At 56.1% G+C, this 57,671-nt stretch carries 48 protein-coding genes, 1 tRNA gene and 1 pseudogene (2 of these 50 cut by a window edge); 32 read left to right on the top strand and 18 right to left on the bottom strand.

All coding sequences use genetic code 11. The annotated features are described in order from the left end of the window. Together BFV67_RS17965 and BFV67_RS17960 are read left to right on the top strand one after the other, a co-directional pair. Window positions 1-1,881, top strand: partial view of a hemagglutinin repeat-containing protein gene (locus BFV67_RS17965; RefSeq protein ID WP_084833300.1) — the 3' portion only. It extends 11,265 nt beyond the left edge of the window; only the last 1,881 of its 13,146 coding nucleotides appear in the window; its start codon lies off the left edge, out of view; the stop codon is at window positions 1,879-1,881. Further along, on the top strand, window positions 1,881-2,210 hold the full coding sequence (locus BFV67_RS17960; protein ID WP_069598755.1) for a hypothetical protein: 330 nt from the start codon (window positions 1,881-1,883) through the stop codon (window positions 2,208-2,210). Before BFV67_RS17965 ends, BFV67_RS17960 begins: the two co-directional genes overlap by 1 nt. 75 nt (window positions 2,211-2,285) lie before the next feature. Here BFV67_RS17960 and BFV67_RS23515 read toward each other — a convergent pair. Continuing rightward, window positions 2,286-2,441, bottom strand: a pseudogene (locus tag BFV67_RS23515) (IS3 family transposase); the annotation flags it as partial. 310 nt (window positions 2,442-2,751) lie between these two features. Here BFV67_RS23515 and BFV67_RS24285 point away from each other — a divergent pair. The 4 genes from BFV67_RS24285 (at window position 2,752) to BFV67_RS24780 (ending at window position 5,985) form a co-directional block, all read left to right on the top strand. Next, window positions 2,752-3,303: a hypothetical protein gene (locus tag BFV67_RS24285; RefSeq protein ID WP_157888829.1), complete on the top strand. Its 552-nt coding sequence runs from the start codon at window positions 2,752-2,754 to the stop codon at window positions 3,301-3,303. 574 nt (window positions 3,304-3,877) lie between these two features. Then, the gene (locus BFV67_RS17950) at window positions 3,878-4,864 is read left to right on the top strand and encodes a VENN motif pre-toxin domain-containing protein (RefSeq protein WP_084833298.1); all 987 of its coding nucleotides are present in this window, start codon (window positions 3,878-3,880) and stop codon (window positions 4,862-4,864) included. Between the two features lie 3 nt (window positions 4,865-4,867). Next, window positions 4,868-5,323: a hypothetical protein gene (locus BFV67_RS17945; protein ID WP_023294493.1), complete on the top strand. Its 456-nt coding sequence runs from the start codon at window positions 4,868-4,870 to the stop codon at window positions 5,321-5,323. A gap of 536 nt (window positions 5,324-5,859) precedes the next feature. Then, window positions 5,860-5,985 carry a hypothetical protein gene (locus tag BFV67_RS24780; RefSeq protein ID WP_256388758.1) on the top strand — a complete coding sequence of 42 codons (126 nt, stop codon included), beginning with the start codon at window positions 5,860-5,862 and terminating at the stop codon, window positions 5,983-5,985. A gap of 228 nt (window positions 5,986-6,213) precedes the next feature. Here BFV67_RS24780 and BFV67_RS17935 read toward each other — a convergent pair whose 3' ends face one another. The 6 genes from BFV67_RS17935 to BFV67_RS17910 form a co-directional block, all read right to left on the bottom strand. Continuing rightward, window positions 6,214-7,347 carry an integrase core domain-containing protein gene (locus tag BFV67_RS17935; RefSeq protein WP_235610607.1) on the bottom strand — a complete coding sequence of 378 codons (1,134 nt, stop codon included), beginning with the start codon at window positions 7,345-7,347 and terminating at the stop codon, window positions 6,214-6,216. A gap of 145 nt (window positions 7,348-7,492) precedes the next feature. Beyond that, window positions 7,493-8,563, bottom strand: coding sequence for an ABC transporter ATP-binding protein (locus BFV67_RS17930; protein ID WP_023326018.1), 1,071 nt, complete (start codon window positions 8,561-8,563; stop codon window positions 7,493-7,495). Beyond that, window positions 8,556-10,325, bottom strand: coding sequence for an ABC transporter permease (locus BFV67_RS17925; RefSeq protein ID WP_069598754.1), 1,770 nt, complete (start codon window positions 10,323-10,325; stop codon window positions 8,556-8,558). The genes BFV67_RS17930 and BFV67_RS17925 overlap by 8 nt, the downstream gene beginning before the upstream one ends. Window positions 10,326-10,405: 80 nt before the next feature. Then, on the bottom strand, window positions 10,406-11,494 hold the full coding sequence (locus tag BFV67_RS17920) for an ABC transporter substrate-binding protein (protein WP_069598753.1): 1,089 nt from the start codon (window positions 11,492-11,494) through the stop codon (window positions 10,406-10,408). A gap of 168 nt (window positions 11,495-11,662) precedes the next feature. Continuing rightward, the gene (locus BFV67_RS17915) at window positions 11,663-12,358 is read right to left on the bottom strand and encodes a response regulator (protein ID WP_025912425.1); all 696 of its coding nucleotides are present in this window, start codon (window positions 12,356-12,358) and stop codon (window positions 11,663-11,665) included. Continuing rightward, on the bottom strand, window positions 12,342-13,982 hold the full coding sequence (locus tag BFV67_RS17910) for an ATP-binding protein (protein WP_069598752.1): 1,641 nt from the start codon (window positions 13,980-13,982) through the stop codon (window positions 12,342-12,344). The genes BFV67_RS17915 and BFV67_RS17910 overlap by 17 nt, the downstream gene beginning before the upstream one ends. Before the next feature lie 176 nt (window positions 13,983-14,158). Here BFV67_RS17910 and yjdI point away from each other — a divergent pair, with 176 nt between their 5' ends. Then, window positions 14,159-14,389 (top strand): 4Fe-4S mono-cluster protein YjdI, encoded by a 231-nt coding sequence (yjdI, locus tag BFV67_RS17905; protein WP_008499689.1) that lies wholly within the window; start codon window positions 14,159-14,161, stop codon window positions 14,387-14,389. A gap of 10 nt (window positions 14,390-14,399) precedes the next feature. Continuing rightward, window positions 14,400-14,672 carry a GNAT family N-acetyltransferase gene (locus BFV67_RS17900; protein WP_008499687.1) on the top strand — a complete coding sequence of 91 codons (273 nt, stop codon included), beginning with the start codon at window positions 14,400-14,402 and terminating at the stop codon, window positions 14,670-14,672. A 169-nt stretch (window positions 14,673-14,841) separates the two neighbouring features. On the opposite strand, the gene BFV67_RS17895 is transcribed toward BFV67_RS17900, so the two are convergent. Continuing rightward, window positions 14,842-15,453, bottom strand: a complete 612-nt coding sequence (locus tag BFV67_RS17895; protein WP_069598751.1) for a LysE family translocator — start codon at window positions 15,451-15,453, stop codon at window positions 14,842-14,844. A gap of 116 nt (window positions 15,454-15,569) precedes the next feature. Between BFV67_RS17895 and BFV67_RS17890 the strand changes: the two genes are divergently transcribed. Next, window positions 15,570-16,022 carry an Lrp/AsnC family transcriptional regulator gene (locus tag BFV67_RS17890; protein ID WP_021242030.1) on the top strand — a complete coding sequence of 151 codons (453 nt, stop codon included), beginning with the start codon at window positions 15,570-15,572 and terminating at the stop codon, window positions 16,020-16,022. Window positions 16,023-16,077: 55 nt separating this feature from the next. Here BFV67_RS17890 and BFV67_RS17885 read toward each other — a convergent pair whose 3' ends face one another. Beyond that, the gene (locus BFV67_RS17885; RefSeq protein WP_023294484.1) at window positions 16,078-17,307 is read right to left on the bottom strand and encodes an amino acid permease; all 1,230 of its coding nucleotides are present in this window, start codon (window positions 17,305-17,307) and stop codon (window positions 16,078-16,080) included. Between the two features lie 119 nt (window positions 17,308-17,426). Then, a complete protein-coding gene (locus BFV67_RS17880) occupies window positions 17,427-17,888 on the bottom strand; it encodes a multidrug/biocide efflux PACE transporter (protein ID WP_008499683.1) in 462 nt (153 codons plus the stop codon). Window positions 17,889-17,993: 105 nt separating this feature from the next. Here BFV67_RS17880 and BFV67_RS17875 point away from each other — a divergent pair, with 105 nt between their 5' ends. The 6 genes from BFV67_RS17875 (at window position 17,994) to BFV67_RS17850 (ending at window position 24,587) form a co-directional block, all read left to right on the top strand. Then, window positions 17,994-18,860: a LysR family transcriptional regulator gene (locus BFV67_RS17875; RefSeq protein ID WP_021242027.1), complete on the top strand. Its 867-nt coding sequence runs from the start codon at window positions 17,994-17,996 to the stop codon at window positions 18,858-18,860. A 93-nt stretch (window positions 18,861-18,953) separates the two neighbouring features. After that, window positions 18,954-20,132, top strand: a complete 1,179-nt coding sequence (locus BFV67_RS17870) for an acetyl-CoA C-acetyltransferase (protein ID WP_008499681.1) — start codon at window positions 18,954-18,956, stop codon at window positions 20,130-20,132. Window positions 20,133-20,372: 240 nt separating this feature from the next. Further along, complete coding sequence (kduI, locus tag BFV67_RS17865) at window positions 20,373-21,209, top strand: 5-dehydro-4-deoxy-D-glucuronate isomerase (protein WP_069598750.1); 837 nt, start codon at window positions 20,373-20,375, stop codon at window positions 21,207-21,209. Between the two features lie 63 nt (window positions 21,210-21,272). Beyond that, window positions 21,273-22,034: a 2-dehydro-3-deoxy-D-gluconate 5-dehydrogenase KduD gene (kduD, locus tag BFV67_RS17860; protein WP_008499679.1), complete on the top strand. Its 762-nt coding sequence runs from the start codon at window positions 21,273-21,275 to the stop codon at window positions 22,032-22,034. Window positions 22,035-22,327: 293 nt separating this feature from the next. Continuing rightward, on the top strand, window positions 22,328-23,761 hold the full coding sequence (araE, locus tag BFV67_RS17855) for an arabinose-proton symporter AraE (protein WP_227009946.1): 1,434 nt from the start codon (window positions 22,328-22,330) through the stop codon (window positions 23,759-23,761). A gap of 133 nt (window positions 23,762-23,894) precedes the next feature. Beyond that, the gene (locus BFV67_RS17850) at window positions 23,895-24,587 is read left to right on the top strand and encodes an aspartate/glutamate racemase (RefSeq protein WP_069598749.1); all 693 of its coding nucleotides are present in this window, start codon (window positions 23,895-23,897) and stop codon (window positions 24,585-24,587) included. On the opposite strand, the gene BFV67_RS17845 is transcribed toward BFV67_RS17850, so the two are convergent. Beyond that, a complete protein-coding gene (locus BFV67_RS17845) occupies window positions 24,582-25,508 on the bottom strand; it encodes a LysR family transcriptional regulator (protein WP_008499676.1) in 927 nt (308 codons plus the stop codon). The two genes, BFV67_RS17850 and BFV67_RS17845, sit on opposite strands and share 6 nt — an antisense overlap. 121 nt (window positions 25,509-25,629) lie before the next feature. Between BFV67_RS17845 and lysA the strand changes: the two genes are divergently transcribed. Then, the gene (gene lysA, locus BFV67_RS17840; protein WP_069598748.1) at window positions 25,630-26,892 is read left to right on the top strand and encodes a diaminopimelate decarboxylase; all 1,263 of its coding nucleotides are present in this window, start codon (window positions 25,630-25,632) and stop codon (window positions 26,890-26,892) included. Here lysA and BFV67_RS17835 read toward each other — a convergent pair. After that, entirely contained in the window at window positions 26,862-27,899 is a 1,038-nt protein-coding gene (locus BFV67_RS17835; RefSeq protein WP_008499674.1) for a LacI family DNA-binding transcriptional regulator, read from the bottom strand. The two genes, lysA and BFV67_RS17835, sit on opposite strands and share 31 nt — an antisense overlap. A gap of 220 nt (window positions 27,900-28,119) precedes the next feature. Between BFV67_RS17835 and BFV67_RS17830 the strand changes: the two genes are divergently transcribed. Further along, window positions 28,120-28,605: a GNAT family N-acetyltransferase gene (locus BFV67_RS17830; RefSeq protein WP_021242020.1), complete on the top strand. Its 486-nt coding sequence runs from the start codon at window positions 28,120-28,122 to the stop codon at window positions 28,603-28,605. On the opposite strand, the gene galR is transcribed toward BFV67_RS17830, so the two are convergent. Beyond that, entirely contained in the window at window positions 28,566-29,582 is a 1,017-nt protein-coding gene (gene galR, locus BFV67_RS17825; protein WP_021242019.1) for an HTH-type transcriptional regulator GalR, read from the bottom strand. The genes BFV67_RS17830 and galR overlap by 40 nt on opposite strands. A 425-nt stretch (window positions 29,583-30,007) precedes the next feature. On the opposite strand from galR, the gene aas reads away from it, so the two are divergent. Both aas and lplT read left to right on the top strand, forming a co-directional pair. Next, a complete protein-coding gene (gene aas / locus BFV67_RS17820; protein ID WP_069598747.1) occupies window positions 30,008-32,167 on the top strand; it encodes a bifunctional acyl-ACP--phospholipid O-acyltransferase/long-chain-fatty-acid--ACP ligase in 2,160 nt (719 codons plus the stop codon). Next, complete coding sequence (lplT, locus tag BFV67_RS17815) at window positions 32,160-33,353, top strand: lysophospholipid transporter LplT (RefSeq protein ID WP_039024116.1); 1,194 nt, start codon at window positions 32,160-32,162, stop codon at window positions 33,351-33,353. Before aas ends, lplT begins: the two co-directional genes overlap by 8 nt. 92 nt (window positions 33,354-33,445) lie before the next feature. Here the strand turns inward: lplT and BFV67_RS17810 are convergent, their stop codons facing one another. From BFV67_RS17810 to mutH, 3 genes are all read right to left on the bottom strand, one after another. Beyond that, on the bottom strand, window positions 33,446-34,486 hold the full coding sequence (locus BFV67_RS17810; RefSeq protein WP_021242016.1) for an NADP(H)-dependent aldo-keto reductase: 1,041 nt from the start codon (window positions 34,484-34,486) through the stop codon (window positions 33,446-33,448). A 131-nt stretch (window positions 34,487-34,617) separates the two neighbouring features. Then, window positions 34,618-34,836, bottom strand: coding sequence for a YgdI/YgdR family lipoprotein (locus tag BFV67_RS17805; protein WP_008499668.1), 219 nt, complete (start codon window positions 34,834-34,836; stop codon window positions 34,618-34,620). Window positions 34,837-34,964: 128 nt separating this feature from the next. Then, the gene (mutH, locus tag BFV67_RS17800) at window positions 34,965-35,657 is read right to left on the bottom strand and encodes a DNA mismatch repair endonuclease MutH (RefSeq protein WP_021242015.1); all 693 of its coding nucleotides are present in this window, start codon (window positions 35,655-35,657) and stop codon (window positions 34,965-34,967) included. A gap of 683 nt (window positions 35,658-36,340) precedes the next feature. Between mutH and rppH the strand changes: the two genes are divergently transcribed. From rppH to recD, 12 genes are all read left to right on the top strand, one after another. After that, entirely contained in the window at window positions 36,341-36,871 is a 531-nt protein-coding gene (gene rppH, locus BFV67_RS17795; protein ID WP_013098553.1) for an RNA pyrophosphohydrolase, read from the top strand. Window positions 36,872-36,883: 12 nt separating this feature from the next. After that, on the top strand, window positions 36,884-39,130 hold the full coding sequence (ptsP, locus tag BFV67_RS17790) for a phosphoenolpyruvate--protein phosphotransferase (protein WP_008499665.1): 2,247 nt from the start codon (window positions 36,884-36,886) through the stop codon (window positions 39,128-39,130). 192 nt (window positions 39,131-39,322) lie between these two features. Beyond that, window positions 39,323-40,198 (top strand): prolipoprotein diacylglyceryl transferase, encoded by an 876-nt coding sequence (lgt, locus tag BFV67_RS17785; RefSeq protein ID WP_008499664.1) that lies wholly within the window; start codon window positions 39,323-39,325, stop codon window positions 40,196-40,198. Window positions 40,199-40,204: 6 nt separating this feature from the next. Beyond that, window positions 40,205-40,999, top strand: coding sequence for a thymidylate synthase (thyA, locus tag BFV67_RS17780; protein ID WP_008499663.1), 795 nt, complete (start codon window positions 40,205-40,207; stop codon window positions 40,997-40,999). A 184-nt stretch (window positions 41,000-41,183) separates the two neighbouring features. Continuing rightward, entirely contained in the window at window positions 41,184-41,648 is a 465-nt protein-coding gene (locus BFV67_RS17775) for a prepilin peptidase-dependent protein (protein ID WP_031275138.1), read from the top strand. After that, on the top strand, window positions 41,639-42,199 hold the full coding sequence (locus BFV67_RS17770; RefSeq protein WP_069598746.1) for a prepilin peptidase-dependent protein: 561 nt from the start codon (window positions 41,639-41,641) through the stop codon (window positions 42,197-42,199). The genes BFV67_RS17775 and BFV67_RS17770 overlap by 10 nt, the downstream gene beginning before the upstream one ends. After that, entirely contained in the window at window positions 42,196-42,597 is a 402-nt protein-coding gene (locus BFV67_RS17765; protein ID WP_021242011.1) for a DUF2509 family protein, read from the top strand. Before BFV67_RS17770 ends, BFV67_RS17765 begins: the two co-directional genes overlap by 4 nt. Continuing rightward, a complete protein-coding gene (locus tag BFV67_RS17760; RefSeq protein WP_008499660.1) occupies window positions 42,582-42,905 on the top strand; it encodes a prepilin-type N-terminal cleavage/methylation domain-containing protein in 324 nt (107 codons plus the stop codon). Before BFV67_RS17765 ends, BFV67_RS17760 begins: the two co-directional genes overlap by 16 nt. Window positions 42,906-42,917: 12 nt before the next feature. Beyond that, entirely contained in the window at window positions 42,918-46,292 is a 3,375-nt protein-coding gene (gene recC / locus BFV67_RS17755; protein ID WP_069598745.1) for an exodeoxyribonuclease V subunit gamma, read from the top strand. Between the two features lie 139 nt (window positions 46,293-46,431). Continuing rightward, window positions 46,432-49,314 (top strand): pitrilysin, encoded by a 2,883-nt coding sequence (gene ptrA, locus BFV67_RS17750; protein ID WP_069598744.1) that lies wholly within the window; start codon window positions 46,432-46,434, stop codon window positions 49,312-49,314. After that, a complete protein-coding gene (recB, locus tag BFV67_RS17745) occupies window positions 49,311-52,853 on the top strand; it encodes an exodeoxyribonuclease V subunit beta (RefSeq protein WP_069598743.1) in 3,543 nt (1,180 codons plus the stop codon). The genes ptrA and recB overlap by 4 nt, the downstream gene beginning before the upstream one ends. Continuing rightward, entirely contained in the window at window positions 52,850-54,670 is a 1,821-nt protein-coding gene (gene recD / locus BFV67_RS17740; RefSeq protein WP_023325996.1) for an exodeoxyribonuclease V subunit alpha, read from the top strand. Before recB ends, recD begins: the two co-directional genes overlap by 4 nt. A gap of 34 nt (window positions 54,671-54,704) precedes the next feature. Here the strand turns inward: recD and argA are convergent, their stop codons facing one another. After that, window positions 54,705-56,036: an amino-acid N-acetyltransferase gene (gene argA / locus BFV67_RS17735; RefSeq protein ID WP_059361441.1), complete on the bottom strand. Its 1,332-nt coding sequence runs from the start codon at window positions 56,034-56,036 to the stop codon at window positions 54,705-54,707. A 227-nt stretch (window positions 56,037-56,263) separates the two neighbouring features. Between argA and amiC the strand changes: the two genes are divergently transcribed. Beyond that, complete coding sequence (gene amiC / locus BFV67_RS17730; protein ID WP_021242006.1) at window positions 56,264-57,517, top strand: N-acetylmuramoyl-L-alanine amidase AmiC; 1,254 nt, start codon at window positions 56,264-56,266, stop codon at window positions 57,515-57,517. Between the two features lie 87 nt (window positions 57,518-57,604). Here the strand turns inward: amiC and BFV67_RS17725 are convergent. Next, window positions 57,605-57,671 (bottom strand) — tRNA-Met (locus BFV67_RS17725) (it continues 10 nt past the right edge of the window).

Raw genomic sequence — 57,671 nt, 5'->3', positions numbered from 1 at the left:
CTGAAAGGTGCGGAGCTGGAAGGTAACCGTGTGGTGGTCAACACCGGGCGCGATCTCACCATCAGCAGTGTGCAGGATACAGCCAGTTATAACAGCAAGCAGTCTTCGTCAGGCGCGTCCCTCAGTCTGTGCATACCGCCACTGTGTTATGGTGCCTCTTCCGGTAGCGTCAGTGCATCGGGTGAGAATATCACCCAGAATGGTAAGAGCGTCGCTGAACAGAGCGGGATATTCGCAGGCAAAGGCGGCTTTGCCGTCACCACCGGAAATCATACCCAGCTTGACGGCGCGGTGATTGCATCCACGGCGTCTGCAGATAAAAATAGCCTCGACACGGGTACGCTGGGTTTCAGTAATCTCCATAACGAGAGCCAGACCAGCGGCAACGGCTACACGGTGGCGCTTTCCGGCAGCGCGGGCGGCAGCGGAAACGGTGAAAACCGCAACCTGGCACCGGCCATCGGTACGGGCCAGGCAAAAGAGAGCCACACCGGCACGACCTCATCAGCGGTGAGTGGCGGTAGCATTGTCATTCGCAACCCGGCGGGACAGAAACAGGATATTGCTGACCTGAGCCGTGATACGGCTGACGCCCACCACGGCGTGGACGTGAACGGTGATGTGCAGAAGGTCAGGGATAACCTGGCGGTCCAGAGCGAAGGCGCGGCGCTGGCCACCTCTGCGCTGGATGCTTACGGCAAGTATGCGGAGCAGAAAGCGCGGGAATCCAATGCGGTGCTGGGCGCGAAGCTGGCGTCAGAAGGAAAACTGCAGGGCGATACGCCGCAGGAGCAGGAAGCGTTCCTGAAGACGCAGCCCGGATATCAGAATACCGAGTACGGTCCGGGGAGTGCCTTCTGGACTAAGGGCAGCGCAGCGGCGGGATTACTGGCAGGTGCGCTTGGCGGTAACCTGAAGGCAGGTGCGGCAGCGGGGGCGGCCCCTCTGCTGGCGACCCTGGTCAAGGAGCAGAAAGATCCGACAGCCCGTGCCGCGCTGCACGGTATTGTGGCTGCGGCGCTGACGCAGCTGAGTGGCGGGAGCAGTGCGGATGGCCTGAAGGCTGGTGCCATAGGGGCCATTACGGCCTCGGCGATGACTGACCATCTGGTCAGCGCGCTGTATGGAGATAAAAAATCCAGTGACCTGACGGCAGAGGAGAAACGGCTGGTCAGTAGCCTCGTGAGTATCGCAGGTGGTCTGGCGGGCGCAGCAGTGACGGATGGCAGTGTCTCCATGGCGGCGACGGCGTCGGAAACGGCGAAGGTGGAGGTTGAGAATAACACGCTGGGTGTTGCACCTCCGGTTCCGGTGCCTGTTCCCGGGGTTCCGGTAAGCCCGGGAGATCAGGTCACCAAAAACGCTAATGACAAAATAGCGTCAGCTGTGGATGATCTGTTTGATGCAGTTGATAAAGCCACTCAGTGTAGCTTTGGGCGTGCATGTTCTTCGGATGATTCAGATCAGGGCTTGAAACCAAATGTAGCCGGAAACATGACGGATGATGAGAAGGCTGAATATGGTGGTGCTGGTTCAGGAACGCCGGGTGGCTGGGGACCGGAAGATGAAGAAAAAGCGCGAGCTCAGCAGGCACAAATTGAAGCCAAAAAGCAGGTTGAAAGCTTAGGCTATGATAGCAATAAGGTTTCTCACATTTTTGCTGATAAGCATCAAATGGATAAATTAGTTTCTGAGTTTGGCTCTCCAGAGGCGGCATTGGAAAGAATGCATGAAGCAGTACAGCCTTTGGCGAAGAATCCAGGCTCATATCAGACTGGTAGCTGGGTCACCGTTAGGGTCGGTGGTAATGATGTAGCTGTAAAAGGTATTGTCATTAATGGTGAGTTCAGAATATCTACAGCAACGATGAGGCCGTTCTAATGAATTTAACCAAAGAAGAAATTTTTGCATTAACTTTTACTTTAAGAAATAAGTTAGATCTTTTAAAAAAAGTACTTAATGAAGGCTGCGTAATTGAACGTAGTAAAACCGGTGTGGGTTTCTTTTCGACCATCAAGTTGCCACAAACTTTTACATTGAAAAATAATAAAGATAGATATTGGGAGCGGGGTTTTTCCCATAAAAAACTCCCTTATGGCGGGTGTTTTATGATTGCTGTAGAGGATGATAATTGTCTAGAGATTGAAGCAGTCGTATATGAAAGTGAATGGCCAGAACCTTTTGTTGAAGAGGATTTTTTTCCGCAATAAAGATGCCAATAATATATTGGCACAAGATGTACTTTGTTGCGCGATTGATGCCATCACAAGATTGAGTTGAAGTGGTCAACAAAAACTGACCACAGATTTAGATTTTTTCCAGTATCGGTTTTCCGAGTCGTTTGGTGGTAACCCACCGTTATATTCATGCGGTCTGAGCGCGCTGTAATATCCAACGATATAGTTCGTTATTGCATGAGTTGCAACGCTAAAGCTTAGGTAAATTAAACAGGAGCCCCCGACAGTTAATCTCTTAACCGTCTGAGTCTCCTGACTCGCAGCCTGCACCTTTGCAGACTCTTTACCCGAAGGGGGCTTCGCTAGGGCGGAAGCGTCTGCGGGGCTAAAGACGCTTAACAGCGCAAAAAGTTGCCGTTGCGGAATACAGCAGGGAAAACCGGTTTTAATTCACGAAAAAGTAAGGGGAAAATCGGGTTCATCGCAGCAGGCTGCGTCGGAAAGAGTTGTTGTTGAGAATAGCTCGCTGAACAGCGCAATGTGTGCACAGGAGCCGTGGGCATGCAGAAATCCATTGCTGGAAGGTGGTGGGTTTGGGCCAGGAGGCGGGACTGCTGCCGCCACTGGTGCAGGTGTAGCAATCGGTGAAGCGCTGACTAATGATAAAGAACAGCCAAATACTGGCGCAAATTGGACGGATGAAGAAAAGGCAGAACTGGGGGGAGCGGGATCAGGCACGCCGGGGGGCTGGGAGCCGCAGGATGAGGAGAATGCTCGGAATAACAGGGCTTCTACTGCCCCATCAAAAGATCGCCTTAATGAGGCCGCTTCAGCATCTAACAGAAATGGATTGACTGATGCCGGACGAGCACTACAAAAGCATGGCGGAAGAGAAGGTTCCGCATATTCTTATTCCAGTCAAAAAGCGTCAGTTCTTAATCAGGAAGCTCAGAATATAGTTAACGAAATATTAAACAATCCAAATACTAAGATTGAATCCCGAGTGGTTTTTGAAAATAAACAAAGGATTACTGTTGTTGAAGCTACAGCTCCTGATGGACGAGCATTACGATTTAATTCTGATGGTTCAAGATTAATTGGCTTCCGTGAACCACCAACTAAATAGAGGTCTCATATGTTGGAATATAGCGTAGGTAGTTCAGTTGATCGGGAAGATCTTTATGCTGAATTGTCTTTTAATCGAGTCCAGTGGGGTGAAATCTCACTATCAGAAGACAGGAAATCAGTGAATATTATTATTTATCCAGATGAAAGTAATATTCTTGAATTTCAATGCGATGAGTTTTTACAGCTTATAGAGAAGGCAAAGTCTCATCTTCTTCGCCTTGAACCACTGTCTAAATGACACAGATCCCGGCCACTGTGCCGGGATCGTTTAATCAGCCGTTAAGTTTACCCCCAATGCGGCGCTGGGCGCGAAGCTGGCGTCAGAAGGAAAACTGCAGGGCGATACGCCGCAGGAGCAGGAAGCGTTCCTGAAGACGCAGCCCGGATATCAGAATACCGAGTACGGTCCGGGGAGTGCCTTCTGGACTAAGGGCAGCGCAGCGGCGGGATTACTGGCAGGTGCGCTTGGCGGTAACCTGAAGGCAGGTGCGGCAGCGGGGGCGGCCCCTCTGCTGGCGACCCTGGTCAAGGAGCAGAAAGATCCGACAGCCCGTGCCGCGCTGCACGGTATTGTGGCTGCGGCGCTGACGCAGCTGAGTGGCGGGAGCAGTGCGGATGGCCTGAAGGCTGGTGCCATAGGGGCCATTACGGCCTCGGCGATGACTGACCATCTGGTCAGCGCGCTGTATGGAGATAAAAAATCCAGTGACCTGACGGCAGAGGAGAAACGGCTGGTCAGTAGCCTCGTGAGTATCGCAGGTGGTCTGGCGGGCGCAGCAGTGACGGATGGTAGTGTCTCCATGGCGGCGACGGCGTCGGAAACGGCGAAGGTGGAGGTTGAGAATAACTCGCTGGGTGTCGTTATACAGGGCGGTAAACTGGCTGCACAGGGATGTCTGAAAATTTCTGCTTGCCGTGATCGCCTGGTTGCCAGTGGTCTGGGTGCTTTACTGGGCATTGGTGCATCCACATCAGCAATGGATAGATTGTCACAAGATGAGCAGTTGCATCTGATCTATGTGGCCTCGCTCAATGATCCTTCCCAGCTCAGTCAGTTAAATGATGCTCAGAAAGCGGCCTATGAGTCCCTGACAGGTAAGACGATCACCAGTACTGGTGGTACGCAGGTCATCAACCCGGGACCATCAAACACTGGTGGAGACCAGACTGTAACTGGAAATGTGCCTTCAAATACAGGGAATAATAAGTCCTCGGGTCAGAGGGCAACCAATACAGGTAAGAATGATGGAAATCCGGATACTGGCGGCAATACTACGGTTACACCGATTCCAGAAGGGCCGAATAAGGATGATTTAGCTTATCTGGCCCTTAAGGGTAAAGAGGCTGAAGAAGCAGCTAAAAAATTAGGATTCGATACCAGAATCCCACCACAGAAAGCACCATTTAATTCTCATGGGCAGCCGGTTTATTCTGATGGTAAAAAATACATTACTCCCGATATTGATAGTCATAATGTTACAAATGGTTGGAAAATGTTTGATCGTAAAGGCAACAGAATAGGAACTTATGACAGTAACTTGAACAGGATTAAGGACTAACATATGTTTGGCATTTTCCCTGAGGATAAACCAGTGAATAATGAAGGTGAATGTTTCTTGCCATCATCGGTAATTATTGGTGGTTTTTCAGAGGTAATAAATATTCCACTATCTTACTGGAATATAGATAATTACAAAGTTAGCTGGCTAAACTCTCTTAAAGAGGGATTGACAAATAAAAAGCATGCTGCATTGGTTGTTTCAATGTATGAGCCTGATGATGCGAACTTTATATTTACTTGGGTTTTATATTTCTCGGGTAATGATGTTTTTGTTCAAAATAAAATTTTATTTTTGGATGAGTGTCCGGGATTCAATCCTGAAATGATAAATAAATTTACTGATTCGCGCAAAACACATAATGAAGATGGAGTTAAAATTTCAGAGTGGAACACTGATTTAGATAGTGTTATTAATTTTTATAAAACTCTAAAAAAATGGCATGAATCAAATCGTTGATACATGAATTTGAGGTATAGCGATATTATTCGATAATATATGAATTTATTTTGGCAGAATATTAAATGATATCAGTAGGTTACACCGTGTTATGTTCGTTGGGAGCTCTTCTGCGTGCTATTTATATGATAAATGCGTGGCAGACCTGAGCGTCACTGCGCGGCGGTAGCGTCTGTGGCTCCAAAATGCTTAACAGCGAAAAAAGCTTGGGCATAAAATATAACAGGGTCAATAAGCCACTAAAAGAAAAGGGATAAGACATTATCAGAGCAATGTGCGTCGGATCGAGTTGTTGTGGAGAATAACTCTCTGAGTGATGGGTTCGATTTGCCAAAAGGGATGATATATAACTGCCAGTTGGTACAGTCCTATGCACAGTATGCTGAGGACAGCAATCTTTCGCCGGAGCAGGTTTAGTCTGGATTACAGGATATTGTGTGCGGTGATTTACCGGAGAGCGAAAACATTATCAAAGCGATCTGGGAAAACAGTCCGGGAACAGATGGTTTGTTAATAATCTCAGAGTCAGTGAAGGTATGGAAGATGTTAACGAGTATATTGAAAACCATTATCCTGATTTTGGCCCAATCGCCTATGAAGATCTTGTTGGACTGACGGAGCATGTTCAATTAATTTTCAAAAATGCTGGATATGATGCATAAATTTTCTTTATATGCTCTGTAATAACATTTTGATATGGAGTCTTAACCCGTTATGCGTACGGACGGAAAAAAGGGTCAGGTAAATATTTAAGTCGGAATGCATTAACAATAATAACTAGCGCCACCAATCCTGGCATCTGCGCATTTCTTTATTTTGTAGACCCGGTAAGCGAATTGTATGACCGGATACATAGGTGACAGATCAGACCGGGAACATAGGTAACACTTTTAGTCTATCCGCACCACACTCTGGGTTTTTCGGTCGTAGTACGCAAGCGTTATTCCGTTGAAGATGATGGCCTCCAGGCCATCATCCTGTTCTTCCAGCATGATGTACTCATCAGTCAGCGCTTCACTCAGGAACACCGTCCCCTTTTTCCCCATATAGAGTGTCCCCCTCGATTTCACCCTGTAGACCGTTCCTCCTGACGGATAGGCATAGTCAGGAACACGGCCATCCCACTGTCGCTTCGAGGGGTGCCACACCGTTCCGGGCGTTGCACCCGCCAGGGCTTCATGCGGTCTTTCGTAGTTAAATTCTTCCCGGTAGTCACTGAACCACCGCTGTTGTTCTTCCATCGTCATGAAGGTGTTCCCCTGCGCCAGCGCACTTTTCAGGGAACGGTGCATGCGTTCGTGCCGCCCGTTCTCTTCGGGATGGCCCCGCCGGATACGCTCCGGTCTGACGCCCAGCTTTATCAGCCAGACGGCAAGGCGACTTAACCCGGCGATACCCGTCCCTGCGAAGGGCTGACCATTATCGGTTCTCAGAACGTCCGGCAGACCGTACTCCAGGAACGCCTCCGTCAGACAGTGCCTGACGAAGGGCTCGCTCTCACGGTCTGTTCCACGGCAGCTCAGCAGATACCGGCTGTGGTTGTCGGTCAGGGTAAAGGGATGACAGTACTCTCTGCTCAGCAGCCTGAACTTGCCTTTAAAATCAGCGCTCCAGACCTGATTGTTTTCACTGATGCTGGTCAGGGGCCGGCGATTCCCCGGCGTTCTGCGCTTTCTCTTTCTGTCAGGTACCAGGCCTTCACGCTTGAGGATATCGCCGACAGTGCTGGCAGCAGGAACGGTAAAATCGACGTGATGATTGAGGAGCCACATCCGCAGTTTTTTCGGGCCCCAGTCAGGGTGTTTCTGACGCAGGGCAGTCAGGTGTCCGACGACCTCATCAGGAACCGTCCGGGAGTGAGAGCATGGTGCGCGCGACCGGTCAGAGAGAGAGGACAGGTCAGAAGGGTCAAAACGCTGAAGCCATTTGTAGCCGGTTTTGCGGCTGATACCAAAAAGACGGCAAAGAGCGGAGAAGGAGTCCGTACCTGCATGGCAGGCACGGATAAAATCAAGGCGTTGCATAGGTCGGGTCTCAGTCCAGGGCATAGCGAGTCTCCTCTTCTATGCCAGTTATAACTGTTACCCATGTATCCGGTCTAAAGTGTTACCCATGTTTCCGGTTCATACCGAATCGCTACCGGGCCATGGCAGATTAATTATTGACTCATCACCCTTTCGGGAACACCCAAACATGCTTCTCCGGCAGCGAAAGATGGCAGTGCTGCGGATCCCGAACCTCATGCCCATACGCACGGATCACAAAATCATCCCCCACCGTGCGGAACAGGTATTCCCAGCGGTCGCCGAGGTACATGCTGGTAAGCAGCGGCAGCTCAAGCTGATTTTCCCCTGGCCCCTCGACTACCGCCACGCGCTCGACGCGGATCACCGCCGTGGCTTCATCACCGCTCTGCACCCCTTCACCGGCCTGGCCCCACAGCACCCAGCCTTTTCCTTCGATACGCGCTCTGCCGTCGCGCACTTCGGTGACTTTGCCGTGCAGGCGGTTGTTGCTGCCCATAAACTCGGCGGTAAACAGCGTTTTCGGCGAGCCGTACATCTCCTGCGGCGTGCCCTGTTGCTCAATTTTGCCGTTGTTGAGCAGCAGGATGCGGTCGGATATGGACATCGCTTCGTTCTGGTCGTGCGTCACCATCAGCGCGGATAGCCCGAGCTTGATAATCAGCTCGCGCAGGAACACGCGGGCCTCTTCGCGCAGCTTGGCGTCGAGGTTGGAAAGCGGTTCGTCCAGCAAAATCACCGGCGGGTTGTACACCAGCGCCCGGCCAATCGCCACGCGCTGCTGCTGCCCACCGGAGAGCTGATGCGGGTGACGTTTGCCAAGATGGCCCAGACCCAGCTGGTCCAGCACGTCCTGCACGCGCTGCTGGATCTCTTTGGCCGGGACTTTGCGCAGCTTGAGCGGATAGGCCACGTTCTCAAACACGGTTTTGTGCGGCCACAGGGCGTATGACTGGAATACCAGCCCCAGGTTACGCTCTTCCGCCGGGACCTCGCTGCGCGGCGTACCGTCGTAAACTTTATTGTTGCCAATCACAATCGACCCCTGGGTCGGTTTTTCCAGACCCGCGACGGCGCGGAGAAGGGTGGTTTTACCGCTGCCGGAGGGGCCTAACAGGGAGACCACTTCGCCGCGCTTCAGGTTCATGGAGACACCTTTTAAAACAGGATTGTCGCCGTAGGTTAAGTGCAGATCGTCAACCGCTAATTCAATCATGTATTTTCACTCCGAAACGAAGGGCAATGCCCAGACCTACCACGACCAGCAGGATATTAATGAAAGAGAGCGCCGCCACGATATCAATGGCGCCTGCGGCCCAGAGGGAAACCAGCATCGAGCCGATGGTCTCCGTGCCGGGTGAAAGCAGGTACACACCCGTTGAGTATTCGCGTTCAAAGATCAGGAACATCAGCAGCCACGAACCGATAAGACCGTAACGGGAGAGCGGGATGGTAACGTGGCGGGTGATCTGCCCGCGCGTCGCCCCGGTGCTGCGCGCCGCCTCTTCAAGCTCCGGCCCTACCTGCAGCAGCGTGGAAGAGATGAGCCTCAGCCCGTAAGCCATCCACACCACGGTATAGGCCAGCCAGACGCTGAAAATGGTGCTTCGCAGCGAACGCAGCCAGACGATGACGTTTTCGCGCATCCAGTCGGTCCAGGCGAATCCGGAAAGCCAGCCGGATTTCAGCGAGTTATCCAGCCACATCGGCAGGAACAGGAACACCCACAGGAAGGCCAGACCCGCCAGCAGGCCAGGCACGGCGCGCGGCACCAGCACGCTGTAGTCCAGGAAACGCGTAGTGTTATCCGGCTTGCGGTGCATGGCAATGCCGACAAACAGGTAGCACACCACGGCCAGCGCGCCGCCAATGACGCCAATCGCCATGGAGTTAACGATGGCGCGCAGCAGGTTGGGCTGCGCCCAGATGGTGCGGAAGGTGTTCAGGGAAAGCTCGTCCCACAGCGAAACGCCCACGCCCCAGTTGGAGATAAACGCGCGCAGCACCACGCCGAGCAGCGGAACGCCAATGGTGACGGTGAGCCAGAAGGCAATCACCGCGCCAGCCACCCAGCGCCATTTACCCAGCGGTAGCGCGCGGGCCTGCGAGGCCTTGCCCTTCATGGTGACGAAGCGGTTGGCGGTGCGCATCAGGCGACGCTGGAGCATCACCAGCGGGATGGTGATGCAGATGAGCACCACGGCAACCGCCGCCATCAGGTTATAGGACGGGGTACCCATCTTGTTCGTCAGTTTATAAAGATAGGTCGCCAGCACCATATTGCCTTCCGGGTCGCCGAGGACCAGCATCAGGCCGAACACTTCCAGCCCGAGGAAGAACAGCAGCACGGTGGCGTACAGAATAGACGGGCGCACCATCGGCAGGCTGACGGAGGTCATCACCTGCCAGGGCGACGCGCCCGCGGTGCGTGCGGCTTCTTCCACGTCGGAGCCCACGCTGCGCAGCGCTGACGAGATATACAGATAGGCGTGCGGGACGTGCGTCAGGCCGGCAATGACCACAATGCTCGATATGTCGTAGATGTTCCACGGCACAAAGCCAATCAGCGCCTCAGCCCACTGGGAGAGAAAGCCCACCGGACCGGCGGCCACCACGTAGCCGAAGCCCAGCACCATCGGTGAAACGAAAATCGGGACCAGGATCAGCGGCTCAATCAGCCGGCGACCGGGCAGGTCGGTACGCACCATCAGAAACGCCAGCACGCCGCCCAGCGGGATAGAGATAAAGACCAGCCCGAAAGCCAGAATAAAGCCGCTTTTCAGGGCCTTATAAAAATCAGGATCGGTGAAAATAAAATCAAATGATTCAAAGCTCCACTCTTTTGACGGCGAAAAGAACGGCGCGGACAGGAAGCTCTGGATCACGATAAACGACAGCGGCGTGTAGATAACCAGGGCGGTTATCAGCACGACGATGCCTCGCGGCAGGCTTTGCCACTTTCTGCGTAATGTATTCATGGGGTATCCCTGGTGTTGCAGCCCAGAAAAACGAACTCAGTCGATAAGGGAGCGCGGCGGCCAGCGCCGCGCTCAGACGCTTATTTACCGGCGGCGGTACGCCACTCTTTGATGTACTCGAGGCGTTTTTTCGGCTGCAGGTATTCCAGCAGCGTTTCATCAACCGGGATCGGCTTCAGCGCGTTGCCGAGGATTTTGGTCAGGCCGTCGATATCATTTTTCCCTTCGATATCGTTACGAATGGAGGGAATGTCCGCCTGGTTGGCCAGAATGCCTTGCCCTTGTTCAGAGAGCACGTAGTCCAGCCACAGCTTCGCGGCGTTGCTGTTTTGCGATTGTTGACTGATGAACGACACGCGCGACAGCACCAGGGTGTAGTCTTTTGGATAGGCAATGCCGAGCGACGGATCGTTTTTCGCACGCGCTTCCGCATAAGAACCGAGGATGTTGAAGCCAATCAGGTTTTCACCGGAGGAGACGCGCTCCATCATGGTGCCGGTAGACGACTGCACCGACAGGCCCCCTTTGGCGACGTCGGCCAGGGTCTTAAAGTAGTTTGGATCGGCGTTGTGATCCTGCACCGAGAGCATAAAGCCCAGACCCGATTTTTCGATATCGTAGGTGGTGACTTTGTTCTTGAATTTGTCCGTCTGGCTGGCAATCAGCTTCGCCAGCGCGGCGTGAGAATCCGGCACGTCACCGGCCGGAATCAGGCGCTTGTTGTAGATGAAGACCACCGGCTCATAGGTGGTGCCGTAGGCCTTATCTTTCCAGACCGCCCATTTCGGCAGCTGGCTTTGCTCCGGAGATTTGTACTCCATGGCGTAGTCGGTGGCGAGCTTCAGGCCCGTGTCCATCGAGGAGCTCCAGACCACGTCGCCGCTCACGCCGCCGGAAGCCTGTTCGCTGATGAAACGGTTGTACAGCTCGGTGCTGTTCATGTCGTTGTATTCGACTTTGATGCCCGGGTAGGTTTTTTCGAAGCCCTGGATCAGCGGGCCGGCAGCTTTGATGTCGGTAGTGGAATAGATGACAACCTTGCCCTCTTTCGTGGCGGCATCAACCACTTTTTGATACTCAGCAGGATAACCCTGCGGCAGGGCAGACAGTGCAGAAGCAGAGAACAGTACGGTAGCGGTAAGCAGAGAAATTCGGAACGTGTTCGACATTATAGTTAACCTTTTAGTTACATTTGAGGAACTAATTGTCAACATAGCGTAAAGCGCGCCTCCGACAATAGGGAGGCGAGGGCAATGATTCCGAAGTGTGATTGTCGCCGTCGTTTCAGCAATTAACACCATAAAATCCGCGAACGTTAGCCAACGAACGGTTTTGGATTACCGTTTATCGGGGGCTTTACGGTATAACCGGCGAGGATGACCAATATTGCCGTACAGCATTTCAATGCTGATTAACCCGCTCTCCACGCAGTATTCGAGGTAGCGACGCCCCGTGGTTTTGCTGATCCCCACGTTTTCCACCACCTCTTCAACCGACATCGCGCTGTCGGGATGCTCGGCGAACAGGCGTTTTATCCGCTCCAGCGTCTGGGGTTCAATGCCCTTTGTGGACGGCGTTACGGAGGCTTCCGCGGCAGGCAGATGAAACAGGCGATCCAGCGCATGCTGGTCGACCACCTTCACCTGCTGTACGGTGTGGATGAAGCGCATAAAACGCTCCAGCGAGGCGTGCAGGCGCTGGAAAAAGACGGGCTTGATGAGGTAGTCAAACGCGCCGCTGCGCATGGCGTGGCTGCAGGTCTGCATATCGCTGGCGGCGGTGATGAAGATTACCGAACACTCATAGCTTTTCAGCAGCGGGTTATCGATGAGCTCCACGCCTTTACCGTCCGGGAGATAGTTGTCCAGCAGGATAAGCCGCGGCTGATGCTGACGAATCAGGCTGCATGCCTGCTCAATCGACGCGGCGATGCCCACCACGCGCAAATGAAAATTCTGCTCGATATACTCGCGATGCAGCTCCGCCAGGTGCGGCTCATCTTCAACGATCACAACATCAAGTGCTCGGGTCATGCTTTTGCCCATTCGGAATAAACACAGAAAAAATGGTCCCCTGTGGCGTGTTGTCGGCAATCTCAATGCTGCCGCCAGCCTTATCGATATATCCTGCCACCAGATACAGGCCAATACCGTGCTCGGTACCCACAATGTCGTTTTCACGTTCCGGCTTGCTGCTGAATCCCTGGCGGAAAATATGCGGCTTCATCGCATCCTCCACCCCGCAGCCCCGGTCGGCCACCTCGATCAGCAGCTCCTGGTTACGGTCAGAAATGTAGAGTTCCACCGGCGCGGGGACCGGGGCCTTAAGGGTCGCGTCCACCGCGTTATCCAGCAGGTTACCAATAATGGACATCAGCTCCGTTTCGTTGAGCGTGGCAGGCATGCGGGTGAGCTGGCAGGCGGGATCAAACAGCAGTTCGATCCCTTTTTCGCGGGCGCTGACGTATTTTCCGAGCAGCAGCCCGCACAGCGCGGGAGAAGAAAAACGGGCGGAGACAAAGTCCAGCACGCGCTGCGCGCCTTCGGACTGCGCCTGAATGTAGCGAATCGCCTCGTCATAGTGTTTCATCTGCAGCAAGCCCACCAGCGTGGCGGTCCAGTTCAGCTGCTCGCGGCGCATAATGCGCAGGTTATCCGCATAGCGCTTGATCTGACTGAGCTGGCTGCTGAGGGTGTTGATGTCATTTTTGTCGCGAAAGCTGTATACCCAGCCGCTTTCAACGCCGGGTTCGACCTCAATCGCCACCCGGTTGACGATTACCTCCCGCTGGTTCAGCACGGCAATCTGGTCGTGACTGCCACTGCTCACCGAGGCGTAGCGCTGGGATAAAAAGCCCGGCGACGTCTGCAGAACGTCTTCCAGCGGTTTGCCGATAAGCGCTTTTTCACTTTGCCGGATATCCAGCATTTCTCGTGCGGCGCGGTTAATTAAAATCAGCTGCTTCTCATCATTGACGGCAAATACCCCTTCGTACATCGCTTCTAATAGTGCCCTTTGCTGCAACACCAGCTGGGCGATATCTTTTGGCTCAAGCCGGAACATCTGTTTTTTGAGATTGCGGGTAAACAGCCAGGAGAACATAAACAGCAGCAGAAGAAGCCCCGCGCCGTAAAGCCCGGACTGCCAGAGAATGCGGGCGTTAATATTGGCAATATAGGAGGTCAGATAGCCGACCGAGACAATACCAATCACCTGGTGCTGCGCGTTAAAGATCGGCGCTTTGCTGCGCAGTGAAACCCCAATCCCGCCCTGGCGCACGGAAATAATGGTTTTGCCCTGTAATACCTTCGCATTATCTCCGCCGATCATCGGTAAGTTAATCCGCTCCGGGGATTCCGAATGATAGAGGTGCTGTTCCTCGGTATCGCCAATCACAATGTAGCTGGCATCGCTTTCGGCGCGCAGCGGCTGGATTAACCGGGCGATGCCGAGGATATCTCTGGCCGCAACCATGGCCGCCAGACCCGGTATCAGCGCGATCTGGCTGGCCTGCACCCGGGCGCGCTGGCCGAGATCGTGATGGAGCTGTCGGTCAATAAAATGAAACAGAATCGTTCCCAGCAGAACTAACAGCAGGCAGGAGAAGCACACCAGCGCAAAAAACAGCTTTATCTGAAAAGAGAGTCTGCGTTTCATTCAACCTGCGGATGTTATGTAAAAGTGACATTTGCCGAGCCTGACATGGGCCAATAGCGGACGCAATCTGGCAAGAAAAGAGTTGTGACCTGGCTTTTCGTTTTCGGCGTTATAGCCATCAGGATCCCGTAAGGCTATGCTTCATTCAGCACGATAATAATTACAGAGGTAATGTCATGGATAAAGAGCTACTGGATGCGGGTTACCGGGCCTATACCGGCGAGAAAATTGACGTCTACTTCAACACCGGGATCTGCAAACACTCCGGTAACTGCGTGCGTGGGAGCGCAAAGCTGTTTAATCTGAAACGTAAACCGTGGATCATTCCCGATGAAGTGGACGTTGAAACGGTTGTCCGCGTGATTGATACCTGCCCGAGCGGTGCGCTGAAGTATCGCCAAAAATAAGTGAGGAACCATGGATATTCTGGAAGGCCATAACAAGTTTTACGTGAATGATGCGAACGGCAACCAGGTCGCGGAGATTGTCTTCGTGCCGACCGGCGAGCACCTGAGCATTATCGAGCACACCGATGTGGATGAGAGCCTGAAAGGGCAGGGCGTCGGTAAACAGCTGGTGGCGAAAGTGGTGGAGAAGATGCGCGGTGAGAACCGCAAAATTATTCCGCTGTGCCCGTTCGCGAAACATGAGTTTGATAAAACGCGGGAATATGACGATATTCGGGCGTAACTCACACCGGCGATGGCCGGTGTTTTTTCAGACTGCTGACAACGTGCGATTTGTGAGTTTCGCCCGGCGGCGCTACGCTTGCACGGGCCTACAATGAATTGTGCAATTAATTGATATCGTTGTGAAATGTAGGCCGGGTAAGCGCAGCGCCACCCGGCAAAAAAGACAGTTATCTCACCTGCTCAAACAGCAGTACCAGCGCGATCAGCACCATCAACCCTCCCGATGCCCTGCTCACCAGACGGGCCGCCTGTGGCCGGGTCGCCAGCACCGCTTTCGAACCATACCCCACCAGCAGATAGACCAGGGTACAGGTGATAAGGTGCATCATCCCAAGCGCGGACATCTGCATCGCTATCGACCAGCTTCCGGTTGGGTCTGTGAATTGCGGAAGCAGGGCCAGGAACAGCAAAAAAACCTTCGGGTTAAGGCCGCTAATGCAGAGTCCTTTCACCGCCCACTGCGTCCAGTTACCCGCATGCTGGGTGGCCTTCTTCGGTGTGGCCGGGTGACGCAATAACGTTATGCCAAGCCACAGGAGATACAGGGCTCCCGCCACGGTCAGCCCGGCTAACGCCAGCGGATGTTGAGCAATCAATACCCCCACGCCTGCCACCACAATCAATGTGGCTAGCAGATGCCCGGACATCAGCCCCATCACCGCCGGGACCACGCGGCGGCCGTTGATTCCGGCGCTAATGGCGTAGGCCCAGTCGGCCCCCGGGGTCATGATGAGCAGAAACGAAACCACCCAAAAGCCGGCCACAATACTCATTTCCATCGTCCTGAAATACTCCCGCAGTGCGTTATACGTTGCGAAAAAGAATATCGCTAACACTGCGAAATAGGCTTTCAATGTTATGCTCATAACACGGTGAAAATGAGAAAATCTTCCACATGGATAGCATTGATCGAAAAATTCTTGCTGAGCTGCAGTCTGACGGCCGCCTGTCGCTTACCGAGCTGGCTGAGCGGGTGAATCTGAGCCTCTCGCCGTGCCATCGTCGCGTGCGGGCGCTGGAGCAAAGCGGGGCCATAACGGGATACCGTGCCAGCCTCGACCCCGCCAAAATGGGATTTAATTTCCTGGCGATAGTGTTCGCGACGCTGAAAGAGGGTGACCGCAAGGCGGTCAGCGCGTTTGAAGAGGCGGTGGAGGAGATCCCGCAGATCGTGCTGGCCCAGCGCCTGTTTGGCGATCCTGATTATCTGATGCACGTCGTGACCCGCGACCTTTCCGCTTTCCAGAAGCTTTACGACGAGAAGCTCTCCGCTATGCCCGGCGTGCAGCATCTTCGCTCAACGCTTGTCATGAAAACGGTGGTGCAGGACAGGCCTTTTCCGCTGTAAGCAGGAGGCCGGGACTGAATGGCCTGCCCGGCAGCGCGCCGGGCAGGAAAGGGAATTAGCCGACAAACATCACCGACACGCACAGCACCCCGACGATCAGCGTCAGCAAGTTGCCAATGGAACGGTACTGTTTCAGGGAGGGGATCAGATACGTCGACAGCGTCGGCATGATAAACAGGATCATGGCGATAAGCGGGCCGCTGATGGCGTAAATCATCGAAATGGCGTTCGGGTTAATGCAGCAGACGGCAAAGGTGATTAACGACACCCCCATGATGGATATCGCGCGGTTAAAGGCGCGGCTCTTTTTCACGCCCACCTGGTTCAGCGACGACTTCACGATCTCCGTCGCCCCTTCAATCACCCCAAAATAGGTGCCGAGAAACGATTTCGACATCGCAATAATCGCCACGACAATCCCGGAAATCCCCAGCCACGCCGGTGAGGAGGGCATCATCGACAGCGCAGACAGGATTGTCACCCCTTCCTCTTTGGCGGCCACAATATACGACGGTGGAATAGAAAGCAGGCAGCTGAAGACAAAGAACAGCACGCTCAGGCAGATAATCAGGTATGCCACCTTCATGATTTTCTTGCATTTAGCCATGGCCTCGTCCCCGAACTTCTCGCGGCGGTCAACGGCAAACGTCGAGATAATCGGCGTGTGGCTGAACGCAAACACCATCACCGGAATCGAAATCCAGACCTGGTGCAGCGTATGGCGATCGACGGCCATCTGGCTGGTCAGCAGCGAGGGTTGCCAGCTGCCGATCAGGTAGAGCGAGACAAACAGGAAATAGGCGATCAGCGGAAACACCAGGAAGCCCATCACTTTTATCGTGATATGCCGTCCCATCAGGAAGATCAGATTCAGGACCAGCACCACGCCCAGGCTAACCAGCACGCGAACGGTGGTGTCTACCGTCAGGTGTTTTGCCAGCTGCTCGGTTAACGAGTTGGTGATGGCCACCGCATAAATCTGCACCACCACAAAGAAGGCGATGAAATAGAGCGTGGTGATCAGGTTGCCGATCTTCCTGCCGTAATAGTGCGAAACGGCGCCGGTGATCCCTTCGTTGCCTTTCGTTTTCGACGACAGGATAAATTGCGCCAGCGCTTTGTGCGGCCAGTAGGTTAAGGGGTAGGCCACGAGGGCGGTAATAAACAGGACGATTGCGCCTGCGGAGCCCAGCTGAATGGGCAGGAAGAGCGTTCCTGCGCCCACGGCCGTGCCGTAGAGAGCGAAACTCCAGAGAGTCTCATCTTTTGACCAAATTTTCGACATTAGAGCAACGTATCAACTATCAAACCATCAGAATGGCGTGCAATTTACCATAGTTATGCCTTAAGAGCGCAGTTGCTTCGAAGACGTCGGGCCGGAACGGGCGTCCGGCCAGAGGCGGTTCAGCCTGCCAGGGCGCGTCGTTGCTGGCGGCGCTTAAGAAATTTCTCACGCAGATTATCGTACGCCCAGTTATAGAACATGGTGTACGGCAGGAAGAACAGGAAGAAACCTATTTCCAGTGTGAATGCCTGCAGCAGGGTGACGCCCAGCACGGCGGCGACAATCGACACGCCTATCACAATAAAGCCGCATTCGAACCCCAGCGCATGCAGCGCACGCACTTTTGCCGTACGTTTGACGCGCTGAACAGGCCAGAAACGGTCGAAGCCGACGTTATAAATAATGTTCCACAGCATGGCGGTGGTGGCCAGAATAATGGTCAACCCACCCATTTCCACCACGGAACGCTGCATAAGCCACGCCGCGGTAGGGGCGAGGATCGCCGTCGCAATCCCTTCAAAACAGACAGCATGAAAGATCCGCTCCGGCAGTTTACGTTGGAGTGCATCCTGATGTTGCATAGCGATAGACCTCGTTAATTCGCCAGTATGGGCGTTGATGTGGCCTATTTTTATCGCTAAAGCTGATATATTAAAGATAGTATCCATCGTAAAAGTAGATAGGTTATGCGCTATTCACCCGAAGCCCTGACCGCGTTTGTCGAGACCGTTGCAGCAGGCTCTTTCTCTGCGGCCGCACGCCGGCTGCGTAAAAGCCAGTCGACGGTCAGCACGTCCATTGCCAACCTTGAAGCCGATCTGGGCTTCGAGCTGTTTGACCGCTCGGCGCGCCAGCCGGTGTTAACGGCCCAGGGGGAACAGGTGCTGGGCTACGTGCAGGCTATTCTCGCCGCCAGCACGCGGCTGGATGAGCTGGCGGTGTCGCTCACGGCGCAAACGGAGGCGCGTCTGACGTTTGTCCTTTCCGATACCCTCAACCCGGACGTGCTGGAAGAGATGATGAAGCAGTTTGACGCGCGCTTTCCCCATACGGAATTCGAATGTCTGATTGGCGAGGAGGAGGACGTGATCGATCTGCTGCAAAAGGAGCGCGCGCAGATTGGCCTCACCGAAGCGCGAGACGGTTATCCTACGGATATCGGCGCCATCCGGCTGCCGATGCAGACCCGCATGGCGATCTATGTCGCGACCACGCATCCGCTGGCCGGGCAGGATGACGTTCAGCGTGACGAGCTGCACGGCTGGCGAGAGCTGCGGCTGAGCACCTATCTTGAGCGTGAGGCGGAGATCGCGCGCGGGCCCGTCTGGTCAGCCCCGAATTACCTGTTACTCTTGAGTATGGCGGTACAGGGATTTGGCTGGTGCGTCTTGCCGTGCGCGCTGGTGGAGGAATTTGCCGCCGCGAAATCCCTGGTACAGCTCAATGTTCCCGGCTGGCCGCGGGCGATCGGCATCGATCTGCTGTGGAATAAACGATCCCCTCCCGGCGTTGCCGGAAGCTGGCTGCGGCAGTATCTGCAGGATGCACGCTGATCCTTGTGATTAAACTCACTATTTTTAAACAATTAAGATAATTGCCAGTAACAATCCTCTACTATCGTCATGTCATTTAACACAGAGGTCGTGATGAAAGATGTCGTAATAGTGGGTGCGTTGCGTACAGCTATCGGCTGTTTTCAGGGAGCGCTCGCGCGTCACTCGGCGGTTGACCTGGGCAGCGTGGTGGTGAAAGCGCTGGTGGAACGTAGCGGGATCGCAGCACATGAAGTTGATGAGGTGATTCTGGGACAGGTCCTCACGGCCGGTGCCGGGCAAAACCCTGCGCGACAGGCGGCGCTGAAGGGCGGACTGCCCAATACCGTCTCCGCTATCACTATCAACGACGTCTGTGGTTCAGGATTAAAAGCGCTGCATCTCGCGACGCAGGCCATTCAGTGTGGTGAGGCGGACGTGATCATTGCGGGCGGGCAGGAGAATATGAGCCGCGCGCCGCACGTCCTGACCGACAGCCGTACCGGCGCGCAGCTGGGTAACAGTCAGCTGCTCGACAGCCTGGTGCATGACGGGCTGTGGGATGCCTTCAACGATTATCATATGGGCGTAACGGCGGAAAACCTGGCGCGCGAGTACGGTATCAGCCGTGAGGTGCAGGATGCCTATGCGCTAAGCTCGCAGCAAAAAGCGCGTGCGGCGATTGATTCCGGCCGTTTTCGCGACGAAATTGTCCCGGTCAGCACGCAGCGTCAGGGGGGCGAGGTTATCGTTGTGGATACCGATGAGCAGCCGCGCACCGACGCCAGCGCTGAAGGGCTGGCGAGGCTGAATCCTGCGTTTGAAATGCAGGGCTCGGTCACGGCGGGAAATGCCTCTTCCATTAACGACGGCGCTGCTGCCGTGATGATGATGAGCGAAAGCAAAGCCCTCGAACTCGATCTTCCCGTGCTGGCCCGCATTAAGGCATTCGCCAGCGTGGGCGTGGATCCTGCGTTAATGGGGATCGCGCCGGTCTATGCGACCCGTCGCTGTCTGGAGCGTGCGGGGTGGCAGCTTTCTGATGTGGATCTGATCGAAGTGAACGAAGCCTATGCCGCGCAGGCGATCTCCGTCGGAAAAATGCTGGAGTGGGATCCGCTGCGGGTCAACGTAAACGGTGGGGCGATCGCGCTGGGGCACCCGATCGGGGCGTCCGGCTGCCGGATCCTGGTTTCGCTGGTCCACGAAATGAAGAAGCGCAACGCCCGCAAAGGGATTGCCACGCTCTGTATAGGCGGCGGACAAGGGGTGGCGCTGGCCATTGAACGCTAATTTTTCCTCATTAAAAAAAGACCTCCTCCGGGAGGTTTTTTTTATCGTGATCTTTATCTCCCGACGGTTTTAGCGTGATCCGGGCATCAATTCCGCGATAAACAAAAATAAAAATGAAACGTTGTTTTAAATATAATTGAAAAGCCTACTTTATGCCGATAGTATGTGCTCATCATGTAAAACGGAACGCTGTTTCGTTTTACTTCCCGCCTTCGGGCATGACCACATCTGGAGGTTACCGTGGACGTCAGAGAAAGCATCCACAGCGCGCACGCCAAAACGCTGGATACGCAGGGGCTGCGCAAGGCATTTTTAGTTGAGCAGATATTCGAGGCTGACAGGTACACCATGGTTTACAGCCATATCGACCGCATTATTGTGGGCGGCATTATGCCCGTCACGAAAACCGTCTCCGTGGGCGGCGAGGTCGGTAAACAGCTGGGCGTGAATTATTTCCTCGAACGTCGCGAGCTGGGGGTGATTAACATCGGCGGGCCGGGCACCATCACCGTAGACGGACGGTGCTATGAGATTGGCCATCGCGAGGCGCTGTACGTGGGTAAAGGGGCGAAAGACGTGGTCTTTGCCAGCATCGACGCCAGCAGGCCTGCGAAGTTCTACTACAACTGCGCGCCGGCCCACGCCACCTGTCCAACCATAAAGGTGACCCCGGCAGACGTCGCACCCGTGACGCTGGGCGACAACCTCACCAGCAACCGCCGCACCATCAATAAATACTTCGTGCCGGACGTGCTGGAGACCTGCCAGCTCAGCATGGGGTTGACCGAACTTGCGCCGGGCAACCTGTGGAATACCATGCCGTGCCATACCCACGAGCGTCGCATGGAAGTCTACTTCTATTTCAACATGGATGAGGACGCCTGCGTGTTCCACATGATGGGACAGCCGCAGGAAACGCGCCATATCGTGATGCATAACGAGCAGGCGGTGATTTCGCCGAGCTGGTCTATTCACTCCGGCGTAGGGACAAAAGCCTACACCTTTATCTGGGGAATGGTGGGTGAAAACCAGGTCTTTGATGATATGGACCATGTTGCGGTCAGCGATCTGCGCTAGTCGCGGGCAGTGACGCATAAACCTGCCTGTGAGTGACAGGCTCTGAAAGAGTAAGGAATAAACATGATTCTGGATGCATTCTCTCTGCAGGGGAAAGTGGCGGTGGTTTCCGGGTGTGACACCGGGCTGGGTCAGGGGATGGCGTTAGGCCTGGCGGAAGCGGGCTGCGATATCGTCGGAATTAATATCGTTGAACCGACGGAAACCCTCGAGCGCGTGACGGCCCTGGGCCGCCGCTTCCTGAGCCTGACCGCCGATCTGCGTAAAATCGATGCCATTCCTGAACTGCTGGATCGCGCGGTGGCGGAATTCGGTCACATCGACATTCTGGTCAACAACGCCGGGCTGATTCGCCGTGAAGATGCGATCAACTTCAGCGAGCGCGACTGGGACGACGTGATGGATCTGAACATCAAGAGCGTATTTTTCATGTCCCAGGCGGCGGCAAAGCACTTTATTGCGCAGGGGAACGGCGGCAAGATCGTGAATATTGCCTCCATGCTCTCGTTCCAGGGGGGTATCCGCGTGCCGTCTTACACCGCCTCCAAAAGCGCCGTGATGGGCGTGACCCGCCTGCTGGCAAACGAGTGGGCGAAACACAACATCAATGTGAATGCGATTGCGCCGGGTTACATGGCGACCAACAACACGCAGCAGCTGCGTGCGGACGAGCAGCGTAGCGCGGAAATCCTCGACCGCATTCCGGCGGGGCGCTGGGGGCTTCCGGGCGATCTGATGGGGCCGGTGGTCTTTCTGGCCTCGTCCGCATCGGACTATATCAACGGCTACACCGTGGCGGTCGATGGCGGCTGGCTGGCGCGATAGCCCGCATCGGGTCTGGACCTCTGCTTTTGGGCAGAGGTTTTTTTTGCTTAAAAATTGTCAAAATCCATATGGATAAACACGGAAAATCCATACTAAAAAGTCATGAACGACAGCCATCACACTTTTAATCTTTAAAAATTAGATGATTAGTAAAAGCATGTGATTATTCAGCGTTAGTTGAAATTGTAATGTCCATCACAGAACGCTATGTCGCAGCTAAATAATCCATATCTTCACCTTTTCCCGCCTGACACTTTTTCTCGCTATCTCGTAATTTCACTTAACGAATTTCACTGTTCAGGCAGGAAAATATGACATCTATAAATGACTCTACCCTAATGCCCGCTGCGCTGCGTGATACTCGCCGCATGAACCAGTTTGTCTCTATTGCCGCCGCCGTGGCGGGCCTGTTATTTGGACTGGATATTGGCGTCATTGCCGGTGCATTGCCCTTTATTACCGATCACTTTACCCTGAGCAGCCGCCTGCAGGAGTGGGTGGTGAGCAGCATGATGCTCGGCGCGGCCATTGGCGCGCTGTTCAACGGTTGGCTCTCGTTTCGCCTGGGGCGCAAATACAGCCTGATGGCCGGAGCGGTTTTGTTTGTCGCCGGCTCCATTGGCTCCGCTTTTGCCGCAAACGTTGAGGTTCTGCTGCTTTCCCGCGTGCTGCTGGGCGTGGCGGTGGGGATTGCCTCCTACACGGCACCGCTTTATCTCTCCGAAATGGCGAGCGAGAACGTGCGCGGGAAGATGATCAGCATGTATCAGCTGATGGTCACGCTGGGTATCGTGCTGGCGTTTCTGTCTGACACCTACTTCAGCTACAGCGGCAACTGGCGCGCAATGCTCGGCGTGCTGGCGCTGCCAGCGGTGGTTCTGATTGTCTTAGTGATTTTCCTGCCGAACAGCCCGCGCTGGCTGGCGCAAAAAGGGCGCCACGTGGAGGCGGAAGAGGTGCTGCGCATGCTGCGCGATACCTCTGAAAAAGCCCGCGAGGAGCTGAACGAGATCCGCGAAAGCCTGAAGCTCAAGCAGGGGGGCTGGGCGCTGTTTAAAATCAACCGCAACGTGCGCCGGGCGGTCTTCCTCGGCATGCTGCTGCAGGCGATGCAGCAGTTCACCGGCATGAACATCATCATGTACTACGCGCCGCGCATTTTCAAAATGGCGGGGTTCACCACCACCGAACAGCAGATGATCGCCACCCTGGTGGTCGGGCTGACCTTCATGTTTGCCACCTTTATTGCCGTATTCACCGTGGACAAGGCGGGCCGCAAACCGGCGCTGAAAATTGGCTTCAGCGTGATGGCGCTCGGCACGCTGATCCTCGGCTACTGCCTGATGCAGTTTGATAACGGCACGGCTTCCAGCGGACTCTCCTGGCTTTCTGTCGGGATGACCATGATGTGTATCGCAGGCTACGCGATGAGCGCCGCGCCGGTGGTGTGGATCCTGTGCTCCGAAATTCAGCCGCTCAAATGCCGCGACTTTGGCATCACCTGTTCCACGACCACCAACTGGGTATCGAACATGATCATCGGCGCGACTTTCCTGACGCTGCTGGACGCGATTGGTGCAGCGGGAACGTTCTGGCTCTATACGGTGCTGAACGTGGCATTTATTGGCGTCACGTTCTGGCTGATACCAGAAACCAAAGGCGTGACGCTGGAACACATCGAGCGCAAGCTGATGGCCGGGGAGAAGCTGCGGAATATTGGCGTGTGATCGGATTGCCTGTTTATGTATCCCAACGTATGCAGGAGATAACCGATTTTTGTTTAACAAGGCGCTGAACAGAGCGCCTTTTTTTATTGGCACCGGTTGTGTTAAAAGAAGAAATCAACGAAAAGGAGGGATGATGAAAACGATCGGCCTGTTAGGTGGAATGAGCTGGGAATCGACAATCCCTTATTATCGCCTGATTAACGAAGGGGTAAAACAGCATCTGGGTGGTCTGCACTCCGCAAGCCTGCTCCTGCACAGCGTTGATTTTCATGAAATCGAAGCCTGCCAGTCGAGCGGCGAGTGGGATAAAGCCGGGGCGATCCTGGCCCAGGCGGCGCTGGGGCTGGAGCGGGCTGGGGCCGAGGGGATATTGCTTTGTACTAATACCATGCACAAGGTGGCATCGCATATTGAGAACCGCTGCTCGCTGCCGTTCCTGCATATCGCTGACGCGACCGGGCGCGCAATTGCGGCATCCGGGATGCGCCGCGTAGCGCTGCTGGGCACGCGCTACACCATGGAACAGGATTTCTATCGCGGGCGCTTGCGCAGCGCGTTTGGGATCGAAAGCCTGATCCCTGAAGAAGAAGACCGGGCGCGCATCAATCAGATTATCTTTGACGAGCTCTGTCTCGGCACCTTCAGCGAAACCTCCCGCGCCTTCTACGTCAGCGTCATCGAAAAACTCGCGCAGCAGGGGGCTGAAGGGGTGATCTTCGGCTGCACGGAGATCGGTTTGCTGGTACCCGTTGAGCGAAGCCCTCTTCCGGTATTTGATACCACCGCTATTCATGCTGCGGATGCCGTGGCGTTTATGCTGTCATAATGGGTCCTGCAGGTCAGGTAAGCGAAGCGCCACCTGACGCGCGTGCTCCATGACGTGTTCGGTGAAAGCATCCACCAGCGCGGAAGCCGGACGGTGTAGCGGACGGATCAGGCTCACGGTGAACGGGACGGACACGCTAAAGCGGCGAATGACGATCCCGCTTCCGGCATAATCCAGTGCCGTGAGTGGATTGACCACCGCGACGCCGACGCCGGCACGCACCATCGCGCAAATCGAGGCCGCGCTGTGCGTTTCCACCGCCATTCGCCGTTTGACCTGATGCTCGGCAAACAGGGTATCCAGCAGCTGTCTGTAACTGTCGGTCTGCGACAGGCTGATGTAGTTTTCCCCGTGGAAATCCTCCGGCGTGAGCACCGCCTTACCGGCAAGCCGATGCCCGGCGGGCAGAACGCACACTTCATCTAACGAGAGCAGCTCCGTGCGCGCCGTGCCCGCTGGGGTGGTGAGGGTTTCGGTTAGCCCTAAATCATGGCGCTGTGCCGAAAGCCACTCTTCAAGCAGGGGAGATTCCTGCGGCACGATGGTGAGGCTGACCTCAGGATAGCGGGCCAGAAAGGGTTGCAGCAGCATCGGCAAAAAGGATTGCGAAAAGACGGGCAGGCAGACAATCGACAGCTCGCCCTGGCGAAACTCGCGCAGGCTTTCCGCGGCACTTACTATTCTGTCCAGCCCGTACCAGGAGCGCTGAACTTCCTCAAACAGGCGTAACCCCTGTACCGTCGGGTGAAGCCTGCCCCGGGTGCGTTCGAATAGCTTCAACCCCAGCACTTTCTCGAAGCGCGCCAGCTCGCGGCTCACCGTCGGCTGCGAGGTATGCAGCATCTGTGCGGCTTCGGTGAGATTGCCGGTGGTCATCACGGCGTGAAAAATCTCGATATGGCGTAAATTGACGGCGGGCATAGAGCACCTGAAAGCAGAGAACTGTCCATATCATTTTTGCATAGACTCGCGATAAAACGATATTTTTTATTCTCCTTGCGCTGTGGCGTAATCATCAAAACGCATTTATCCGGAGAAGACCATGCCACGCCCGCTGAACCAGACTGATACCGATTTGAACGCCGACAACCTGCTGCGCCTGCCTGCCGAGTTTGGCTGTCCGGTGTGGGTCTACGACGCGCAGATCGTCCGCGAGAAGATCGCCGCCCTGCATCAGTTCGACGTGGTGCGTTTTGCCCAGAAGGCCTGCTCCAATATTCATATTCTGCGCCTGATGCGCGAGCAGGGCGTGAAGGTTGACTCCGTTTCACTCGGCGAAATCGAGCGCGCGCTGGTAGCCGGATACGATCCGAAAGCCGACAGCGACGCGATCGTCTTTACTGCCGATGTGATCGACGATGCGACGCTGGCGCGCGTTCACGAACTGCAGATCCCGGTAAATGCCGGTTCTGTGGATATGCTCGAGCAGCTCGGTCAGGTTTCTCCCGGCCACCGCGTCTGGCTGCGCGTGAACCCGGGCTTTGGTCATGGCCACAGCCAAAAAACCAATACCGGCGGCGAAAACAGCAAGCACGGGATCTGGTATGCCGACATGCCTGCCGCGCTGGAGGTGTTACAGCGCTACAACCTGAAGCTGGTGGGTATTCATATGCACATTGGCTCTGGGGTGGATTACGGCCACCTGGAACAGGTGTGCGGCGCGATGGTGCGTCAGGTTGTCGACTTCGGTCAGGATCTGGAGGCGATCTCTGCGGGCGGTGGTCTCTCCATTCCTTATCACGAAGGGGAAGAGGCGATCGATACCGATCACTATTACGGTTTGTGGAGCGCCGCGCGCGATCAAATTGCCGCGCATCTGGGCCACGCGGTGAAGCTGGAAATTGAGCCGGGTCGTTTCCTGGTGGCGGAAGCCGGCGTGCTGGTTTCGCAGGTCCGCAGCGTGAAAGAGATGGGGTCTCGCCACTTCGTCTTGATTGATGCAGGCTTTAACGACCTGATGCGTCCGTCCATGTACGGTAGCTATCACCACATTACCGCCCTGGCTGCCGACGGCCGCGATTTAACGCAGGCGCCGCGCGTTGAGACGGTCGTTGCGGGGCCGCTGTGCGAATCGGGTGACGTGTTTACCCAGCAGGAGGGCGGCAAAGTGGAAACCCGCGCGCTGCCAGAGGTTAAGCCGGGTGATTATCTTGTGCTGCACGACACCGGTGCCTACGGGGCGTCTATGTCTTCTAACTACAATAGCCGCCCGCTGCTGCCGGAAGTGCTGTTTGATAATGGCAAGGCGCGGCTGATCCGCCGTCGCCAGACCATTCAGGAACTGCTGGCTTTAGAACTCATCTGATGAAAGTACGGCCCCGTTGTGACCGAATCGCGTAACACCAGCGTGCCGGTAAACGGCGGGATGGCATCGACCGGCTGGTTTCTTGCCAGCCGGATCGCCTGATCGATGGCGGTGACAATCATATTGTCGATGGGCAGATAAACCGACGAGAGCGCAGGCTCCAGCCATTTCGCGCTTGGGGCATCATCAAAGCCGAACAGGGAGATATCCTGCGGGATTTTCAGCCCCGCCTGGTGCAACGCTTTGGACGCCCCCAGCGCCATATCGTCGTTACAGGCAAACAGGGCGCTAAACGGTACTCCGTCGGCAATCAATTCCTTGCAAAGCTCGTATCCCCGCGTCATTCCTGCATCGCCGTACTTTATCCGGCGCTCGTCCAGACGGATACCATGCTTTTCCAGCGCCTTGCGATAGCCCATCAGCCGTGCTTTACCCGTGGGCGTGTGGATCGGGACGGTGATACAGGCGATCTCCCGATGGCCCTGGCCAATCAGGTAATCCACGGCCTTAAACGCGGCATCCTGCTGTTCGAAGAACACGCAGCGATCCGGCGCCTGGCTCACTTCACGGTTAATGACCACCAGCGGCGTTTTCACGGTGTTCATCAGTTTGACGATCGCTTTTTCGCTCATGTAGCGCGTGTAAAGCACGATGGCATCGCACTGGCGATCGGCCAGCATCTGCACCGCCTGCTCTTCCTGTTCCGGCGCGTCGTGACCGTCGGTGACGATCAGCTGTTTCCCGTGAGTTTCGGTCTGCCGCGACGCCTGCTGGAGAAGGCGGCCAAAATAAAAGCCGTCAAAGGTCGAGACGACCAGACCAATGCTGTTGCTGGTCTGGTTAGCCAGCGAGCGCGCGAGAAAGTTCGGGCGATAGCCCAGCTCTTCCATCGCAGCAAACACCTGCTGACGCGTACTCTCTTTTACCTGACCTGTGCCGTTCAGCACGCGCGATACCGTGGCCTTCGACACGCCCGCGCGCAGTGATACATCCAGCATTGTTGCCATTCTATATTCCTGCTTCCACGTAACGATCTGCAGTTTACCACAGAGCTTATGCCGTATAAGCGATGCGGGAAGCGCAAAAACTCTGCCACGATCACGCTTTTTGGTAACGATTCGTCCGGCCAGCCTGAAGTCAAACTCAATTGCCTGACTCTGGTAAGATAATCACCGAACCGGGCTGGAGCATCAGGCCAGTAAATACATGAGAAAATGCAGGTGAAACATGAATAAGGCTGTCATCCTCCCGCTTTACAAGGCGCCACACTTCGCAGAGCAGGTTACCGACTGGATCTGGCAGGCCTTTGGCGAAGGGCTTCCTCGGGCATTTTTCCACAGCATTGTTGAGCACAGCCAGACGCCGGGGGCATTACCGTTGACGTTTATTGCCGTTGAAGGCGAACAGCTTCTTGGCACGGTGGGACTCTGGCGCTGCGATTTGATCACCCGTCAGGATCTCTGTCCGTGGCTGGCGGCGCTCTACGTTGACGACGCGGCGCGAGGCAAAGGGCTGGCGGGGCAGCTTCAGCAGCATGTTATCGCTTACGCCGCGCAGTCCGGGTATGAGGAGCTCCATCTCTGGTCTGCCTGCCGCGACTTTTACGAACGTTACGGCTGGCAGTATATCGGTGATGGGCTGGAATACCCCAACACGCGGGTGCACCTCTACCGTTATTCGCTCTGCGCTTCTGCAGGCGACGCAACGGAGTGACGACGGACCAGCGTCGGGCTAAACAGATGGGTAATTTCCGGCGGCTGGCGCTGTTCAGCCAGCGCTAGCGCCAGCTCGGCGGCCTGCGTTGCCATGGTGATGATTGGGTAGCGCACGGTGGTCAGACGCGGGCGAACGTAGCGGGAGACCAGCACGTCGTCGAAGCCAATCAGCGAAATTTCTGCCGGTACCTCAATTCCGTTGTCATTCAACACCCCCATTGCCCCTGCGGCCATAGAGTCGTTATAGCTGGCAACCGCCGTGAAATTCCGTCCGCGGCCCAGCAGTTCGGTCATGGCCTGTTCACCGCCGCTCTCGTCCGGTTCACCGTAGGCCACCAGACGGTCATTACACGGCAGCCCGTTTTCACGCAGGGCATCGTAGTAGCCCTGCAGACGGTCTTCCGCATCAGAAATGGGGTGATTGGAACAGAGATAGCCAATCCGGGTATGGCCCTGCTGAATCAGGTGCCGCGTGGCAAGCCAGGCGCCGTAGCGGTCGTCGAGGGCCACACAGCGTTTCTCAAAGCCGGGAATGATGCGGTTGATAATCACCATTCCGGGCATCTGCTTCATCAGGTGAATCAGTTCGGCATCCGGGATCATTTTAGCGTGAACCACCAGCGCCGCGCAGCGGTGGCGGATCAGCTGTTCAATGGCCTGGCGTTCCTTTTGTTCGTTATGATAGCCATTGCCGATCAGCAAAAAATTGCCTGTCTGATAGGAAACCTGTTCAACCGCTTTCACCATGGCGCCGAAAAAGGGATCAGAAACATCGCCCACCACCAGACCAATCGTTTCTGTGGACTGCTGGGCGAGCGCGCGAGCGTTGGCATTGGGATGATAATTCAGGGATTCCATGGCGCTTTGTACCGCCTGACGTGATGCGTCACTGGCCTTTGGTGAATCATTAATCACGCGCGAGACGGTTGCCACCGACACGCCAGCCAGACGGGCCACATCCTTTATTGTCGCCATTCATTACCTTCTTATTGGGGGTAAGCGTTTACACACCAAATAGTGTTGCGGAAAAGCGGCGTGCATTCAAGGGGAGCGGATTTCCGCTCTCCACAAACGTGACGCAGCACACCCCTGGCGGTGTAATCGTTACACGCCCAGTCATGTCTGAAAAATGTGAATCTGAACCTTTAGTTACACTTTGCCTCAGGCTGTTGCGATTGTCCGATAGCAAGGGCGTTAAAGAGGTTGATACAGTTGAGATCCCAGAGGTATTGATTGGTGAGAATTCTTAGTACGGTTTCGTACTCATCTCTTGCACCAACCTGCGCGGATGCGCAGGTTTTTTTTCGCCTTCACTTTTGCTGTCGCTCCCTTATCACTTCTCGTGTAATCTGCCACCATTTACTAATAACCCTCCACACTGGCTGGCAAAGGGAGTTGAGATGCTATTTGGGTTCTTCCGTACGCTTTTCCGTATTCTTTTTCGCATCCGCATCACTGGCGACACCCGGACGCTTAGCGGCGAACGCGTTTTGATCACACCAAACCATGTTTCCTTTATAGACGGCATCCTGCTGGCGCTGTTTTTGCCCGTGCGTCCGGTGTTTGCGGTGTATACCTCCATCAGCCAGCAGTGGTACATGCGCTGGCTCTCGCCGCTGATTGATTTTGTGCCGCTCGACCCGACAAAGCCGATGATGATTAAGCATCTGGTACGTCTGGTCGAGCAGGGGCGTCCGGTGGTCATTTTCCCTGAAGGACGGATCTCCGTGACCGGTTCGCTGATGAAAATCTACGACGGCGCGGGGTTTGTTGCGGCGAAGTCAAAAGCGACCGTGGTGCCGCTGCGTATTGAAGGCGCGGAGCTGACCCATTTCAGCCGTCTGAAGGGGCTGGTGAAGCAGCGTCTGTTCCCCAAAATCACGCTGCATATCCTGCCGCCAACGTCATTACCGATGCCCGACGCGCCGCGTGCCCGCGATCGCCGTAAAATCGCCGGGGAAATGCTGCATCAGATCATGATGGAAGCGCGTATGGCCGTGCGCCCGCGCGAAACGCTCTACGAATCCCTGCTTTCCGCGCAGTACCGCTATGGCGCGAAGAAAAACTGCATCGAAGACATTAACTTTACCCCGGATACCTATCGCAAGCTGCTGACCAAAACCCTGTTTGTGGGGCGTATTCTGGAGAAGTACAGCAAAAAGGGCGAAAAGATTGGCCTGATGCTGCCTAACGCGGGCATCAGCGCGGCGGTGATTTTCGGCGCGGTTTCCCGGGGCCGGATCCCGGCGATGATGAACTACACGGCGGGCGTGAAGGGGCTGACCAGCGCCATTACTGCCGCTCAGATTAATACCGTCTTTACCTCCCGCCAGTTCCTGGACAAAGGCAAGCTCTGGCATCTTCCCGAGCAGCTCACTCAGGTGCGCTGGGTCTTCCTGGAAGATCTGAAAGCGGACGTGACCACCGGCGACAAGCTGTGGATTTTTGCGCATCTGCTGATGCCGCGTCTGGCCCAGGTCAAACAGCAGCCGGAAGATGACGCGATTATCCTCTTCACGTCGGGTTCTGAAGGCAACCCAAAAGGCGTCGTCCACAGCCACAAGAGCATTCTGGCGAACGTCGAGCAGATTAAAAGCATCGCCGACTTTACCGCGAACGACCGCTTTATGTCGGCGCTGCCGCTGTTCCACTCCTTTGGCCTGACGGTGGGGCTGTTCACGCCGCTGCTGACCGGTGCAGAAGTGTTCCTTTACCCAAGCCCGCTGCATTACCGCATCGTGCCGGAGCTGGTGTATGACCGTAACTGTACCGTGCTGTTCGGGACCTCTACCTTCCTGGGGAACTATGCGCGTTTTGCCAATCCGTATGACTTCTATCGCGTGCGGTATGTGGTGGCCGGTGCGGAAAAACTGCAGGAGAGCACGCGTCAGATCTGGCAGGACAAGTTTGGTCTGCGCATTCTCGAAGGCTATGGCGTGACCGAGTGTGCGCCCGTGGTCTCGATTAACGTGCCGATGGCGGCGAAACCGGGAACGGTTGGCCGCATTCTGCCGGGGATGGACGCGCGTCTGCTGGCGGTGCCGGGCATAGAGGACGGTGGCCGCCTGCAGCTGAAAGGGCCAAACGTGATGAACGGGTATCTGCGCGTGGAAAATCCGGGCGTGCTGGAAGCGCCGACGGCGGAGAACGTCAACGGCGAGGTTGAAACCGGCTGGTACGACACCGGTGATATTGTCCGCTTTGATGAACAAGGCTTTGTACAGATCCAGGGACGCGCAAAACGCTTCGCCAAAATTGCCGGCGAAATGGTCTCTCTGGAAATGGTAGAGCAACTGGCGACGGCCGTGTCCGCCGAGAAGATGCACGCCACCGTCGTGAAGAGCGATGCCAGCAAAGGTGAGGCGCTGGTACTGTTTACGACCGACAGTGAGCTTAAGCGCGACAGATTACTGAGCTATGCACGCGAACACGGTATTCCTGAACTGGCCGTGCCGCGCGATATTCGCTACCTGAAACAGCTCCCGGTGCTGGGCAGCGGGAAGCCCGATTTCGTGACCCTGAAAGGCATGGTTGAAGAGGCGGAACAGCAAAATGCGTGAGTCAGTACACACTAACACATCCCTCAGGTCGAAAGGCATGATGGCCGTCATCGCCGCGCAGTTTCTCTCTGCGTTCGGTGATAACGCGCTGCTGTTTGCCACGCTGGCGCTGCTGAAAGCCGAGTTTTACCCCGACTGGAGTCAGCCGATCCTGCAGATGGTGTTTGTGGGCGCTTACATTATTTTTGCTCCATTTGTGGGACAGGTGGCGGACAGCTTCCCGAAAGGCCGGGTGATGATGTTTGCCAACGGCCTCAAGCTGCTGGGGGCGGCCAGCATTTGCTTTGGCTTCAATCCGTTTATTGGCTATACGCTGGTGGGCATTGGGGCCGCCGCCTACTCGCCGGCGAAGTACGGCATCCTCGGAGAGCTGACCACCGGGGATAAGCTGGTGAAAGCCAACGGCCTGATGGAATCGTCAACCATTGCCGCTATTCTGCTCGGATCCGTCGCGGGCGGCGTGCTGGCCGACTGGCATGTGCTGGCGGCACTGGGCGTGTGTGCGGTGGTGTATGGCGGGGCGGTCGTGGCGAACCTGTTTATTCCGAAGCTGCCGGTGGCTCGCCCGGGCCAGTCCTGGCGCGTTAAACCGATGACCGGCAGCTTCTTTAATGCCTGCCGCGTGCTGTGGCGTAACGGTGAAACGCGTTTCTCCCTGATGGGGACCAGTATGTTCTGGGGCGCGGGCGTTACGCTGCGCTTCCTGCTGGTCCTGTGGGTGCCGGTGGCGCTGGGCATTACGGACAACGCGACGCCAACCTATCTTAATGCGATGGTGGCCATCGGCATTGTTGTCGGGGCAGGTGCGGCAGCGAAGCTGGTGACGCTTGAGACGGTTGCACGCTGCATGCCCGCCGGGATCCTGATTGGCGTGGTGGTGCTGATCTTCTCGCTGCAGCATGCGTTATTGCCCGCTTATGCCCTCCTGATCCTGATTGGTATCCTGGGGGGCTTCTTCGTGGTGCCGCTGAACGCGTTGCTGCAGGAACGGGGCAAGCAAACCGTCGGGGCGGGGAATGCCATCGCGGTACAAAATCTGGGTGAAAACCTGGCGATGCTGTTAATGTTGGGACTCTACTCGCTGGCGGTAAAAGTGGGTGTGCCGGTGGTGGGGATTGGCGTCGGGTTTGGCGGGCTGTTTGCGATTGCGATTGCTGCATTATGGCTCTGGCAACGTCGCCGTTGATATATAGCCGGGTGGCGGCTTCGCCTTACCCGGCCTGGGTTTGCGCACCTGCAGGCCCGGTAAGCGTAGCGCCACCGGGCAAAAGTATCAGGCTACGGTGCTGGATAAGTATAAACCTGATGCACCGCTTCAATCTCCGCTAGCACCTCTTCACTCAGGTTCAGATGGAAACTCTCAATATTGGTTTTCAGCTGTTCCATGGTGGTTGCGCCCAGCAGGGTGCTGGCAACAAACGGCTGACGACGCACGAAGGCCAGCGCCATCTGCGCAGGGTCAAGACCGTGACGCTTCGCGATATCCACATAGGCGGCAACGGCTTTCTGCGTCTGCTCGCCGCTGTAGCGGGTAAAGCGGCTAAAGAGGGTATTACGCGCACCGGCCGGTTTCGCACCGTTCAGGTATTTCCCCGTCAGCGTGCCGAAGCCGAGACAGGAGTAGGCGAGCAGCTCCACCTCTTCATACTGCGTCACTTCGGCCAGACCCACTTCATAGCTGCGGTTAAGCAGGCTGTACGGGTTCTGAATAGTCACGATACGCGGCAGATCGTGCTTATCCGCCAGGTGCAGATAGCGCATGACCCCAAAGGCCGTTTCGTTAGAGACACCAATGTAGCGGATTTTTCCCGCACGCTGGCATTCGGTCAGCGCTTCCAGCGTTTCCAGCAGCGTTACGGTGGGGGCGCTCTCATTCCAGCTGTAGCCGAGCTTACCAAAGCAGTTGGTAGGCCGCTGCGGCCAGTGCACCTGGTAGAGGTCGAGATAGTCGGTTTGCAGACGCTTGAGGCTGGCGTCCAGCGCGGCGCGGATATTTTTGCGATCGAGGATCTGGTTCGGGCGGATCCCGGTATCGTTGTTGCGCGCGGGGCCACTGACTTTGGAGGCAATCACCAGCTTTTCACGGTTGCCGCGTTTTGCCAGCCAGTTACCGACGTAGGTTTCGGTAAGTCCCTGCGTCTCAGGACGTGGCGGTACAGGGTACATCTCTGCGACATCAATCAGGTTAATGCCCTGGCTGACGGCGTAATCGAGTTGTGCATGGGCATCGGCTTCGCTGTTTTGTTCACCAAATGTCATCGTGCCCAACCCCAGTTGGCTAATTTCCAGAGCGCTGTGGGGGATACGGTGATAATGCATAGCCGGCTTCCTCAGTAGACTTATAGACCGCGTCAGGCCGTGCCCGACAAAGGAATATAAACATGGCAGAGGGGAAGCAAAAGGGGAAGAAAAAAATCAAAAAGGCCAGCAAGCGACTGACCTCTCTCTGTTTATCGCTCGATAATTTGCGAGACTTCGTCGCGATTGATCTGCATTTTATTGCCTTCCTGGTCGCGGTAGCTGACCAGACCGGTATCATCGTCGACTTCGGGTTTGCCGTCGGTCAGGATCATTCGACCATCTTTTGTCGCCATGACGTAATCGCTGCTACAGCCCGATACAGCAAACGCTAAACCGACTGCTGACACTAACACTGCCCATTTTTTCATCGTTATCGTCCTCATCTGGCTTGTATCAAATCATAATCTAGTATTAACCCGATATGGCGACTTGAGGAAGCGGTAAAATCTTAAAAAGCAGTCGATTATGTTCGAGAGCTCTCAAAATAAGTAAAAAACTATGTTTTCAACAGGAAATGACGTGCGAGTAGTGCACCGGTGAAATTCTTTTTGAGATAAAAACCGCGCGGCAACGTCAGGATAGGCTCGCCCTGCGCGCCGATTGCCTCGGTAAGTGCTTTACTGTTGGCCGCTTTCGGACGCAGCTGTAATACTTCTCCGTGTCGGGCGGTGATACGCTCTACCTGCCCAAGCACAATCATGTCCATCAGTTCCTCCCAGTCCAGACGCAGCTGATGCTCCTCATCCTCGTCAGGGCTCCAGAGCAGCGGCGCGCCAACGCGTCGGTCGGCCAGGGGGATCTGACGCTCACCCTCAACCGGTACCCACAGTACGCGCTTCAGCTTATGGCGAACGTGGCTGGTTTCCCAGGTTACGCCGGTATTGCCGGTTAATGGCGCAACGCAGACGAAGGTGGTCTCAAGCGGCTTGCCCTGGCGGTCTACAGGGATGGTTTTTAACTCCACGCCAAGGGCTGCAAAATCCTGCTCGGGTTTGCTCCCTGCGCTGGCACCCAGCCACAGCTCCAGCAGCATACCGATCCAGCCTTTATCCCGCTTCAGATCCTTTGGGATCGGAAGCCCGGCCATTGCCGCCAGCTCGCCAAGCGAAAAGCCAGCCAGACGCTGTGCCTGCAGTAGCAACTGGCTCTCGCTGGACGGCGGTGAGAGCAAGGGTGTAAGCGGGTGCATGACGGTAACCTTTTGATTAAAAAATAAACGAAGAAATTGTCCCCTGTGGATAGAGTTTAACTATTTCTGTACCAATATGACATCTCTATGATTTATAGGATTTTTTATTGGTCTGAAATCGTTCCGCCTGGGTGAGAAAACCGGTTGTTCAAATCTGGTCACTGACAATGAACAGGATCTTACACCATGTTATCCACAGAAAAATGGGATAACTGGGCATAACCCTGACTACTGTTTCCATTTACAGCCTTGACGTGCGATGAAAATCGAATTTTCAAACAAATTGTGACTAAGTTATTGGCACAATCTGTGGATAAAACCGACGCTGTTCGATCTTTCATCAGTGCGACGATACCTGATGTGACGATCGTCACGCTAATCAGTTTTTTGTTTATGTAAATACGTATAACTATATGAAAATAATCATATTAATTAGGTGGGGTATAAAAGGGTCTTTCGCGGCGCTTGAGGTTGTTCATCGGTAATCAGACACTTCTTCACAACTATATCCACAGAAAAGGTGAATAAAATTCCCTTTGCTGTCTCACTTCTGTTTATAACTCCGCACATATTTGTGAGTTATTCAATTGTTATTAGGTTGCAGGCCTGTAAGAGAGTGGTTTACCGCCTCCCTGTAGTGTGAAACAATCATTCATATATAAGGTTTAGTTTGGGGTAGTCCGGTGATTGATGACGATGGCTACCGCCCAAACGTAGGAATAGTAATTTGTAATCGTCAGGGCCAGGTGATGTGGGCCCGTCGATATGGTCAGCACTCCTGGCAGTTCCCGCAAGGCGGGATCAATCCTGGAGAGTCCCCAGAACAAGCGATGTACCGGGAGCTTTTTGAAGAGGTCGGTTTGAGCCGAAAAGATGTTCGCATCCTGGCTTCGACCCGCAACTGGTTGCGTTACAAGTTACCGAAACGTTTGGTGCGTTGGGACACAAAGCCGGTTTGTATCGGCCAGAAACAGAAGTGGTTTCTGTTGCAGTTGGTGGGCAACGATTCAGACATCAATATGCAAACCAGCAGTACGCCGGAGTTCGATGGCTGGCGCTGGGTGAGCTATTGGTATCCTGTTCGTCAGGTCGTGTCATTTAAGCGCGATGTTTACCGTAGGGTGATGAAAGAGTTTGCAAGTGTGGTGATGCAGCTTCAGGAGATCCCGCCTAAGCCGCAGAGCGCACCTGCCTGGCGACGTAAAAGAGGTTAAGCTACGCAAATCATGCTCACCCGCTTGCGAGAAATAGTCGAGAAGGTGGCCAGCGCGCCGCGTCTGAACGAGGCGCTGAATATTCTGGTCACCGACATCTGTCTTGCGATGGAGACCGAGGTCTGTTCGGTGTATCTGGCCGACCACGATCGGCGCTGCTATTACCTGATGGCGACCCGTGGTTTGAAAAAACCGCGTGGACGCACCGTAACGCTCGCATTTGATGAGGGTATCGTGGGTCTGGTTGGGCGACTGGCTGAACCCATTAACCTTGCTGACGCGCAAAAACACCCCAGCTTTAAATACATTCCTTCCGTAAAAGAAGAGCGCTTCCGCGCTTTCCTTGGCGTGCCGATTATCCAGCGTCGCCAGCTTCTCGGCGTGCTGGTTGTCCAGCAGCGTGAGCTACGTCAGTACGACGAAAGCGAGGAGTCATTCCTCGTCACGCTGGCCACGCAGATGGCGGCGATCCTTTCCCAGTCTCAGCTTGCCGCGCTCTTTGGCCAGTATCGCCATACGCGCATTCGTGCCCTTCCGGCCTCGCCAGGCGTGGCGATTGCTGAAGGCTGGATGGATGCCACGCTGCCGCTCATGGAGCAGGTTTACGAAGCCTCAACGCTTGATGAAGCGCTGGAGCGCGAGCGTCTTACCGCCGCGCTGGAAGAGGCCGCGAATGAATTTCGTCGCTACAGCAAGCGCTTTGCCGCAGGCGCGCAAAAAGAGACGGCGGCCATCTTTGACCTCTATTCGCACCTGCTTTCCGATGCGCGCCTGCGCCGTGAGCTTTTTGCGGAAGTGGATAAAGGCTCGGTCGCGGAGTGGGCGGTTAAGAAGGTCATCGAAAAATTTGCCGATCAATTTGCGGCACTGACCGACGGTTACCTGAAAGAGCGCGCAGGCGATCTGCGCGCCCTGGGGCAGCGCCTGCTGTTCCATCTTGATGACACCATTCAGGGGCCGAACGCCTGGCCAAAACGGTTTGTTCTGGTCGCCGATGAACTCTCAGCAACGACGCTGGCTGAACTGCCGCAGGACAGGCTGGCCGGTGTGGTGGTGCGCGATGGTGCCGCCAATTCACACGCCGCCATTATGGTGCGCGCGCTGGGTATCCCTACCGTAATGGGGGCGGACATTCAGCCGTCGGTACTTCATCGCCGTACGCTGGTGGTCGACGGCTATCGCGGTGAGCTGCTGGTCGATCCTGAGCCGGTTCTGCTCCAGGAATACCAGCGTCTTATCAGCGAAGAGAATGAATTAAGCAAGCTGGCGGAAGATGACGTTAACCTGCCCGCACAGCTTAAGAGCGGTGAGCGGATCAAAGTTATGCTCAACGCCGGTTTAAGCCCTGAGCATGAAGAGAAGCTGGGCAGCCGCATCGACGGCATTGGCCTGTACCGCACCGAAATCCCGTTCATGCTGCAGAGTGGCTTTCCCTCTGAAGAGGAGCAGGTGGCGCAGTATCAGGGCATGCTGCAGATGTTTAACGACAAACCTGTCACCCTGCGAACCCTGGACGTCGGGGCGGATAAACAGCTGCCCTATATGCCGATCAGCGAAGAAAACCCGTGCCTGGGCTGGCGTGGGATCCGCATTACGCTCGACCAGCCTGAGATCTTCCTGATCCAGGTGCGCGCGATGCTCCGCGCCAACGCGGCGACGGGCAATCTCAGCATCCTGCTGCCGATGGTCACCAGCATCGACGAGATCGACGAAGCGCGCCGGTTGATCGAACGTGCAGGCCGTGAAGTGGAAGAGATGATCGGTTATGCGATTCCGAAACCGCGGATCGGCGTCATGCTTGAAGTGCCGTCTATGGTCTTTATGCTGCCGCAGCTGGCGAACCGGGTTGATTTTATCTCTGTCGGCACGAACGACCTGACGCAATATATTCTGGCCGTCGACCGTAACAACACCCGCGTCGCCAGTATCTATGACAGCCTGCATCCGGCGATCATTCGCGCCTTAGCGATGATTGCCCGTGAAGCGGAGCAGTACGGCATTGATTTACGCCTGTGCGGTGAAATGGCCGGGGACTCCATGTGCGTTGCGATCCTGATTGGTCTGGGGTACCGCCATCTGTCAATGAACGGTCGCGCTGTTGCCCGCGTGAAGTATCTGTTGCGGCATATTGACATCAATGATGCCCGCGAACTGGCAGAACGTAGCCTTGAGGCGCAGCTGGCTGCTGAGGTTCGCCACCAGGTCGCGGCGTTTATGGAACGACGCGGTATGGGCGGTCTGATCCGCGGCGGCCGCTAAAGCCTTTCTCCCTCTCCCTGTGGGAGAGGGCACCAGCGCGCATAAAACCCTATACACATCTTTTACATCTCGGGCGCATCCTCCGCGCCCGCCTTGTGCTATGATTCGCAACTTTGGAGCCTCTGCTTACGGCAGAATCGCATTTCTACCGCTGTCCACTTTCAGCGGAATAACAACATCTTGTGGTGACAGATGAACAGTGGTTATCTGCATTTTCCGGAATTTGATCCGGTCATTTTCTCAGTAGGACCTGTTTCGCTTCACTGGTACGGTCTGATGTACCTGGTGGGCTTCATTTTTGCCATGTGGCTCGCTGGCCGTCGCGCCAGCCGTCCTGGCAGCGGCTGGACTAAAAACGAAGTTGAAAACCTGCTGTATGCGGGCTTCCTCGGCGTGTTCCTGGGTGGCCGTATTGGGTATGTGCTGTTCTATAACTTCCCGGTATTCCTGAATGACCCTCTCTATCTGTTCCGCGTCTGGGACGGCGGCATGTCCTTCCACGGCGGCCTGATTGGGGTGATCCTGGTGATGGTGATTTTTGCCAAACGCACCAAACGCAACTTCTTCCAGGTGTCAGATTTCATCGCACCGCTGATCCCGTTTGGTCTCGGGGCAGGCCGTCTGGGCAACTTCATCAACGGTGAGCTGTGGGGGCGTGTCGACCCGAGCGTTTCCTTTACCATGCTGTTCCCGGGGTCGCGCGCGGAAGACATGGCGCTGTTGCCGTCGCACCCTGAGTGGCAGTCCATTTTCGATACCTACGGCGTGCTGCCGCGCCATATGTCCCAGCTGTACGAGCTGGCGCTGGAAGGCGTGGTGCTGTTTATCATCCTCAACCTGTTTATCCGCAAGCCACGTCCGATGGGGGCTGTTTCCGGGCTGTTCCTGATTGGCTATGGCGCGTTCCGCATCATCGTCGAATTCTTCCGCCAGCCTGACGCCCAGTTTACCGGCGAGTGGGTACAGTACATCAGCATGGGGCAGATCCTCTCCATTCCGATGATCGTCGCGGGTGCCATTATGATGATTTGGGCGTATCGTCGTCGTCCACAGCAACAACTTTCCTGAGGAACCATGAAACAGTATCTTGAATTGATGAAAAAAGTGCTCGATGAGGGCACGCCGAAAAATGACCGCACCGGTACCGGTACGCTCTCCATTTTTGGCCACCAGATGCGCTTCAACCTGCAAGAAGGCTTCCCGCTGGTGACGACAAAGCGCTGCCACCTGCGCTCGATCATTCATGAACTGCTCTGGTTCCTGCAAGGCGATACTAACGTTGCGTATCTGCACGAAAATAACGTCTCCATCTGGGACGAATGGGCAGACGAGAACGGCAACCTGGGCCCCGTTTACGGCAAGCAGTGGCGCGCATGGCCAACGCCTGATGGCCGCCATATTGACCAGATCACCACCGTGATGAACCAGCTGAAAAACGATCCGGACTCGCGCCGCATCATCGTTTCCGCCTGGAACGTTGGCGAACTGGATAAAATGGCGCTGGCGCCGTGCCACGCGTTCTTCCAGTTCTATGTCGCTGACGGCAAGCTCTCCTGCCAGCTCTACCAGCGCTCCTGTGACGTGTTCCTCGGCCTGCCGTTTAACATTGCCAGCTATGCGCTGTTAGTTCATATGATGGCGCAGCAGTGCGACCTGGAAGTGGGTGATTTCGTCTGGACCGGTGGGGATACCCATCTCTACAGCAACCATATGGAACAGACGCATCTCCAGCTAACCCGCGAACCGCGTGCGCTGCCGAAGCTGATCATCAAACGCAAACCGGCATCAATCTTCGACTACCGCTTTGAAGATTTCGAGATTGAGGGCTACGACCCGCACCCGGGCATCAAAGCGCCTGTCGCGATCTGATGCCGTAAAGCCTGACACAACCGGTGCTGTTTAGCGCCGGTTTTTTTTCGCCTTTCTCCCGTTTCCCGAAGCGCTATCCAGAAGGCGTGCAACGCGCTGCAACCCTCCCAATTCTGCGGATGACGCCTCGTAAAACGATAATCCGATGCTCGTCATGTTCACGGCGCTTCGCCACACTCCCGGTATGAAAAAAGAGAACGGTTTTACGCTTATCGAAACGCTGGTCGCTGTTTCGCTTGTCGTCATCCTCAGCGCTTCAGGTCTGTACGGCTGGGACAGCTGGCAACGGCATCAGCGGTTGTGGCAAACCGCCAGTCAGGTGCGAGATTACCTGCTGTTTCTGCGCAACCATGCCAACCGCCACAACCGCGACCATCAAATTACCCGTCAGCGGGTTGGCGACAGGGACTGTCTGGTGAGCTCTGCCGTGCAGGGCTGTGAGAAGGACAGCCCCTTTGTGCTGATTCCCCTCTGGCCTGAGGTCGCGATCGGCGAGGTCACGCCGTCGCTGGGGTTCTATGGATTACGGGATACGGCATGGGCAGGGCGGATACGCGTTCAAAGTCGTGCCGGAGACTGGCTGATTATCGTTTCAGACGGAGGGCGCATCAGGATGTGTAAGGTCTCCGAGGGAGGACAATGTCGATGAGACAGGGCGGCTTTTCGCTTACTGAAGTGCTGATTGCTACGGCCATCAGCAGCCTGTTATTGATAAACGCATCGCGCTTTTTACCCGGATTGCAGCGGGTGGTATTACTGCAATCTGCCCAGCGAGAGCTGGAAGAAGAGGTCTGGCAACGCCTGTTCGCCCTCGGCAAACAGCTTCAGCGTGCGGGGTACTGCGCGGGAAATTGCCAGGGACAGGCGCTGACGATCGGCAGGCAGGGGCGCTGCATCATTGCGCGGTGGGATGCCAACAGTAACGGCTACTGGGATAGCAGCGCGTCAGAAAATGACAGCACTGGTTTTCGTCTGGAATCGGGGGCGCTGGAAACCCTGCGTGGCGCGACGTCGTGTGAAGGAAAAGGGTGGGAAAAGCTCACGGACCCGGACAGGCTTACGATAGCACACTTTGTGGTGAGGAGAGTCGAACATGCCGGTTTTGCGCCAGAGCTGAATATCGAACTGGCCGCGAGGCGTAAAGATGAAAAAGGGGAACCCTGGCAGGCGTTGTATACGGTCACGGGGTACAACCTGTGAATCGTCAACGCGGCATATCTTCGCTGGCGCTGGTTCTGCTTTTACTGGTGCTCGGTACTTTGATCCTGACGGGCCTCAATCAGCAGCTCACAACGTTCAGTGCACTCGTCGGCGGTGAGAGCCGCTCGCTTCAGCAGCAGGCGACGGTGCAGTCCGCGCTTGAGTGGGGGCGCGTTCAGCGCTGGGCGTCAGCGCCACCAGTCCAGTGCAAAACGACATCGGCATGGCGGGTGTGTTTGCGTCAGCTGAGCGAGGCGCGGGTACTGCTGATAGCCGGCGGCAACGACCTGCTGCTCTGGCGCAGGGGAGAGATCGTCGACGGGATAGTGCGCTTTTCGCCTCACGGCTGGAGCGATTTTTGCCCCCTTAAGGAGAGTGCGTTATGTCAGCTGCCGTGAGCAGAGAAAAAGGGTTTAGCATGGTTGAGGTCCTGCTGGCGATGATGCTGCTGGTGGTGGTCGTGACGGCACTGTCGGGGTATCACCGGGCGCTGGCGGCGCGGTTCACCGTGTTTAATCAGTATCGCCAGCTCTGGCACCATGCCTGGAACCAGTCTCAGCTCTCAACAAATGTTCTCCCGGCAGGCTGGCAGGCCAGTCGGGGGCAGACAACGCTCGCAGGATGTGTCAGCATCACGGTTACACTTATTTCTCCTCTGGGTCGGCGCGGTGAGTTAACGCGTCTGCATTGCCCGGTTAGCCAGTAGTCGGGAGCGTCTATGTTAAGGGTCTACCACTCAAATCGTCTGGATGTGCTGGAAGCACTGATGGAGTTTATCGTTGAGCGCGAGCGGCTTGACGATCCTTTTGAGCCTGAAATGGTGCTGGTGCAGAGCACCGGTATGGCGCAGTGGCTGCAAATGTCGCTTTCCCGCAAATTTGGTATTGCCGCGAATATTGATTTTCCGCTGCCGGCGAGCTTCATCTGGGAGATGTTTGTCCGCGTGTTGCCGGATATCCCGGAGCAGAGCGCCTTCAACAAGCAGGCCATGAGCTGGAAGCTGATGGCGCTGCTGCCGGAAATGCTGCAGCACGATGAATTTGCCATGCTGCGCCACTACCTCAATGACGATACCGACAAGCGCAAGCTGTTCCAGCTGGCGTCGCGCACTGCCGATCTCTACGACCAATACCTTGTTTACCGCTCCGACTGGTTAATTCGTTGGGAAGCGGGCGAGTTGGTTGAAGGCCTGCCGGAGGCGCAAATATGGCAGGCCCCGCTGTGGAAAGCGCTGGTGGAGCATACCGAGAGACTGGGCCAGCCTAAGTGGCACCGTGCCAATCTCTACGATCGGTTTATCTCGATACTTGAAAATGCGTCGGAACGCCCGGCCCGACTGCCGTCACGCGTTTTTATCTGCGGGATATCCGCATTACCCCCTGTCTATCTGAAGGCGCTGAATGCGCTGGGTAAACATATTGATATTCATATTTTGTTTACCAACCCTTGCCGACAGTATTGGGGGGATATTCTCGACGAACGCTGGCTTGCACGGCTGGTAACTCGCCAACGAAAACGCCTTTTTGAAGAACGATCCATCCCGCTGTTTAAAGACGGCTCGACGGCCGGGCAGCTTTTCGATGAAGACGGTATCCAGAACCTGCCCAATCCGCTGCTTGCCTCGTGGGGGAAGCTGGGGCGTGACTACATTCACATGCTTTCAGACATCACTTCCTCAGGTGAAGGTGATGTGGATGCCTTTGTTGAGATCGCCCCGGACTGCCTGCTGCATAATATTCAGTTAGATATTCTGGATCTGGAAAACCGCGCCGTCATGGGCGTGACGGCGAACGAGTTCGAACGCAGCGACAATAAGCGAAAACTGGATCCTGACGATCGCAGCGTCATGATCCACGTTTGCCACAGCCCGCAGCGTGAGGTCGAAGTGCTTCACGACCAGCTGCTGGCGATGCTGCAGGAAGATCCCGATCTGACGCCACGCGATATCGTGGTGATGGTGGCGGATATCGACACCTACAGTCCCTTTATTCAGGCCGTCTTTGGCAGCGCGACGGGGGAACGGTACCTGCCTTACGCGATATCTGACCGTCGTGCCCGCCAGTCGCATCCGGTATTGCAGGCGTTTATCACTCTGCTTTCACTGCCGGATAGCCGGTTTATCTCCGAAGATGTCCTGGCGTTGCTGGATGTTCCCGTGCTGGCCGCACGCTTCAACATCAATGAAGAGGGTCTGCGCTACCTTCGTCAGTGGGTGAATGAGTCTGGCGTGCGCTGGGGGATCGATGACGATAACGTTCAGGAGTTCGAGCTTCCCGCAACCGGACAGCACACCTGGCGATTTGGCCTGACGCGTATGCTGTTGGGCTACGCGATGGAAAGCAGCCAGGGTGAGTGGAATGAGGTGCTGCCTTACGATGAGTCCAGCGGGTTAATTGCTGAACTGGTGGGGCATTTAGCATCGCTATTAATGCAGCTTAACCGCTGGCGATATGCGCTGTTGCAGCCGCGTCCACTTGAAGAATGGCTCCCGGTCTGCAGGGCGTTACTCAATGATTTCTTCCTGCCGGACAATGACACCGAAGCGGCGATGGCGCTCATTGAAACCCAGTGGCAGGCCATCATCGACGAAGGCGTGAATTCCCACTACCACGAGGCCATCCCGCTGTCGCTGTTGCGTGATGAGCTGACGCAGCGGCTTGACCAGGAGCGAATCAGCCAGCGTTTCCTGGCGGGGCCTGTCAATATCTGCACCCTGATGCCCATGCGTTCTATCCCGTTCAGGGTGGTCTGCCTGCTTGGCATGAACGACGGTGTGTATCCGCGCGCGCTGCCGCCGCTGGGGTTCGACTTGATGAGCGCAAACCCAAAACGGGGCGATCGTAGCCGCCGCGATGATGACCGCTACCTTTTCCTGGAAGCGCTCATTTCCGCGCAGAGCAAGCTCTATATCAGCTATATCGGCCGTTCCATTCAGGACAACAGCGAGCGTTTCCCCTCCGTACTGGTGCAGGAGCTGGTGGACTATATCGGCCAGAGCCACTACCTGCCGGGAGATGAAGAGCGCAACTGTGATGAAAGCGAGCAGAGGGTGAAAGCCCATATCACCTGTTCCCACAGCCGCATGCCGTTTGACCCGGTGAACTATATTGCCGGCGAGCGCCAGAGCTATGCCCATGAGTGGTTACCGGCGGCGAAAAAAGAGGGGAATGCGCATACTGATTTCATTCAGGAACTTGACCCGCGCCCCATCGACACCCTGACCTTCGAGCAGCTTCAGCGGTTTTGGGCACATCCGGTGCGCGCCTTCTTCCAGCAGCGACTGCAGGTCAACTTCCGCTCTGAAGAGAGTGAAATTCCTGATGCAGAACCGTTTACGCTGGAAGGTCTGGAGCGCTACCAGTTAAACCTGCAGTTGCTGAATGCGCTGGTTGAAGAGGAAGATGCGGACAAACTTTACCGTCGCTACCGTGCTGCGGGTCAGCTGCCCTACGGAGCGTTTGGGGAGATCGTCTGGGAGGCGCAGTGCCAGGAGATGACCGCTCTGGCAGAGCGCGTAAGAGCGTGCCGACAGCCGGGGAAAAGTATTGAAATTGATCTCAACTGCAACGGGGTACAGCTCACGGGCTGGTTAACCCAGGTACAGCCGGATGGGCTGCTGCGCTGGCGGCCCTCAATGCTAAGCGTTTCGCAAGGATTGCAACTCTGGCTGGAACATCTTGTCTACAGTGCGGGTGGGCATAAAGGCGAAAGCCGCATTTTCGTGCGCAAAGAGGGCGAATGGCGCTTCCCGCCGATGGAAGCCGAGCAGGCGTTAGGTTATCTGTCTTTGTACATTGAAGGCTACCGTCAGGGAATGAACAAACCGCTCCTGTTACTACCGGAAAGTGGCGGCGCCTGGATAAAAGCCTGTTATGACGCGCAGAATGATGCGATGTTAACGGATGAGGCTTCGCTCCAGAAAGCGCGCAGTAAGTTTATGCAGGCCTATGAAGGAAACATGATGGTGCGGGGTGAAGGTGAGGATGTCTGGTATCAGCGTTTGTGGCGAGCGCTTGAGCCAGAATACTTTGAGGCGATCACGGAAGAGGCGCAGCGCTACCTGTTGCCGTTGTTTAGATTTAATCAGTCCTGAGCGCTGTATAAAAATTGCGCAGATAAAGGTGTTCATTTATGATGCACTTCTTATCACGGACTGATGTACCCAAAGAAAGAGATGTTGGCGTGTCCAGCACGCAGTTTGTTAATGATGTAGCCGTGATAAAGAGGTCGTAATGCCAGGCAGCACCTTGTTTAAAGCGTTTGTTTTGTTTATTGCCCTTTGGGCGCCCGTCACTCACGCAGACTCCGGTTGGCAACCCGTTCAGGAAACTATCCGTAAGAGCGAAAAAGATACCCGTCAATATCAGGCTATTCGCCTTGATAACGGGATGACCGTGCTGCTGGTTTCCGACCCGCAGGCGGTGAAATCCCTGTCGGCATTAGTGGTGCCGGTTGGGTCGCTGGAAGATCCTGACGCTCATCCTGGGCTTGCACACTATCTGGAACATATGACGCTGATGGGGTCAAAAAAATACCCGCAGCCAGATAGCCTGTCCGAATTTCTGAAGATGCATGGCGGCAGCCACAATGCCAGTACGGCACCGTACCGCACGGCCTTTTATCTCGAAGTCGAAAATGATGCGCTGGAAGGGGCTGTCGATCGCCTTGCCGATTCCATCGCCGCGCCGTTGCTGGATAAAAAATACGCCGATCGTGAACGCAATGCGGTGAATGCCGAGCTGACCATGGCCCGCACGCGAGACGGTATGCGCATGGCGCAGGTCAGCGCCGAAACCATCAACCCCGCGCACCCGGGTTCGCGCTTCTCCGGCGGTAATCTGGAAACCTTGAGCGACAAACCGAACAGCCCGGTGCTGGATGCCCTGCACGCGTTTCGCGATAAATACTACTCCGCCAACCTGATGAAAGCGGTCATCTACAGCAATAAACCGTTGCCGGAGCTGGCAGCCATGGCGGCCAAAACCTTTGGCCGGGTGCCGAATAAAAATATCGACCTGCCGCAAATAACCGTTCCGGTGGTCACGGACGCGCAAAAAGGCATCGTGATCCACTACGTTCCTGCCATGCCGCGCAAAGTGCTGCGCGTGGAATTCCGCATTGATAACAACACGGCACAGTTCCGCAGTAAAACCGATGAGCTGGTCACCTATCTGATTGGTAACCGTAGCCCGGGTACGCTGTCTGACTGGCTGCAAAAGCAGGGGCTGGCGGAAGGCATTCGCGCCGACTCCGATCCGGTTGTGAACGGCAATAGCGGCGTGCTGGCGATCTCCGCGACCCTGACTGACAAAGGACAGGCCAACCGTGATGAAGTCGTAGCGGCTATCTTTAGCTACCTCTCCTTACTGCGTGAGAAAGGCGTCGATAAGCGATATTTTGATGAACTCGCGCACGTGTTGGATCTCGATTTCCGCTACCCGTCCATCACCCGCGATATGGATTATGTGGAGTGGCTGGCGGACACCATGATCCGCGTGCCGGTGGAACATACCCTCGACGCGGTGAATATTGCCGACCGGTATGATGCCGGGGCGTTAAAAGACCGCCTGGCGATGATGACGCCGGAGAATGCCCGCATCTGGTACATCAGCCCGAACGAACCGCATAACAAGACGGCGTACTTTGTCGATGCCCCTTATCAGGTGGATAAAATCAGCGCCCAGACCTTCGCCGACTGGCAGAAGAAGGCCGGGGAGATTGCGTTGAAGCTGCCGGAGCTGAACCCCTATATTCCGGATGACTTCTCGCTGATCAAAACGACGAAAGATTACCCGCATCCGGAACTCATCATTGATGAGCCCACGCTGCGCGTCGTGTACACCCCAAGCCGCTATTTCGCCAGCGAGCCAAAGGCCGATGTCAGCGTGGTGCTGCGTAACCCGAAAGCCATGAACAGCGCCAAAAATCAGGTGATGTTCGCGCTCAATGACTATCTCGCCGGTATCGCGCTCGATCAGCTCAGCAACCAGGCCGCCGTGGGCGGGATCAGCTTCTCCACCAACGCCAATAACGGTTTGATGCTTAATGCAAACGGCTATACCCAGCGCTTGCCTCAGCTGTTCCAGGCCCTGCTGGAGGGCTACTTCAGCTACACGCCGACGGAAGAGCAGCTTGAGCAGGCTAAATCCTGGTATGCCCAGATGATGGATTCTGCCGAGAAGGGCAAGGCTTACGATCTGGCGCTTATGCCAGCGCAAATGCTGTCGCAGGTTCCTTATTTCCAGCGTGAGGATCGCCGCGCGCTGCTGCCTTCCATCTCCTTAAAAGACGTGCTGGCGTACCGCGACGCGCTGAAAACCAACACGCGTCCGGAGTTCCTGATCGTTGGCAACATGAGTGAGGAGCAGGCCAAAACCCTGGCGCAGAATGTTCGCACTCAGCTCGGCTCTAAAGGCGACGAGTGGTGCCGCAACCAGGACGTGCTGGTTGAGAAAAAGCAGAATGTAATCTTTGAAAAAGCGGGTAACAGCACGGATTCCGCGCTGGCCGCGGTCTTTGTGCCAACGGGCTATGATGAATTCGCCAGTTCAGCGCAGAGCGCCGTGCTGGGACAGATTATTCAGCCGTGGTTCTATAACCAGTTACGCACAGAGGAGCAGCTTGGCTACGCGGTGTTTGCCTTTTCCATGAACGTCGGTCGTCAGTGGGGGCTGGGTTTCCTGCTGCAAAGCAGCGATAAACAACCGGCGTATCTCTGGCAGCGTTACCAGGCCTTCTTCCCGCAGGTGGAAGCAAAACTGCGTGCCATGAAGCCGGAAGAGTTTGCCCAGATCCAGCAGGCCGTCATCGCGCAGGTGATGCAGCCGCCGCAGACGCTGGGTGAAGAAGCGTCGCAGCTGAGCAAAGATTTCGATCGCGGTAATCTGAAATTTGATTCGCGTGATAAAGTAGTGGCCGAGATAAAACAGCTGACGCCGCAGAAGGTTGCCGACTTCTTCCATCAGGCGGTCATTAAGCCGCAGGGAATCACCATCCTGTCTCAGGTTTCCGGTAGCCAGAACGGGAAAACGGAGTACGTGAACCCGAAAGGCTGGAAAGTCTGGAAGAGCGTCAGCGCGCTGCAGCAATCTATGCCCTGGAGTAAGAAAGAATGACCGATACCGCTGAGTCCCTTGATCCCTTACGTTTACCTCTGCAGGGTGAACGATTGATTGAAGCCTCAGCGGGAACGGGAAAAACCTTCACCATTGCCGCCCTCTATCTGCGCCTGCTGTTAGGCCTTGGCGGCAACGCCGCTTTTCCACGTCCTTTGAGCGTGGAAGAGCTGCTGGTGGTCACCTTCACCGAGGCCGCTACCGCGGAGCTGCGGGGCCGTATTCGTACCAATATCCACGAGCTGCGCATCGCCTGTCTGCGTCAGAGCACGGATAACCCCCTCTACGCCAGCCTTCTTGAAGAGATTGCCGATAAGCAGCAGGCAGCCCAGTGGCTGCTGCTCGCTGAACGGCAGATGGACGAAGCGTCCGTCTTTACCATTCACGGTTTTTGCCAGCGCATGCTGAGCCTGAACGCGTTCGAGTCCGGTATGCTGTTCGAACAGCAGCTCATTGAAGATGAATCCGTGCTTCGCTATCAGGCCTGCGCGGATTTCTGGCGTCGCCACTGCTACCCCTTACAGCGCGATATTGCCGAAGCGGTACACGCGCTCTGGAAAGGCCCGGAAGCGCTGCTGCGCGCGATCGATCGTTATCTACAGGGGGAAGCGCCGGTCATCAAATCCCCACCGCCGGCAGATGAAACCCTGGCCACGCGGCATGAAAAAATCATCGCGAAAATTGCGGACATCAAGCAAAAATGGATGGAGTCAGTCGGCGAGATTGACGCCATCATCGAAAATTCCGGCATCGATCGTCGCAAGTTCAACCGTGGCAATCAGGGAAAATGGATCGACAAGGTCAGCGCCTGGGCGCAGGAAGAGACGCGGGGCTACCAGCTCCCGGACGCGCTGGAGAAATTCTCCCAACGTTTCCTGGCTGAGCGGACCAAAGCCGACGGCATTGTACCTGAGCATCCCCTGTTTGTGGCGATTGAAACCCTGCTGGCGGAGCCCCTTACGCTCAACGATCTGATGATCGCTCGCGCCATGACGGAAATTCGTGAAGCCGTGGCACGCGAAAAGCGCCGCCGTGGCGAGCTGGGATTCGACGATATGCTGAGCCGCCTGGATGCGGCGCTGTGCAGTGAAAATGGCGAAGCGCTTGCCGCCGCGATTCGCACCCGCTTCCCGGTGGCGATGATAGACGAATTCCAGGACACCGACCCTCAGCAGTACCGCATTTTCCGCCGTATCTGGCGCCAGCAGCCCGACACCGCGCTGCTGTTAATCGGCGATCCGAAACAGGCCATCTACGCCTTCCGCGGTGCGGATATTTTCACCTATATGAAGGCCCGCAGCGAGGTTGCCGCGCACTACACGCTCGATACCAACTGGCGCTCCTCCCCCGGCATGGTGGAAAGCGTCAACGCGCTGTTTAGCCGCATGGATACGGCGTTTATGTTCCGTGAGATCCCGTTTCAGCCGGTAAAATTTGCCCCGAAAAATGCCTCGTTGCGCTTCGAGTTTAACGGCGTGACGCAGCCTGCCATGAACTTCTGGCTGCTGGATGGGGAAGGCTGCGGCGTTGCCGACTATCAAAATGCCATGGCCCAGCACTGTGCTGCGCAAATCCGTGACTGGCTCAGTGCGGGAGCGCGAGGCGAGGCGCTGCTGTGGAAGGGGGATAACCCCACCCCGGTAAAGGCATCGGATATTACGGTGCTGGTGCGCAGCCGTCAGGAGGCCGCATTCATCCGCGACGCCCTGACGTTACTGAATATCCCCTCCGTCTACCTCTCGAACCGCGACAGCGTCTTTGAAACGCTGGAGGCGCAGGAGATGTTATGGCTGCTGCAGGCCGTGCTGGCCCCGGAGCGGGAAAGTACATTGCGCAGCGCATTAGCCAGCGCGATGCTCGGACTGAACGCGCGCGATATTGATGCGCTCAACAATGACGAAGCCGCGTGGGATGCGGTGGTGGAAGAGTTTGTCCACTACCGGGAAAGATGGCAGAAGCGCGGGGTGATGGCGATGGTGCGCGAGCTCATGGCTCAGCGCCACATTGCCGAGAATATGCTGGCTACCGCAGGTGGCGAGCGGCGTTTGACCGATATTTTACACATCAGCGAACTCTTGCAGGAGGCGGGTACGCAGCTGGAGAGCGAGCATGCCCTGGTGCGCTGGCTGGCGCAGCAGATTGCCGATCCGAACAGCAATTCATCCAGCCAGCAGATGCGCCTCGAGAGTGATAAACATCTGGTGCAGATCGTCACCATCCACAAGTCGAAAGGCCTGGAATATCCGCTGGTCTGGCTGCCGTTTATCGCCAATTACCGCGTGCAGGATCAGGCTTTTTACCACGATCGCGAGTCTTTTGAGGCGGTGCTCGATCTCAGCAACGCGGAGTCCAGCGTTGAGCTGGCAGAGGCCGAACGTCTGGCGGAAGATTTACGCCTGCTCTACGTGGCGCTGACCCGCTCGGTCTGGCACTGCAGCCTGGGCGTTGCGCCGCTGTTCCGGCGTCGGGGCGAAAAGAGCGGGGAGAGCGATTTTCATCTGAGCGCGCTGGGGCGGCTTATTCAGCAGGGTGAACCCAAAGACGCGGCGGGCCTGCGCCAGTGCATCGAATCGCTTTGTACTGAGCATGTTGCCCTGCATATTCCATCGCTGCCCGACAACAGCCGCTGGCACATGCCGGAGCCGCACGAGTCAGATCTCCATGCCCGTCAGGTGGTACGTACGATTGCCGACGACTGGCGCGTGACCAGCTACTCTGGCTTACAGCAGCACGGGCAGAGTATTGCGCAGGATCTGATGCCAAAACTGGACGTGGATGCCGCAGGCGCCGGTAGCGTACCCGCTGAGCCGGTGCTGACGCCGCACCAGTTCCCGCGCGGCGCCTCGCCGGGCACGTTTTTACACAGCCTGTTTGAAGAGCTGGATTTTACCCAGCCGGTTTCCGAAGAGTGGGTGCTGAAGATGCTACAGAGCGGTGGTTACGACGCGCAATGGCAGCCGGTTCTCACCGACTGGATCCGCGCGGTTCTGCACGCCCCGCTCACGGCCCAGGGGATCTCGCTTAGCCAGTTGACCACCAAAGATAAGCAGGTGGAGATGGAGTTTTACCTCCCCATCGCCAGCCCGCTCAGGGCCGAGGCGCTTGATGCGTTGATCCGCGAGTACGATCCGCTGTCCGCCGGATGCCCGCCGCTGAACTTCCGCCAGGTGCAGGGAATGCTAAAAGGCTTTATCGACCTCGTTTTCCGCCACGACGGGCGCTACTACCTGCTGGATTACAAGTCGAACTGGCTGGGCGAAAACAGCGAAGCCTATACCCAACAGGCGATGGCGTCGGCTATGCAACTGCATCGCTACGATCTGCAGTACCAGCTTTATACCCTGGCGCTGCACCGTTACCTGCGCCATCGTATTGCCGATTACCGTTACGACGCGCATTTTGGCGGCGTGATTTACCTGTTCCTGCGCGGCGTGGATGCCAACGACCCGCGTTCCGGCGTCTTTAGCACGCGTCCGGCTGTGGAACTGATTGAAAAAATGGATAACCTGTTTGCCGCAGGCACGGAGGAGATGGCATGACGATGCAGGCGCTACTGCTGGACGCGGTTGAACAACGATTACTGCGCCACCTGGACGTGCAGTTTGCCATGATGGTGGCAGGCGAGGAGCCAGCCGTCATGCTTGCCGCCGCGATTCTGAGCAAAGACGCGGGGGAAGGGCACGTATGTCTGCCGCTGTCGCGTCTGGCGGTGGATGAGAAAATGCCTCCGGCTTTACAGGCGTGTTTCGCGCTGCTGGGTGACGCACTGGACTGGCAGGCGATACTACGCGGTTCGCCTGCCGTGAGCGGAGCCGATACCGGGACGCCAATGATTCTGGTCGGCGAGCGTTTGTATCTTAACCGGCTGTGGCGTAACGAACTGACGGTGGCGCGCTTCTTCAGCGAGACCAACGCCCCGCTTCCCTGCGATGAAACGCAGCTCCGGCAAACGCTGGATGCGCTGTTTTCCTCTGACGAGGCGACAGACTGGCAGAAAGTGGCGGCAGCCGTGGCCTTAACGCGTCGGATCTCGGTGATTTCAGGCGGACCGGGCACCGGGAAAACGACCACCGTGGCAAAACTGCTTGCCGCGCTGATTCAGTTGTCGGGCGAGCAAAAGTGCCGTATTCGCCTGGCGGCCCCCACCGGTAAAGCCGCGGCGCGTCTGACGGAATCGTTAGGCGGCGCGCTGCAAAAGCTGCCGCTTACCGGGGAGCAGCTGGCGCTTTTCCCCAACGAAGCCAGCACGCTGCACCGTTTGCTTGGCGCTCAGCCTGGCAGCCAGCGTTTGCGCTACCATGCCGGTAATCCCCTGCACCTGGATGTGCTGGTGGTGGATGAGGCGTCGATGATTGACCTGACGATGATGTCGCGTTTGATTGATGCGCTACCGCCGCACGCGCGCGTTATTTTCCTGGGCGATCGCGACCAGCTTGCCTCCGTGGAGGCGGGGGCTGTGCTGGGCGATATCTGCACCTATGCCAGCCTGGGTTATACCGCAGAACGCGCTCAGGAATTAGCCCGTCTCACCGGATGCTCGCTCACCTCTGAAAACCATTCGCTTGCAGGAGCGCTGCGCGACAGCCTGTGTCTGCTGCAGAAAAGCTACCGCTTCGGCAGCGATTCCGGTATCGGCCAGCTTGCGGCGGCCGTGAACCGGGGCGACCGGCGAACAACCACTGCGGTGTTTGACGGCACCTTTACGGATATTGAGAAAAAATCGCTGCAGACCGGGGAAGAGTATCAGGCGATGCTGGATGATGCCCTGCAGGGGTATCAGCACTTTCTGACGGGCGTACAACAGCAGCGTTCGCCGGAGCAGGTCATTGCCGCGTTTGGTGAATATCAGCTGCTTTGTGCGCTGAGGGAAGGTCCCTTTGGTGTCCGGGGCCTGAACGACAGGCTGGAACAGCTGCTGGTGCAAAAGCGTAAAATAAACCGCACCCCGCACTCGCGCTGGTATGAAGGGCGACCGGTGATGATTTCCCGCAACGACAGCGCGCTGGGGTTGTTTAACGGGGATATCGGGATTGCGCTCGACTGCGGCCAGGGGCTGCGCGTCTGGTTCCAGATGCCGGACGGGAGCGTGAAGTCTTTCCAGCCCAGCCGTTTGCCCGAGCATGAAACCGCCTGGGCGATGACGGTGCATAAGTCCCAGGGCTCCGAGTTTAACCACGCGGCGCTGATCCTGCCCACGCAGCTTTCCCCCGTCATTACCCGCGAGCTGATCTATACCGCCATTACGCGCGCGCGTCAGCGCCTGTCGCTGTATACCGATGAACGCGTGCTGGTGCAGGCGATTGCCACCCGCACGGAACGCCGAAGCGGGCTGGGCGCGATATTTGAGTCCCTCTGAATGAACGCCCTCGCCGCACGGTGAGGGCGTCGTATCATCCCAGGTCCGCCATCAGCACTTTTGAACGGCGCTGATAGTTGTACATCTCTTTCTTCGTTTCCGGCAGAGAATCGATATCCACCGGCGTGAAACCGCGCTCCTGGAACCAGTGAATGCTGCGCGTCGTCAGGACGAACAGCTTGCTCAGCCCCATCTGGCGCGCCTGTGCCGCCACGCGCTCAAGCAGCATTTCACCGCGTGAAGAGCTGCGGTAATCAGGATGCACCGCCACGCAGGCCATTTCACCGATCTTCTCTTCCGGGAACGGATAGAGCGCGGCGCAGGCGATGGTCAGGTTATCGCGCTGAATAATGGTGAATTTGTCGATCTCCATCTCCAGCTGCTCGCGTGAACGACGCACCAGAATACCCTGCTGTTCCAGCGGGCGGATCAGCTCCAGAATACCGCCGATGTCGTTAATGGTGGCGCGGCGGATCTGCTCCGCACTCTCCATGACAATCTGCGTACCAATACCGTCGCGGGAGAACAGCTCCTGCAGCAGGGCGCCGTCTTCCTGATAGCTGATCAGGTGGCTACGACGCACGCCGCTGCGGCAGGCCTTCACGGCGCCACGCAGGAAGCGGACCGTGCCGGAGTGATAATCGCCTTCGGCTTCCAGCGCTTCCACGCGGGCCTGGGCTTCATTCGGGAAGAGTTCCGGCACGATCGTTCCTTCATCATTCACGACGCCCTGAGAGGAGCAGAACCCAATCATTTTTTCCGCCTTCAGCTTGATCGCCAGCTGCGTGGCGATCTCTTCTGAAGTGAGGTTGAAGCTTTCGCCGGTCACCGAAACGGCGACCGGGCCCATCAGGACGATGGCGCCGCTGTCCAGCTGGCGGTGAATGGCTTCTTCATCAATACGACGAATGCGGCCGCTGTGGCAGTAATCCACGCCATCGTCCACGCCGAGCGGCTGGGCAATGATGAAGTTGCCGCTCACGACGTTGATATGCGCGCCCTGCAGCGGCGTGTTGTTCAGGCTCATGGACAGGCGAGCGGTGATATCCAACTGCAGCAGACCTGCCGCCTGCTTCACCAACTCAAGGGTTTTGGCATCGGTGACGCGGGTATGCTTGTGGTAAATCGGCTCGTGCTGGTGAGCGGCCAGGTTGGCGTCGATCTGCGGGCGCGCGCCATAGACCACCACCAGGCGGATCCCCAGGCTGTGCAGCAGGCCAATGTCATTGACGATGCTGGAAAAATTTTCATGCTCAATGGCTTCGCCGCCAAGCATGATGACAAACGTTTTTCCCCGATGGGCGTTGATATAGGGAACAGAATGGCGGAATCCCTGGACCAGTTCGGTTCTACGTTCCTTCACCATGGCACAACCCTTAATGAATGTTTATTCGTAATTTCTGTATTTTTATTCGATTGTGGCCGCGTGTGCAAGCGCAAATTTTCCGCGACCCACAGAAAATGATAAGTAATCCGTGCGTTAGCGTATGATTGTTTACCCTTTTATAGATGACAGTTTATGCGTCATTCGTTAAAGTTTTCGGTCAATCTGGACATTTTGTATATCAGTCAGTGTTCTTGCTCGGGAGAAGCATGTCGGGATCCAATTCAGCAATAAGCCGCCGCCGTTTGTTAAAAGGGGCCGGGGCAATGTGGTTGCTTAGCGTCAGTCAGGTCGGTCTTGCCGCCACCAGTCAGGTCGTGGCGGTGCGCGTCTGGCCATCGTCGACCTATACGCGCGTGACGGTCGAATCCAATCGCGTGCTGAAATATAAGCAATTTGCCCTCAGCAACCCGGAACGTGTGGTGGTGGATCTCGAAGGCGTTAACCTCAACTCCGTGCTGAAAGGGATGGCGGCGCAGATCCGCGGCGACGATCCGTTTATTAAATCGGCGCGCGTCGGGCAGTTCGATCCGCAAACCGTGCGCATGGTGTTTGAACTGAAGCAGAACGTGAAGCCGCAGCTGTTTGCCCTGGCGCCTGTCGCCACGTTCAAAGAGCGCCTGGTCATGGATCTCTATCCGGCCAATGCGACGGATATTCAGGATCCGCTTCTTGCCCTGCTGGAAGATTACAACAAAGGCGATCTGCAGCGTCAGGTTCCGCCGGCGCAAAGCGGTCCGCAGCCGGGGAAAGCAGGGCGCGATCGTCCGATTGTGATCATGCTTGATCCAGGCCACGGCGGCGAAGACTCCGGTGCGGTGGGGAAATACCGCACGCGTGAAAAAGACGTGGTTCTGCAAATTGCCCGTCGTCTGAAGGCGCTGATTGATAAAGAAGGCAACATGCGCGCCTATATGACGCGTAATGAAGACGTCTTTATTCCGCTGAAGGTCAGGGTGGCGAAAGCGCAGAAGCAGCGCGCAGATTTGTTCGTCTCGATCCATGCGGATGCGTTTACCAGCCGTCAGCCAAGCGGCTCGTCGGTGTTTGCGCTCTCAACCAAAGGCGCGACCAGTACCGCAGCAAGATACCTGGCGGATACCCAGAACGCCTCAGACCTCATCGGTGGCGTGAGCAAAAGCGGCGACCGCTACGTCGACCACACCATGTTCGACATGGTGCAGTCGCTGACCATTAACGACAGCCTGAAGTTTGGTAAAGCGGTGCTGGGCAAGCTGGGCAACATCAATAAGCTGCACAAGAACAGCGTTGAACAGGCCGGGTTTGCGGTACTCAAGGCGCCGGATATCCCGTCCATCCTGGTTGAAACCGCGTTTATCAGTAACGTGGAAGAGGAGCGTAAGCTCAAGACGGCAAAATTCCAGCAGGAAGTGGCGGAGTCGATTCTGGCAGGGATTCGTGCGTATTTCTCTGACGGGGCGACGCTGGCGCGGCGCGGGTAGATCTTTTGGCCGGGTTTATGCCCGGCAAATTCACAAACGACAGATACAAAAAAACACCCTTAAGGGTGTTTATTGTTTTAGAAGTGTTGGTTGCGGGGGCCGGATTTGAACCGACGACCTTCGGGTTATGAGCCCGACGAGCTACCAGGCTGCT

It is taken from the genome of Enterobacter roggenkampii (genome assembly GCF_001729805.1).
Taxonomy (GTDB): Bacteria; Pseudomonadota; Gammaproteobacteria; order Enterobacterales; family Enterobacteriaceae; genus Enterobacter; species Enterobacter roggenkampii.
The sequence above is the reverse complement of the archived record's forward strand: the minus strand, read 5'-3'. Positions and strand labels throughout refer to the sequence as shown.

Excerpts from the sequence above, each read along its gene's own strand:
- BFV67_RS17830 (WP_021242020.1), top strand. The coding sequence starts at position 28,120 with ATGAATAAGGCTGTCATCCTCCCGCTTTACAAGGCGCCACACTTCGCA.
- aas (WP_069598747.1), top strand. The coding sequence starts at position 30,008 with ATGCTATTTGGGTTCTTCCGTACGCTTTTCCGTATTCTTTTTCGCATC.
- recB (WP_069598743.1), top strand. The coding sequence starts at position 49,311 with ATGACCGATACCGCTGAGTCCCTTGATCCCTTACGTTTACCTCTGCAG.
- BFV67_RS17875 (WP_021242027.1), top strand. The coding sequence starts at position 17,994 with ATGCGCTATTCACCCGAAGCCCTGACCGCGTTTGTCGAGACCGTTGCA.
- lplT (WP_039024116.1), top strand. The coding sequence starts at position 32,160 with ATGCGTGAGTCAGTACACACTAACACATCCCTCAGGTCGAAAGGCATG.
- BFV67_RS17900 (WP_008499687.1), top strand. The coding sequence starts at position 14,400 with ATGGATATTCTGGAAGGCCATAACAAGTTTTACGTGAATGATGCGAAC.
- yjdI (WP_008499689.1), top strand. The coding sequence starts at position 14,159 with ATGGATAAAGAGCTACTGGATGCGGGTTACCGGGCCTATACCGGCGAG.
- kduD (WP_008499679.1), top strand. The coding sequence starts at position 21,273 with ATGATTCTGGATGCATTCTCTCTGCAGGGGAAAGTGGCGGTGGTTTCC.
- BFV67_RS17960 (WP_069598755.1), top strand. The coding sequence starts at position 1,881 with ATGAATTTAACCAAAGAAGAAATTTTTGCATTAACTTTTACTTTAAGA.
- BFV67_RS17910 (WP_069598752.1), bottom strand. The coding sequence starts at position 13,982 with ATGAAACGCAGACTCTCTTTTCAGATAAAGCTGTTTTTTGCGCTGGTG.
- BFV67_RS17880 (WP_008499683.1), bottom strand. The coding sequence starts at position 17,888 with ATGCAACATCAGGATGCACTCCAACGTAAACTGCCGGAGCGGATCTTT.
- BFV67_RS17805 (WP_008499668.1), bottom strand. The coding sequence starts at position 34,836 with ATGAAAAAATGGGCAGTGTTAGTGTCAGCAGTCGGTTTAGCGTTTGCT.
- BFV67_RS17845 (WP_008499676.1), bottom strand. The coding sequence starts at position 25,508 with ATGCCCGCCGTCAATTTACGCCATATCGAGATTTTTCACGCCGTGATG.
- lysA (WP_069598748.1), top strand. The coding sequence starts at position 25,630 with ATGCCACGCCCGCTGAACCAGACTGATACCGATTTGAACGCCGACAAC.
- BFV67_RS17770 (WP_069598746.1), top strand. The coding sequence starts at position 41,639 with ATGTCGATGAGACAGGGCGGCTTTTCGCTTACTGAAGTGCTGATTGCT.
- BFV67_RS17935 (WP_235610607.1), bottom strand. The coding sequence starts at position 7,347 with ATGCAACGCCTTGATTTTATCCGTGCCTGCCATGCAGGTACGGACTCC.
- BFV67_RS17925 (WP_069598754.1), bottom strand. The coding sequence starts at position 10,325 with ATGAATACATTACGCAGAAAGTGGCAAAGCCTGCCGCGAGGCATCGTC.
- BFV67_RS17915 (WP_025912425.1), bottom strand. The coding sequence starts at position 12,358 with ATGACCCGAGCACTTGATGTTGTGATCGTTGAAGATGAGCCGCACCTG.
- recD (WP_023325996.1), top strand. The coding sequence starts at position 52,850 with ATGACGATGCAGGCGCTACTGCTGGACGCGGTTGAACAACGATTACTG.
- amiC (WP_021242006.1), top strand. The coding sequence starts at position 56,264 with ATGTCGGGATCCAATTCAGCAATAAGCCGCCGCCGTTTGTTAAAAGGG.
- BFV67_RS17850 (WP_069598749.1), top strand. The coding sequence starts at position 23,895 with ATGAAAACGATCGGCCTGTTAGGTGGAATGAGCTGGGAATCGACAATC.
- BFV67_RS17835 (WP_008499674.1), bottom strand. The coding sequence starts at position 27,899 with ATGGCAACAATGCTGGATGTATCACTGCGCGCGGGCGTGTCGAAGGCC.
- BFV67_RS17760 (WP_008499660.1), top strand. The coding sequence starts at position 42,582 with ATGTCAGCTGCCGTGAGCAGAGAAAAAGGGTTTAGCATGGTTGAGGTC.
- BFV67_RS17890 (WP_021242030.1), top strand. The coding sequence starts at position 15,570 with ATGGATAGCATTGATCGAAAAATTCTTGCTGAGCTGCAGTCTGACGGC.
- BFV67_RS17775 (WP_031275138.1), top strand. The coding sequence starts at position 41,184 with ATGAAAAAAGAGAACGGTTTTACGCTTATCGAAACGCTGGTCGCTGTT.
- recC (WP_069598745.1), top strand. The coding sequence starts at position 42,918 with ATGTTAAGGGTCTACCACTCAAATCGTCTGGATGTGCTGGAAGCACTG.
- BFV67_RS17920 (WP_069598753.1), bottom strand. The coding sequence starts at position 11,494 with ATGTCGAACACGTTCCGAATTTCTCTGCTTACCGCTACCGTACTGTTC.
- BFV67_RS17895 (WP_069598751.1), bottom strand. The coding sequence starts at position 15,453 with ATGGAAATGAGTATTGTGGCCGGCTTTTGGGTGGTTTCGTTTCTGCTC.
- BFV67_RS17885 (WP_023294484.1), bottom strand. The coding sequence starts at position 17,307 with ATGTCGAAAATTTGGTCAAAAGATGAGACTCTCTGGAGTTTCGCTCTC.
- ptsP (WP_008499665.1), top strand. The coding sequence starts at position 36,884 with ATGCTCACCCGCTTGCGAGAAATAGTCGAGAAGGTGGCCAGCGCGCCG.
- ptrA (WP_069598744.1), top strand. The coding sequence starts at position 46,432 with ATGCCAGGCAGCACCTTGTTTAAAGCGTTTGTTTTGTTTATTGCCCTT.
- thyA (WP_008499663.1), top strand. The coding sequence starts at position 40,205 with ATGAAACAGTATCTTGAATTGATGAAAAAAGTGCTCGATGAGGGCACG.
- BFV67_RS17930 (WP_023326018.1), bottom strand. The coding sequence starts at position 8,563 with ATGATTGAATTAGCGGTTGACGATCTGCACTTAACCTACGGCGACAAT.
- lgt (WP_008499664.1), top strand. The coding sequence starts at position 39,323 with ATGAACAGTGGTTATCTGCATTTTCCGGAATTTGATCCGGTCATTTTC.
- argA (WP_059361441.1), bottom strand. The coding sequence starts at position 56,036 with ATGGTGAAGGAACGTAGAACCGAACTGGTCCAGGGATTCCGCCATTCT.
- BFV67_RS17945 (WP_023294493.1), top strand. The coding sequence starts at position 4,868 with ATGTTTGGCATTTTCCCTGAGGATAAACCAGTGAATAATGAAGGTGAA.
- mutH (WP_021242015.1), bottom strand. The coding sequence starts at position 35,657 with ATGCACCCGCTTACACCCTTGCTCTCACCGCCGTCCAGCGAGAGCCAG.
- galR (WP_021242019.1), bottom strand. The coding sequence starts at position 29,582 with ATGGCGACAATAAAGGATGTGGCCCGTCTGGCTGGCGTGTCGGTGGCA.
- BFV67_RS24780 (WP_256388758.1), top strand. The coding sequence starts at position 5,860 with ATGGAAGATGTTAACGAGTATATTGAAAACCATTATCCTGATTTTGGC.
- BFV67_RS17810 (WP_021242016.1), bottom strand. The coding sequence starts at position 34,486 with ATGCATTATCACCGTATCCCCCACAGCGCTCTGGAAATTAGCCAACTG.
- BFV67_RS17870 (WP_008499681.1), top strand. The coding sequence starts at position 18,954 with ATGAAAGATGTCGTAATAGTGGGTGCGTTGCGTACAGCTATCGGCTGT.